Annotated in this window: 37 protein-coding genes (1 of these 37 cut by a window edge); 17 read left to right on the top strand and 20 right to left on the bottom strand. The window is 59.2% G+C overall.

Annotated features, from left to right (window positions below; all coding sequences use genetic code 11):
* Window positions 1–56: 56 nt before the first annotated feature.
* The 3 genes from fecA to fecI all read right to left on the bottom strand — a co-directional run bounded on the left by fecA (window position 57) and on the right by fecI (window position 3,974).
* On the bottom strand, window positions 57–2,381 hold the full coding sequence (fecA, locus tag ACJ8OK_RS06325) for a TonB-dependent Fe(3+) dicitrate receptor FecA (protein ID WP_261239008.1): 2,325 nt from the start codon (window positions 2,379–2,381) through the stop codon (window positions 57–59).
* A gap of 115 nt (window positions 2,382–2,496) precedes the next feature.
* Complete coding sequence (gene fecR / locus ACJ8OK_RS06320) at window positions 2,497–3,453, bottom strand: ferric citrate uptake sigma factor regulator FecR (protein WP_099032802.1); 957 nt, start codon at window positions 3,451–3,453, stop codon at window positions 2,497–2,499.
* A complete protein-coding gene (gene fecI, locus ACJ8OK_RS06315) occupies window positions 3,450–3,974 on the bottom strand; it encodes a ferric citrate uptake sigma factor FecI (protein WP_099032803.1) in 525 nt (174 codons plus the stop codon). The genes fecR and fecI overlap by 4 nt, the downstream gene beginning before the upstream one ends.
* Window positions 3,975–4,400: 426 nt before the next feature.
* Between fecI and guaD the strand changes: the two genes are divergently transcribed.
* The 3 genes from guaD to ACJ8OK_RS06300 all read left to right on the top strand — a co-directional run bounded on the left by guaD (window position 4,401) and on the right by ACJ8OK_RS06300 (window position 9,540).
* Complete coding sequence (guaD, locus tag ACJ8OK_RS06310) at window positions 4,401–5,723, top strand: guanine deaminase (protein ID WP_099032804.1); 1,323 nt, start codon at window positions 4,401–4,403, stop codon at window positions 5,721–5,723.
* A gap of 438 nt (window positions 5,724–6,161) precedes the next feature.
* Window positions 6,162–7,448 carry an HlyD family secretion protein gene (locus tag ACJ8OK_RS06305; protein ID WP_033633129.1) on the top strand — a complete coding sequence of 429 codons (1,287 nt, stop codon included), beginning with the start codon at window positions 6,162–6,164 and terminating at the stop codon, window positions 7,446–7,448.
* On the top strand, window positions 7,441–9,540 hold the full coding sequence (locus ACJ8OK_RS06300) for a peptidase domain-containing ABC transporter (protein ID WP_213929609.1): 2,100 nt from the start codon (window positions 7,441–7,443) through the stop codon (window positions 9,538–9,540). The genes ACJ8OK_RS06305 and ACJ8OK_RS06300 overlap by 8 nt, the downstream gene beginning before the upstream one ends.
* A 187-nt stretch (window positions 9,541–9,727) precedes the next feature.
* Here the strand turns inward: ACJ8OK_RS06300 and ACJ8OK_RS06295 are convergent, their stop codons facing one another.
* From ACJ8OK_RS06295 to ACJ8OK_RS06255, 9 genes are all read right to left on the bottom strand, one after another.
* Window positions 9,728–10,015, bottom strand: coding sequence for a hypothetical protein (locus ACJ8OK_RS06295; protein WP_072010106.1), 288 nt, complete (start codon window positions 10,013–10,015; stop codon window positions 9,728–9,730).
* Window positions 10,016–10,057: 42 nt separating this feature from the next.
* Window positions 10,058–10,225: a hypothetical protein gene (locus tag ACJ8OK_RS06290; protein ID WP_153303158.1), complete on the bottom strand. Its 168-nt coding sequence runs from the start codon at window positions 10,223–10,225 to the stop codon at window positions 10,058–10,060.
* 24 nt (window positions 10,226–10,249) lie between these two features.
* Window positions 10,250–10,510 carry a hypothetical protein gene (locus ACJ8OK_RS06285; RefSeq protein ID WP_016927848.1) on the bottom strand — a complete coding sequence of 87 codons (261 nt, stop codon included), beginning with the start codon at window positions 10,508–10,510 and terminating at the stop codon, window positions 10,250–10,252.
* 250 nt (window positions 10,511–10,760) lie between these two features.
* Window positions 10,761–14,903 carry a non-ribosomal peptide synthetase gene (locus ACJ8OK_RS06280; protein WP_442530463.1) on the bottom strand — a complete coding sequence of 1,381 codons (4,143 nt, stop codon included), beginning with the start codon at window positions 14,901–14,903 and terminating at the stop codon, window positions 10,761–10,763.
* Window positions 14,903–18,709: an AMP-binding protein gene (locus ACJ8OK_RS06275; protein ID WP_442530462.1), complete on the bottom strand. Its 3,807-nt coding sequence runs from the start codon at window positions 18,707–18,709 to the stop codon at window positions 14,903–14,905. The genes ACJ8OK_RS06280 and ACJ8OK_RS06275 overlap by 1 nt, the downstream gene beginning before the upstream one ends.
* Window positions 18,710–18,736: 27 nt before the next feature.
* Window positions 18,737–19,177 carry a toxin-activating lysine-acyltransferase gene (locus ACJ8OK_RS06270; protein WP_072010105.1) on the bottom strand — a complete coding sequence of 147 codons (441 nt, stop codon included), beginning with the start codon at window positions 19,175–19,177 and terminating at the stop codon, window positions 18,737–18,739.
* A gap of 18 nt (window positions 19,178–19,195) precedes the next feature.
* Window positions 19,196–20,722 carry an MchC protein gene (locus ACJ8OK_RS06265; protein WP_442530461.1) on the bottom strand — a complete coding sequence of 509 codons (1,527 nt, stop codon included), beginning with the start codon at window positions 20,720–20,722 and terminating at the stop codon, window positions 19,196–19,198.
* A gap of 80 nt (window positions 20,723–20,802) precedes the next feature.
* The gene (locus tag ACJ8OK_RS06260) at window positions 20,803–21,090 is read right to left on the bottom strand and encodes an E492 group microcin (RefSeq protein WP_135638172.1); all 288 of its coding nucleotides are present in this window, start codon (window positions 21,088–21,090) and stop codon (window positions 20,803–20,805) included.
* On the bottom strand, window positions 21,087–21,350 hold the full coding sequence (locus tag ACJ8OK_RS06255) for a hypothetical protein (RefSeq protein WP_134942532.1): 264 nt from the start codon (window positions 21,348–21,350) through the stop codon (window positions 21,087–21,089). Before ACJ8OK_RS06255 ends, ACJ8OK_RS06260 begins: the two co-directional genes overlap by 4 nt.
* Before the next feature lie 326 nt (window positions 21,351–21,676).
* Here ACJ8OK_RS06255 and dcp point away from each other — a divergent pair, with 326 nt between their 5' ends.
* On the top strand, window positions 21,677–23,878 hold the full coding sequence (gene dcp, locus ACJ8OK_RS06250; protein ID WP_033633123.1) for a peptidyl-dipeptidase Dcp: 2,202 nt from the start codon (window positions 21,677–21,679) through the stop codon (window positions 23,876–23,878).
* A 72-nt stretch (window positions 23,879–23,950) separates the two neighbouring features.
* Here the strand turns inward: dcp and ACJ8OK_RS06245 are convergent, their stop codons facing one another.
* The 5 genes from ACJ8OK_RS06245 to ACJ8OK_RS06225 all read right to left on the bottom strand — a co-directional run bounded on the left by ACJ8OK_RS06245 (window position 23,951) and on the right by ACJ8OK_RS06225 (window position 28,753).
* The gene (locus ACJ8OK_RS06245; RefSeq protein ID WP_004938595.1) at window positions 23,951–25,261 is read right to left on the bottom strand and encodes an MFS transporter; all 1,311 of its coding nucleotides are present in this window, start codon (window positions 25,259–25,261) and stop codon (window positions 23,951–23,953) included.
* Window positions 25,262–25,403: 142 nt separating this feature from the next.
* The gene (locus ACJ8OK_RS06240; RefSeq protein ID WP_015377792.1) at window positions 25,404–26,033 is read right to left on the bottom strand and encodes an N-carbamoylsarcosine amidohydrolase; all 630 of its coding nucleotides are present in this window, start codon (window positions 26,031–26,033) and stop codon (window positions 25,404–25,406) included.
* 9 nt (window positions 26,034–26,042) lie between these two features.
* A complete protein-coding gene (locus tag ACJ8OK_RS06235; protein WP_015377793.1) occupies window positions 26,043–26,795 on the bottom strand; it encodes a maleate cis-trans isomerase family protein in 753 nt (250 codons plus the stop codon).
* 15 nt (window positions 26,796–26,810) lie between these two features.
* Window positions 26,811–27,605, bottom strand: coding sequence for an alpha/beta hydrolase (locus ACJ8OK_RS06230; protein WP_033633119.1), 795 nt, complete (start codon window positions 27,603–27,605; stop codon window positions 26,811–26,813).
* The gene (locus ACJ8OK_RS06225) at window positions 27,602–28,753 is read right to left on the bottom strand and encodes an FAD-dependent monooxygenase (RefSeq protein ID WP_033633118.1); all 1,152 of its coding nucleotides are present in this window, start codon (window positions 28,751–28,753) and stop codon (window positions 27,602–27,604) included. The genes ACJ8OK_RS06230 and ACJ8OK_RS06225 overlap by 4 nt, the downstream gene beginning before the upstream one ends.
* A 326-nt stretch (window positions 28,754–29,079) precedes the next feature.
* Here ACJ8OK_RS06225 and ACJ8OK_RS06220 point away from each other — a divergent pair, with 326 nt between their 5' ends.
* The 4 genes from ACJ8OK_RS06220 to ACJ8OK_RS06205 all read left to right on the top strand — a co-directional run bounded on the left by ACJ8OK_RS06220 (window position 29,080) and on the right by ACJ8OK_RS06205 (window position 34,871).
* Window positions 29,080–30,138 (top strand): 2,5-dihydroxypyridine 5,6-dioxygenase, encoded by a 1,059-nt coding sequence (locus ACJ8OK_RS06220; protein ID WP_015377796.1) that lies wholly within the window; start codon window positions 29,080–29,082, stop codon window positions 30,136–30,138.
* 66 nt (window positions 30,139–30,204) lie between these two features.
* Window positions 30,205–30,678: a MarR family winged helix-turn-helix transcriptional regulator gene (locus ACJ8OK_RS06215; protein WP_442530460.1), complete on the top strand. Its 474-nt coding sequence runs from the start codon at window positions 30,205–30,207 to the stop codon at window positions 30,676–30,678.
* An 85-nt stretch (window positions 30,679–30,763) separates the two neighbouring features.
* Complete coding sequence (locus tag ACJ8OK_RS06210) at window positions 30,764–31,306, top strand: (2Fe-2S)-binding protein (protein ID WP_103085573.1); 543 nt, start codon at window positions 30,764–30,766, stop codon at window positions 31,304–31,306.
* On the top strand, window positions 31,299–34,871 hold the full coding sequence (locus tag ACJ8OK_RS06205; protein WP_442530459.1) for a molybdopterin cofactor-binding domain-containing protein: 3,573 nt from the start codon (window positions 31,299–31,301) through the stop codon (window positions 34,869–34,871). Before ACJ8OK_RS06210 ends, ACJ8OK_RS06205 begins: the two co-directional genes overlap by 8 nt.
* 6 nt (window positions 34,872–34,877) lie before the next feature.
* Here ACJ8OK_RS06205 and ACJ8OK_RS06200 read toward each other — a convergent pair whose 3' ends face one another.
* Window positions 34,878–35,759: a LysR substrate-binding domain-containing protein gene (locus ACJ8OK_RS06200; protein ID WP_442530458.1), complete on the bottom strand. Its 882-nt coding sequence runs from the start codon at window positions 35,757–35,759 to the stop codon at window positions 34,878–34,880.
* A gap of 107 nt (window positions 35,760–35,866) precedes the next feature.
* Between ACJ8OK_RS06200 and ACJ8OK_RS06195 the strand changes: the two genes are divergently transcribed.
* The 9 genes from ACJ8OK_RS06195 (at window position 35,867) to ACJ8OK_RS06155 (ending at window position 47,096) form a co-directional block, all read left to right on the top strand.
* Window positions 35,867–36,610, top strand: coding sequence for a sulfite exporter TauE/SafE family protein (locus tag ACJ8OK_RS06195; RefSeq protein WP_060559628.1), 744 nt, complete (start codon window positions 35,867–35,869; stop codon window positions 36,608–36,610).
* 269 nt (window positions 36,611–36,879) lie between these two features.
* Window positions 36,880–37,203, top strand: coding sequence for a hypothetical protein (locus ACJ8OK_RS06190; protein ID WP_085058926.1), 324 nt, complete (start codon window positions 36,880–36,882; stop codon window positions 37,201–37,203).
* Between the two features lie 260 nt (window positions 37,204–37,463).
* Entirely contained in the window at window positions 37,464–38,738 is a 1,275-nt protein-coding gene (locus ACJ8OK_RS06185) for an HlyD family secretion protein (protein ID WP_082997675.1), read from the top strand.
* Window positions 38,731–40,830 (top strand): peptidase domain-containing ABC transporter, encoded by a 2,100-nt coding sequence (locus tag ACJ8OK_RS06180; RefSeq protein ID WP_442530457.1) that lies wholly within the window; start codon window positions 38,731–38,733, stop codon window positions 40,828–40,830. The genes ACJ8OK_RS06185 and ACJ8OK_RS06180 overlap by 8 nt, the downstream gene beginning before the upstream one ends.
* Window positions 40,831–41,001: 171 nt before the next feature.
* On the top strand, window positions 41,002–42,057 hold the full coding sequence (locus ACJ8OK_RS06175; RefSeq protein ID WP_004940769.1) for a P1 family peptidase: 1,056 nt from the start codon (window positions 41,002–41,004) through the stop codon (window positions 42,055–42,057).
* Between the two features lie 16 nt (window positions 42,058–42,073).
* On the top strand, window positions 42,074–42,898 hold the full coding sequence (locus tag ACJ8OK_RS06170; RefSeq protein WP_015377804.1) for a M55 family metallopeptidase: 825 nt from the start codon (window positions 42,074–42,076) through the stop codon (window positions 42,896–42,898).
* 201 nt (window positions 42,899–43,099) lie between these two features.
* Window positions 43,100–45,322, top strand: coding sequence for a molybdopterin cofactor-binding domain-containing protein (locus ACJ8OK_RS06165; protein ID WP_442530456.1), 2,223 nt, complete (start codon window positions 43,100–43,102; stop codon window positions 45,320–45,322).
* Window positions 45,322–45,780 (top strand): (2Fe-2S)-binding protein, encoded by a 459-nt coding sequence (locus ACJ8OK_RS06160; RefSeq protein WP_004940763.1) that lies wholly within the window; start codon window positions 45,322–45,324, stop codon window positions 45,778–45,780. Before ACJ8OK_RS06165 ends, ACJ8OK_RS06160 begins: the two co-directional genes overlap by 1 nt.
* A gap of 11 nt (window positions 45,781–45,791) precedes the next feature.
* Window positions 45,792–47,096, top strand: a complete 1,305-nt coding sequence (locus ACJ8OK_RS06155; RefSeq protein WP_442530455.1) for a c-type cytochrome — start codon at window positions 45,792–45,794, stop codon at window positions 47,094–47,096.
* Between the two features lie 37 nt (window positions 47,097–47,133).
* Here ACJ8OK_RS06155 and ACJ8OK_RS06150 read toward each other — a convergent pair whose 3' ends face one another.
* The gene (locus ACJ8OK_RS06150) at window positions 47,134–48,303 is read right to left on the bottom strand and encodes a cupin domain-containing protein (protein WP_085058669.1); all 1,170 of its coding nucleotides are present in this window, start codon (window positions 48,301–48,303) and stop codon (window positions 47,134–47,136) included.
* A gap of 292 nt (window positions 48,304–48,595) precedes the next feature.
* Window positions 48,596–49,410, bottom strand: partial view of a LysR family transcriptional regulator gene (locus ACJ8OK_RS06145; RefSeq protein WP_033633109.1) — the 3' portion only. It continues 97 nt past the right edge of the window; only the last 815 of its 912 coding nucleotides appear in the window; its start codon lies off the right edge, out of view; its stop codon occupies window positions 48,596–48,598.

The following is a 49,410-nucleotide window of genomic DNA, read 5'->3' as shown; positions in this document are numbered from 1 at the left end:
CGTCGTCACGTTGGTGGGGAAAGCGGCGGGCGGGGTTGGCCGCCCGCCGCTGCGGATCAGAACTTCACCGAACCTTGCAGATAAATCGTGCGCGGCTGGCCGATGTACAGACCCTTGTTGTTGTCGTCATAGGCGCGGGTGAAATACTCGTGGTTGAACAGGTTTTTCACGCCGACGCCCAGATTCAGGCCGGCCATTTCCGGGCCGAAATCATAGGCGGCGCGCACGCCCCACAGCATGTAGCCGGGAATGCGGCCGGTGCTGCCGTCGGCGCTTTCCGCCACGGTGTTGGCGTTGTCGGCGAACTGGCTGGACTGGAACTCGCCGTTAAGGTTAAACGCCCAGTTGCCCGGCGTGTAGTCCAGCCCCAGCGTGCCTTTATGCTTCGGCGAGAAAGGCACCTGGTTGCCTTTGTAGCCGCCGTCTTCGCGGATGGTGGCGTTGACGTAGGCGTAGCTGGCGTAGGCGGTCAGGTCGTCCAGTTTCGGCGTTAGCTGCGACAGATCGTAACGCAGGCTGCCTTCCAGCCCGGCGTGGCGGGTTTTGCCGCGCGCGGTCACGCTGTCGGTCACCTGGTTGGAGTCATACTGGTTGTTGAAGTTGATCAGGAACAGCCCGATTTCGCCGGTCAGCGCATCGCCGGCGTAGCGGGTGCCCAGCTCCCAGGTGCGCGCCTTCTCCGGTTCAATCTTGCCGCTGTCGACCGCTTTGCCCATCTGGCTGTACTGCACGGTGCCGAAGGAGCCTTCGGTGTTGGCGTACAGGTTCCAGTATTCGTTCAGGTGATACATCACGTTCAACGCCGGCAGCGGCGCGTTATAGCTGACGTCGAGGCGGTTGTTCTTGATGTAGTTGTTCTGATACGACTTGATGTATTCGTAACGCATGCCCGGCGTGAGGGTCCAGTCGCCGATGTCGATGCGATCGTCGATATAGAACGCGTGCGCCTCGGTGCCTGACTGGGTGTCGCGATCGTACGGGCTGGCGGTGGACGGCAGCCTGCCGGTGCTGGCTTTAGTGTAGTAGCGCAGCTCGTGGGTGGATTCGCTGACGTAACGGTAGCCGACGCCGACCTCGTGCGCCGAGTCGCCCCAGCGGAAGCTCTGGCTGTAGCGCGGTTCTACGCCGCGCACCCAGTATTCGCGCGGCGACAGCGTCAGGTTCTTGCCCTGATCCAGATAGCCGCTGCGCAGGGTGTAGGTGTAGAAGCTCTGCACGTCGAACTTGTGCTGCCGATCCGGCTGATACTGGTAGCCGAAGTTCGCCAACTGGCGGCGGCCCCAGAACTTGTCGTACGGGCGCGTCGACTGGAACGGGTTGGCGTTGTAGTCCGCCCGGCTCAGGCCGCCCGGCATCTCCGCTTCGCCTTCGTAGTATTGCAGCAGGCTGTTGAAGGTGTGCACCTCGTTTGGCGCGTAACGGCTTTTCAGCATCACGTCGTCGATCTTGGTTGCGCTGTGCTCGCGCCAGTCGCTGCCGCGGGTGCCGGAGTAGAGCAGCGCCGCGCCGAAGCCGTTGTCGGCGGTGCCGCCGATCATCAGGTTGCCGGTGCCTTTCGGGTGATCCTGGCGCGAGGTCGGGCTGAGTTGCCCCTGCATGCCGGCCGTCATGCCGAAGGTTTTCGGGATGGCGCGGGTGACGAAGTTGACCACGCCGCCGACGCTCTGCGGCCCGTAGCGCACCGCGCCGCCGCCGCGCACCACGTCAATCGCGTCCATATTACCGAGCGAGACCGGCGCCAGCGATAGCTGCGGCTGGCCGTAAGGGGCGAAGGGCACCGGGATGCCGTCCATCAGCACGGTGGAGCGGCTGGCGAGGCGCGGGTTGAGGCCGCGTATGCCGAAGTTCAGCGCCATATCGTGGCTACCGGTGCCGTTGTTTTCCGGCGCCACCACGCCCGGCACGCGGTTCAACGCTTCACGGACGGTGGTGGTGCCGGTTTTGGCGAAGTCTTCGCGGCGCACCACGTCGCGCGCGCCGGGGTGTTCGAACACGTCTGCCTGACGGCCTTCCGCCAGCCAGTCACCGACTACCGTGATGTCCTCTTCCTTCTGCGGCTGCGGCAGTGTGGCCAGCGTGTAACCGTTGTTGCCGAGCGTTTTAACCTGCAGGCCGCTGCCCGCCAGCAGGGCGTTCAGGCCGTCGTCGACACCGTAGCTGCCGTTCAGGCCCGGCGAACGTTTGCCGGCGGTCAGCGTGCCGTCCACCGAGAGCGCGATGCCGGCGCGCGCGGCGAAAGCGTTCAGCGCGCCGTCCAGCTCACCGGCCGGAATGTGATAGGTTGCCGCGGCGCTGGCGGCGCTCACCGTCAGCGCCGCGGCGAAGGCCAGGCCAATGGCCACGGCCAGCGGCGTGGCCCGTTTTCCCCAAGCGTTGTTCATACCTTCTCCTGAATCATTTTTTATTTATTGCTGCAGTGTTTTCCTGGGAGTCGGATGAGCAAGGCAAAAGGGACAATCAAAAATGCGATTTTTTATCATTTTTATTTAAAAAAATTCAGGCGGGGACGATTTGCAGCCAATAGCGGGTAAAGCTTTGCAGACGAACCGGCAGCGTCTGGCTGAGCAGGACGAGGGCGCGATCGGTATCGTTGAGCGGGAAACTGCCGCTGACGCGCAGGCCGGCGACGGCCGGATCGCAGCTCAGGTGGCCGCGCCGGTAGCGCGCCAGTTCGGCGATCACCCGGTCCAGCCGCCACTGGCTGACGCTCAGCACGCCGCGCAGCCAGCCGTCCTCCGCCGCAGCCGATTGCTTGTCGCCGAAGGCCGTGGCGCTGAAGCTAATCTGTTCGCCGGCGTTCACCCGGCGCGTTTGCCGCGCGTCCTGCGCCAGCTGCGCTTCAACCGCATGCTCCAGCACCGTCAGGCGCGTCTCGCCAGCGCTCTCGCGCACCAAAAAGCGGGTGCCGAGCGCGCGCATCGCCCCCTGCGGGCTTTGCACCCACAGCGGCCGGGGGTCGCGTCCGGTAATCAGGCTGATTTCCCCAGCGTGCAAGCGGATCAGCCGTTGACGATCGTCGTAATGCACGTCCACCGCGCTGGCGGTGTTCAGCACCAGCTGGGTGCCGTCGCTTAACACAATGGGTTTGATCTCGCCGGTGGCGGTGCGGTAGTCGGCGCGTAGCTCCCGGCCGAACGGCGACTGGTAAAGGAAGCCGCCGCCGCCCACGCCGAGCAATAACAGCAGGCTTTTCAGCAGGGTGCGGCGATCGATCGCCGATTGACGGCCGGCGCGATCGAGCGCGCGATAGCTGAATTTGCCCGGCACGCCCTGCAGCTGGCTCTGCAACGCTTCGACGCGCTGCCAGGCCCAGCGGTGATCGTCATGCTGCTGGTGCCAGGCTTGCCACTGTTGGCGCTGGCGTTCGGTGACGTGCTCGTCGCACAGCAGCGCATACCAGTGTGCGGCCATTTTCAGCGCCTGGCGCTGCTCGGGGGTGATGGCGTTGCTCATGAATAAACGTCGTTTTCCAGGCTGAACAGCAGGCAATGCTCGGTGGCCTTGGCCATGTATTTTTTAACCGAGCTGACCGACACGCCGAGGCGCGCGGCGATGTCCGCATAGCCCAAACCTTCGAGCTGCGACAACAGAAAGGCCTGTTTTACCTTCGGCCCCAGGCCGTCGAGCATCGCGTCGATCTGCTGCAGGCTGTCCAGCAGGCTCTGGCGCTGCTCCGGCGACGGGGCGTAGCCTTCCGGGATCAGCGCCAGCATCTCCAGATAGGCGCGCTCCAGCGTTCTGCGGCGGAACAGATCGACCATCACCCGTTTGGCGACGGTGACCAGAAAGTCTTTCGGTTCGCGCAGGGTCGCTGCGGCGTCGCTTCTCAGCAGGCGCATAAAGGTGTCCTGCGCCACATCGTCCGCATCGAACGCGCAGCCCAGCCGGCGGTGCAACCATCCCTGCAACCAGGCATGATGGGTGGCGTAAAGGCGCGACAGCGCGGCGTGCGGGGCAGAAGCGGTGGCGGACATGATTTTCGCATTGCTGGTCAAAAAGATGCGCGGATGATAATTGAGAATGGTTATCGTTTCAAGTTTGGCCGTTGTCCTTAGGCCGAGATTCAATCCTCAGGCGCGCTGTTGAAATAAGCCGTGCGCCGTGAAGATATTCGCCTGCCCATTCAAGGTGCAGCGGCGCGATGTTATTTTGGCAGGCAAACGGTTGCTATTAATCTGCCGGCGAAGGCTGAGCGTGGGTCTTATTCTCTTTCGTCGGCCTATGCTTTTAGATTAATTACTAATTAATTGTTTTTATTTGAAAATGTATTTTATCTCCGCCTGTTGGCATGCGGCTTGCTATGCTTAATCCGGTCTTTGCGTTTGGGCAAAAAAGCCTTGTTTCATCGGCGCAGGTTATTTCGCGGGTGAGCTTGGCCGGTCGTCACAAGGAAGAAAATAATGGCACTGCAATTCACCACGGCTATTCGTGGCAATTTTTTTGATATCGCAGCCTGTGTGGAGGCGCCGCAACAGCTTGAGGAACGCCTGCGGCATGTTCCCGACGGTTTGCTGCTGCTGAACGACGGCGTCATCGTCTGGTTCGGCAGCTGGCAGCAGGGCGAGGCGCTGCTGCCGCCGGGCTTCACGGTCACGGAATATCGCGACAAGCTGATCGTGCCGGGATTTATCGATACCCACATCCACTACCCGCAAACCGAAATGATTGGCGCCTATGGCGACCAGCTGCTGGACTGGTTAAACAATTACACCTTCCCGACCGAAAGCCGTTATGACTGTGAGCAGCACACCGAGGCGATGTCGGCCTTCTTTCTGCAGCAGTTGCTGAGTAACGGCACCACCACCGCGCTGGTGTTCGGCACCGTGCATCCACAGTCGGTCGATGCGCTATTCAGCCAGGCGGCAGCGCTGAACATGCGCCTGATCGCCGGCAAGGTGATGATGGATCGCCATGCGCCGGAGGCGCTGCTGGAAACGCCGGCGCAGAGTTATCGCCAGACGCGCGAGCTGATTGAACGCTGGCACGGCAAAGGCCGCCTCGGTTACGCCATTACGCCGCGCTTTGCGCCTACCAGTACGCCGGCGCTGCTGGCGCAGGTGCAGCGGCTGCGCGAAGAGTATCCCGACGTTTGGCTGCAGACGCACCTGAGCGAGAACCCGCAGGAAGTGGCCTGGGTAAAAGCGCTGTTCCCGCAACACCGCAGCTATCTGGATGTTTACCACCGCTACGGCATGACCGGCGAGAAAAGCGTGTTCGCCCACTGCCTGCACCTGGAGGAGCAGGAGTGGGACTGCCTGTGCGATACCCGCTCGGCGATCGCCTTTTGTCCCACCTCCAACCTGTTTCTCGGCAGCGGGCTGTTTGACCTGCAGCAGGCCTGGCGCAAGCGGGTGAAGCTCGGCATCGGCACCGACGTGGGGGCCGGCACCACCTTCAATATGCTGCGCACGTTAGGCGAGGCGTACAAGGTCGGCCAGCTGCAGCATTACCGGCTCTCCGCCGTAGAAGCGTTCTACCACGCCACCCTGGGCGGCGCCCGCGCGCTGGCGCTGGACGACAAAATCGGCAACTTCAACGTCGGTAAAGAGGCGGACTTCGTGGTGCTCGATCCGGCGGTCACGCCACTGCAGCAGTTGCGTCATGCCAACAGCGCCACGCTGATGGAGCAAGGGTTTGTGCTGATGACCCTGGGGGACGATCGCAATATTTATCGCACCTATGTGGACGGCAAGGTGGTTTATGAGGCGGTGAGGTCAGACTGATTTCATTCGCGGCGTTGGCGCAAAGGCATGTCGGAATACGCCGACACCGCGTGGCGGCAATTTCAATGATAAGGAAGTGAAAGCCTTGATAACGTTATTGCTGCACGCCTTATGGATGAAAAATAGACAATCAAGGGTAGCGCATGATTATTTATTGCACATGATGAGAGGTAGAATAAATAGGGTTATTTGATTAGGAGGCTCTTTATTGGTTTTTTATCGATATGCATAGTGATATACGGCTATGTGGCTGGATAAGTGCGTAAAAAACATTGCATTTCTTCGGGACGCCCGATATCATAATGAGAATAATTATCCTTACGATATCGCTAATTAAAAACAACAGGCCTGTTTTAATCTCTGTTGCTGCTTTTTCGATATGCTTCTGCATTTTACGAGCCAAGGCTGGCGCGAATTTTATTTCTGGAAAGGGATTTCATGCGTGATTTGTTTCGACAGGAAGCCACGGATCATCAGCGGGCGAAATGGGCGGGTAAGGCCTTATTGATAAACGGCTTGCCCGCCTGGTGTTTTGGTCTTTTATCGTTTTTATTTATTCTTGTTTTCCTCTCTTTTCTTATATTCAGTCATTATACACGCCGCATTAATGTTTATGGTGAAATCACCACCTTCCCCCGCTCAGTCAACGTGTTTGCGCCCCAACAGGGTTTTATCTCGGAACGCTTCGTCGAAGTGGGGGATGCGGTTAAAAAAGGCCAGCGTCTTTATCAGATTGATGTCAGCCGAGTGACGGATAACGGGAAAGTGAGCGCCAATACGCGCCTGGCGCTTGAAAACCAGTTAAAACACGTCGACAGCATCATTCTTAAGTTGCAAGACAACAAGCGCATGACGCTGGAAAATCTACGCGCGCAAAAAAAACAGTATGAATTGGCGCACATGCAGTCCAAACAGCTGTTGGATAACGCGCGGGAAGGGGTGGCATTTGCTCAGGACAACATGCGTTCCTATAAGGAATATCAACAGCGCGGTCTGATTACCAAAGATCAGCTTAGCGGACAAACCTATTCGTTTTATCAACAACAAAGCCTGTTTCAAAACCTGCATAGTCAACATATTCAGGAATCACTGCAAATTACGAATTTGGAAAGTGACATCGTTACGCGCGCGGCGGATTTCGATAACCAAATTTCGCAGTACGAGTTTCAGCGCAATGATTTGCAACGGCAGTTAGCGGAAGCCGATGCCAGCGGCGCATTGATCGTGAACGCCCCGAGCGATGGCCGTATTGAGTCTCTCAGCGTTACGCCGGGTCAGATGGTCAATAGCGGTGACAGCTTGGTACAGATTATTCCACGTAATGGCGCGATTTATCAGCTAGTTTTATGGTTGCCGAACACCAGTGTGCCCTATGTTTCAGCAGGGGACGGCATTAACATTCGCTATGACGCTTTCCCTTATGAGAAGTTCGGCCAGTTTCCCGGCAGGATAGAAAGCATTGCTTATGTACCGGCCTCCATTCAAGAAATGTCAACTTACAGCAGTTCTCCCGTGCATCAGCCCAGCGTGCAAACGGCATCTTTTTACAAGGTGACCGTTTCCCTGGATGAAACGCATATCAGTTACCAGGGCAAAGCGTTGCAGCTCACTAACGGCATGCGGGCCCAATCCACGCTGTTTTTGGAAAAAAGACCTTTATATCAATGGATGTTCTCACCTTTCTACGATATGAAAAACAGCCTGATGGGGCCAATCAATGACTGAATCGTATTTAGACGCGCTAAAGGGCAAACTCAATTTGTCGCTGCGCCGCAAAGTGCCGCAGATCCTGCAAACTGAAGCCTCGGAATGCGGGCTGGCCAGTTTAGCGATGGTATGCCATTACCATGGTTTGCAAATCGATCTGTTTAATCTGCGCAGCCGCTACGGCTTTTCTTCACGCGGGGCAACGCTGTCCGCATTGATTGACATCGCGAGCGCACTGAAACTGCAATCCAGAGCGTTATCGTTGAATATCGATGAGCTTAAAGCGTTGAAAATGCCCTGTATTCTGCATTGGGACATGAAGCATTTCGTGGTGCTTGTCAGTGTCAGCCGAGGGCGGGCGGTGATCCATGATCCTGCTTTTGGCCGTAAAGTGCTGGGGTTGCATGAACTGTCGCGGCATTTTACTGGCGTAGCGCTTGAGCTATGGCCAGACAGTGAATTTCAGCCGATCAAACAGCAAAGCAGATTGCGTTTTCGCAAGCTGATGAGCAATGTGCGCGGCCTCAAGGGGGCCTTGCTAAAGATCTTCTGCCTGTCGATCGTAATTGAAGCGGTTAATCTGCTGTTGCCCGTCGGTACGCAGTTGGTCATGGATCATGTGATTTTGGCCGGCGATCATGATCTTTTGGCGCTGATATGTATAGGATTGCTGTTCTTTATTTTATTCCGCACCGGCGTTTCCATGTTGCGCTCGTGGATCTCTATCGTCATGGGCGCGTTGATAGACGTGCAATGGAAGGCAGGCGTGTTTGATCATCTGATGAAATTGCCGCTTTCCTTCTTTGAGAAGCGCAAGTTGGGTGATATTCAATCCCGTTTCGGCTCATTGGATACGATAAGAGCGACTTTCACTACCAGCATCGTCAGCAGCATTATTGATGGCATCATGTCTGTAGGTGTATTTATCATGATGTTGCTCTATGGCGGCTGGTTAGTTTGGGTGGTGCTCGGCTTTACGGCGATATACGTCATTCTCAGGCTGTCGACTTATCAACATTATCGGCAGCTGTCGGAAGAGCAGTTGGTGAAGGGCGCGCGGGCAGGGTCGCATTTCATGGAGACGTTATATAGCGTCAGTACGTTAAAGGCGTTGGGGTTATCTGAAACCCGTTCGCAGTATTGGCTGAATCTAAACGTAGAAACGATCAATGCCGGTATCAAGCTGACCAAGTTAAACATGATGTTTGGCGGGTTGGGGGCGTTTATTGCCACCTGTGATCAGGTGATCATCCTTTGGCTCGGCGCGGCATTGGTCATAGACAATCAAATGACGATCGGGATGTTTATCGCGTTTAACGCCTACCGTGGTCAGTTCTCGGAGCGTGCCAGCAGCCTGATTGACATGATGCTTCAGCTGCGAATGCTAAGTTTGCATAATGAAAGGGTGGCTGACATTGTGCTGTCGTCACCGGAACCGCAAATGCCCGCGCGTCAGCTGTTCACAAAAGGCAACGCCGCAGAGCTTCAGGTGCGGAATTTGCGCTACCAGTATGATCGTTTGGCGAAACCCATTATCGCGGATTTGAATCTCAGCATTGCGGCGGGAGAAAGCGTGGCGATTGTCGGTCCCTCCGGCGTGGGTAAAACCACGTTGATGAAGTTAATGTGTGGGCTGCTGTCTCCAGATGAAGGGACCGTGTTGGTCGACGGTATGGATATCAGCAACATTGGCGTAAATAATTATCGCCAATGTATCGCTTGCGTGCTGCAGGATGACAAGCTGCTGGCGGGATCTATCGCTGAAAATATTTCAGGATTTGACGCCGAAATGGATCTGAAACGTATTGAGGCGTGCGCACAGCGTTGCAATATGCATGATGATATTCAAAACATGCCGATGGGCTACGAAACATTGATCGGCGAGTTGGGGGGAAGCCTTTCTGGCGGGCAGAAACAGCGTTTATTGATAGCCCGCGCGCTCTATCGTCGCCCCAGCATTCTGTTTATGGACGAAGCGACCAGCCACCTGGATCTCGATAATGAAACACATATTAACCGCGCTATTTCACAACTGAACATTACCCGCGTGATTATTGCACACCGTCCATCGACGATTGCCTCTGCGGATAGAGTCATTCGACTCGGATAACGCCAGCGTCGCTTTACCTGTCTTTTTCACCTCGACATTTTCGCTACGCCAAACGCGCAGCTCACCCTGTGGTGTGAGCCCATGACAAAAAGGGTTATCACAATGATAACCCTGGCATGAAGTGATGTTTAGACGCTGAAGCCAGCGTTAACCGCTGAGGTCAGCCGCGAGACTTGCAGAGCCTCGATCAGTTCGAATCGGTATTGTTGTTGTTTCCCCACATGGTACCGCCGCCGTTACTCCCGCCCCAGGGAATGCCTGATGGGCCAATAGAGCCGGGAGCGCGATCGCCGGTGACATAGTTCCCGACAGCACCGCCGACAATGGTGCCGACAACGCCGCCTGCGACGCCGCCGATAGAACCGATGCCACCGCCGATCGCTGCGCCGACAGTTTCTGCGGAAACCGTCAATGTACCGCTGCGATCTCCTGCACCGGAAATGATTGAACATTCTTCAGAGGTAAGATTGCGCATATTTTTTCCTTAATCATTAAATTTTAAAATAAGCCACATTCATCATGCCGAGCGTTGCCCGCGATCGCTATTGAGCAATTTATGCGTGACGATAACGGCAAAGGCGATAAGAGCGTATTTCAAGAAACGATTGAGGGTGAAATAATCCGCAATCGTGCCAGCAATAAGCCCAATTAAAATGGCGAACAAGATAATGAGTAACTTTTTCATATGATAAACACGAATCTTCCGACATTAGTTACTGTCGGCAGGATTATTCGTCGATGTTTGTTTATTGCCACCTAACATGGATTCCACCATTTTGCCAGCGGTATAGGCGGCACCACCGATAACGGCACCGGCAACAGCGCCTGGGCCGGCACCGACACCGCCGGCCATGGCGCCGGTCATCGCGCCACCAACCGCGCCGGCAGCGACGGCCCCGCCCAATTCCGCATAGCTGAAATCCCCAGCGGCCGCGATAAAGTTAACTTCATTAATTGTAAGCTCTCTCATAACTACTTCCTTATATTATTGGTGTTTGTTTTTTGCAGTTTTCCGATACCAGAAAAATGCCACTAGCAAGGTTGAAAAGATAAAGGATTGAATGATTGTGCTGGTAAACCTCCTGTCTTCGGTAAAAAATAACGAATAAAAAATGTCCATGAATGTATAGTAAAAACAGAACAAAAAAATCCAACTGCTGGGTAATTTCATCAGTGCCTCGATAGATTTGATGGGATATGGGAATTTTCTCGCATTAATATCATGATGTTGACAACGAGCGGAGCAGCCGCGTTAGCGCTTCAAGAAGTTGAGCGTTGTTTAAAATGCTGTAATGCGTTTCTGCACAATAGGTGAGTTGAACGCCATGTGAGGATTGCCTCTCCCAGCGTTGTGCAAGATTGGGCTGTTTACGCTGACGTTGCTGGCTGAGCCAAAGCGTAAGCGGTATCGCTATCTGCGGCAAAGGACCGGCGTTATTCGTCAGTTCAAACGATTTTTTCAGCGCCCAACAAAAGGCTTCGGCATGTTCCAGCGTGATCTTCTCCGCAAGCACGCTCTGATTCAGCGCATAGTGCATTTTTATCTCGTTGGCGAAGCTGTCTATCGCATTCGTTGCTTGATGCCGACACAAATGTCGCGCAATACCGAGAGAGTCGAACAGACTGAGGTAACTTTGCGCCACGCTGAAACGTCGATTCACTGAGGGTTGCCGGGCGGGCAAACCGCTGTCGACAACCACCACATGCGCAAAAGGCGCGCCTTGTTCCGTCGCCTGCGCCGCTATATGGACAGCTAATTGGCCGCCCAATGACCAGCCGGCGATAACGGCAGTGTCGCGTTTGGCACGCGGTATGGCCGCCAAATGAGAGGCGGCCAATCGCTGCAGGGTGAGTGTGTCGTCTGCACCTGGCGCGGCCAATCCCGGACTGGCGATGGTGATGATGTTGGCGCAGGCGCAAAGCTGTTTTGTCCACTTTGCATATTGATGCACCTGACCACCGGCACCATGCACCAAATACAAGGTGGGCAGGGAGGAGCGATCGGCTGCGCCGGACAGCATCGATAACGGCAGGGGTGCGCTATCGCGCAGACGCTCGGCAAGTTTATCGAGCTGTGAGTAGCCAAGGATTTCCGCCAGGGTTAATTCCACATTAAGGGCGCGCTTGATGTTGCCCAAAAGCGTGATGCCGGAAAGCGAGCTGCCGCCATTGCTGAAGAAACTGGCATGTGGGTCGATCTTGTCTGGAGTACAGCCTAACGTATCCGCCAACAGCTCTCGTAGCAGCATGAGCTCCGCGGATGCGGCTGGCGCAGCCGCATCGCTGGCCTGACTCCGCTCGGTTCCTGGCGATAGCAAGGTGCGATCCAATTTGCCGTTGCGTGAAAGCGGGAAACGTTCAATGAGATGATATCGGGATGGCGCCATATACGCGGGCAATACGGCCGTAACCTCTTCGCGTATTCTTCGCTCCGCCTGGACGCTGGCTTTCCCCGCCTCGGTCAATGTGATATAGGCTTCCAGATACGGTGTGCCGTTCCCGGTTTCATCGCGACAGAGGACACATGCTTCAGCGACCAGTTTGCTGCTTTTGAGTGCGAATTCGACGTCACCCAATTCGACGCGAAAACCTTGCAGTTTCACCTGTTGGTCTTCGCGGCCGAGAAACTCGATATAACCGCTGCGGTGCCAACGGCCGCGATCGCCGGTGCGGTACACGCGTTCACCGGTAGTTGGGAAAAGAACAAAGCTGCCGGCGGTGGTTTGCCTATCCCGCCAATACTCGCGGGCAACGCCAACGCCGCCGATATAAATGTCGCCGGTAACGCCGAAACCGCACGGCTCAAGTTTTTCATTCAACACCCACATGCTCTGATTCGGCAATGCGGTTCCATAGGGGATGGCGTTTCTGTAGTGCGTATCCCGTGTAACTGGATGATAAATTGACCATATTGCCCCTTCGGTGGCACCACCAAGACTGGTGATGGTGGCGTTGGGGCAAAGCTGATGTGCCTGGGCGATCAGCCGCGGAGAGATACGATCGCCGCTCAGCCAAATATGCCGCAGTTGAGGCAGCGACAGGATGTTTTCTTGTGCACAATATTGCACCAGCATTTGCAAGATGGCGGGAACCGAGTTCCAGATGCTGATTTGCCGCTGGCGTATCGCATGTAGCCATGCTGACGGCTCTTTAGCGTGGTGCGGCGATAACACCGTTACCGATGCGCCGGCTAGCCAACTGCCGAACAGGTCATAGACCGATAAATCGAAGGCCAGGTCGGCGAGAGCCAATACGTTGTCACGATGAGAGACGTTAAACAGTCGGTTCATGGTCAGTAGGGTGTTGGTGACGGCGCCGTGTTCCATAGCCACGCCTTTTGGCGTGCCGGTCGTCCCCGACGTATAAATAACATACGCGAGCGCTTCTGCTTCGCCTGGCGGGAAGGGCGCTGTGCCTGTGACATGGCGGGAAAACAGCGCCTCCAGATCCTGAACGCGGGTTGTCTGCGGATAGCGGGCGCGATGGTGAGCCAGGTTGCTCAAAACCCAGGCGCAACCCGATATTCGCATAATGGCCGCTACGCGGGCATCCGGCAATCCTTCGGCCAACGGCAAGTAGGCGCGTCCGGCGAGGATCACGCCGAGCGCCGCAATAGCTTGATGAGCGCCGCGTGGAAGATCGATGGCGATGAGTGCGCCTGGGGCGGTATGGGCTATCAGCCAATGCGCCACGAGGCCGGCGTGGCGCAATAGCCGATCGTAATGCCACACCTGGTCGCCCTCGAACAACGCCGGGCGATCCGTATGCTGGTGGGCAGCGCGTAACAGCCGATCAGAAAGAGGTTGCCGCAAGCATGCTGGCATCGCCTGCCCGACGGAGAGCTGTCGCAATTGCCGGTTATCGGCCATTGGCGCCAGCGAATAGTGGTCGACGGCCCGCGAAGGATCACTGGCAATTTGCTGCAACAGCAATGCGTAAGCTTGCGCCAATCCGTTAATGCGCTCCGGCGTAAACAGCTTGGCGTTGTATTGCCACTCCAACAGAATGCCCTCTGCGCCGGAAATCACTTCCAGCACCAAATCAAACTTGGGCGGCGCATAGCGTCTCGGCAGGGTGTTAACCTGTGCACGGCCAACATTCAGTTCGTTGCTTTTGCGATGTTGGCAGACGAACATGATTTGAAAAATGGGGTGGAACTTGCCGCGCGTGGGCTTGAGTTGTTCAACCAGGTAAGAGAAGGGCAACCCCTGATGTTTGAAGGCGCGCGCAAATTTATTCGCGTTCTTCTGCAGCAGCGTGGTGAAACTGTCGTCGCCAGTGACGCGAAATTGGTGAGCGACCGTGTTGACGAAGCTGCCCACGGCGCTGTTTAACGTCGGCTCGTTCCTGTTGGCGATCGGGCTGCCGATGACCACGCGATCCGTCGCCGATGCTCTGGCAATCAGTAAGGCGAAGGCGGAGTGCAACAGCGTAAACAGCGTCGTACCGTTATGTTTGGCTAACTGAGTCAGCACTGGCTGCAGTTCGTCCGCCAGCGATGTTCTGACGATATTCTGCGTTTTGCCTGCCTCCGTGATGGCGATATCGTATTCAAGCGCGTGTTTTTCCGGCGCACCATCCAGTTCATCGCGCCAAAATGCCAGGCTGTCATCGACATTGGCGACGGCGAGGAAAGGATCCTCAAGAAACCGGAAAAAAGCCTGACCGTTGTCATAATGGCAATGCGCTTCGTGCGCTTGATAATCACGGCTCAGTTCATCCACCAGCAAATTGGCCGTCCAGCCGTCGACCACGCAATGGTGAAAGGTCAAGAAGAGATAGTGGTGCTGCGCGCTCTTTCTCAAGATTCGGCAGCGCAGGGGATACTCAGCACCGAGGTCAAACGGCATCGTACACTGGGCGTTAAGCGCCGCCAGTATACTTTCTTGCTGCTCTTCACTATTCAGACCGCTGATGTCCTCGAGGCAGTGTTCGAAAATGGTTTCATCAGGATGCGCAATGTCAACGGTGATGGTTTCACCGTCGAGCCGGTAGCGACCGCAAAGCGCGCCGTGTCGCTTGAGCAGTTTTTTCAGCGCGGCGAGCAAACGCGCGGGTTCAAAGTCCCCCAGAATCTCTTTGGCGATTGGAATGTTATACAGCGGGCTGTTCTTGGTGAAGTTTTCATACAGCCACAGGTATTGCCCCGCGTAGTGATTGACGGTGTAACACGGCTTCTCCCCGGTGTGTCGCTCTGAATTATCTGGCGCGCAGACAGATAAAAAGGCGATGATGTCTTCCTGCACCGTACGGAGTACGGCGGCGTCGACATGCTCGATGGTTTGGCGGCGAGGCGACAGCTCGCCGAATGTTGCTCCCTGTTTCGCCAGTTCCATCAGATTGATCAGGCCGATGACGCTCATCAGTGCACTCCTTCCATGTTGACGTTGATAGCTTTCCCTGTTCGACCGCTTTTATTCGGGCGTTTGTCGCTGTGGGCGGAAATCAGATTCAGCCAATGTGACAAGCTACACAACTGCACTCCCGGGTTTCTCCGCTGCGCCATTGTGAAGGCGGCGCGATGATCGATGTTGTCACCATCTTCGAAACCGAAGATCTTCAGTATGCAACCGTTCAATCGCTCATTGGCCGTATCGAACCGGATGTGCGGGAAATAGCCAAGCCGTGCAGAAAGGGTTATCAACTCAGTAACGCCGGCGTCGACGGCTTGCTGGCGCGAATTGACTTTATGCAGCAACAGCAGCCGCTCATGCCGAAAATCGTGCAACAGGCCTTGCGTGAGATTGGCGCCGCCTACCGTATCATGCATAAATATCATGTAGTTAACTCGGTCCGGCAGGGAATGCAGCAGGGCCGAAAGCGCGTCGAGCCAAGGTGCATATTGCGTGGCTTCGTTCGGTACGTTGAATATGATCGCGTTCAGCGGCCAATCAGCATGCAACGGCAGCGCCTGCGGCGACAGAATGTCCACACCGTGCTTGTCAGCGAGGGCGGCTAACAAAAGCCGTTCATCTGCGCCTTCGGGAGATTGAATAAACAGCCGGTTGCTGGTCGGCGCCTCGGTTGATAGACAGCGGCCGATAGCGCAACGGATGTCCAGATGCTGCTGATCCAGGCCGTAGCGTGCATGGGCCAATTGCGTTAGGTGTCGGCAAAAATCGGCAAGTCTTGGATGTTCAAAAATGTCGCTCAGGTTCAGATCCAACTGGCAGTGTGCGTTAAGCGCGTTAATGATTTTTATAGCCTGAAGGGAGTCGCCGCCGAGCGTGAAGAAGTCGCCATCGTCACTGCCCAGCGTCGCCAGCCAAACCTCATGCACCAGGGTGTTGAAGGTCGTCGAACGTAATTCCCGTGTGGGTTCGGGCATCCGGGATTGCCTTTCCAGGGTGTGATAATCAATCTTGCCGTTAGCCAGTTTGGCCAGCGGCGTTAGATGATGCACGAAGCGCTGAGGAATATGAGCATTGGGCAATGCGCCATACAGTGTGCGGCGCATTGCCTCACTGAGTGGCTGCCGGCTGTGATAATGCGCGTAAAGTTCCGTTCCCGCATCGCCGCTTTTGGCCAGCACGGCAATCTCGATAATTGAGGGCAACCGGGCCAGACAACTTTCTATTTCACCCATATTGACGCGCTGCCCGGCGATTTTCGCTTCACGTATTTTGCGCCCAAGGAACACCAACTGCCCATCTTGAAGCTGGCAGGCGATATCGCCGGTGCGAAAGGCGGGCATGAGATGGCCGTTGACCTCAAAGGTGACGAACTTTTCCGCGCTCAGCGTTGGCTGATGCAAATAGCCCAGGCCGACGGTAGCCCCGACGATCAGTAATTCGCCACTGCAGCCGAGCGGCAACAGCCTGAGATCCTCGCCGACGATTGCCGTGTATATACCGTCCAGCGGTGTGCCTATCGTCACCGCGGCGCCATCGTTTTTGATCTCCGCGGCCGTCGCCACCACGGTTGTCTCGGTTGGGCCATAAGAGTTGAATAACTTTATGCCTTTGGGATAGCGCGCGAACCAGCGTTCTTTGGCACGCGGTGAAAGGTTTTCACCGCCGATGATGACGGTAGTGACGGTCGGCGGCAGTGTCTGTTCACCGCCGGAGGCGAACAGCATCTCATTAAAGTAGGCGGTCGGCAGATCCAACAGGCTGATTTGATGGTCGGCGCAGAATGTGAATAACGCGGCAAAGTTATGCTTGACGGTCTCGGGGGCGATACACAGGTGGGCGCCGGCACCCAGCGTCATGAAAATTTCTTCAATGCAGGCATCGAAATGCAAGGGCGCAAATTGCAACACGCGTTCGTGCGGTTGAATGCCATAGCATTTTATCGCCGCATCGACAAAAACGTTGAGAGCATGTCGGGCTCCTATCACGCCTTTAGGCATTCCTGTCGAGCCGGAGGTAAACATGAGATAGCCGGTTCCGGCCGGGAACGCTGGCGCCTCGGTCGATGTTTGTCGGCGAAACACGGTGAAGCGCGCGAAATCCGTCGGCATATCGAGTGTCGATGCGTGCCAATGCGCCAATGCGTCAGGTTCGGAATGAAAGGAGGGCAGAGTGCGATCGGTAATCAGGATAGCGTCGCTAAACTGTTCAAGCAGCTGATGATGAGACGCTCCATCCCCTTTGGCATTCAGGTTGACGAACGGCATTTTCAATTGCAGCGCAGCAAGCATGCAGATGATGGCTTCCGGCCCTTGCGGCAAGTCGAGCAACAGCACGGTGTGCGCGGCGCGAGCAGGGGTCAGGGCATCGGCCAGTGCATGCCACTGTTGCTGCAGGACGGCATAAGACAGTGTTCTGAGCGGTGACGAAGCGTGTGCAGGCGTGAGGATCGCCGCGCGTTGCGGCGCTTGAATAGCGGCACGTTCGATACGTTGCATTATATCGACCACGTTGTCGTTGGCGGTTTTACCCAGCAGCGAGAGCGAGAAATGTTGTCGCAATGCCGCGACGGAAAGATTTTCCGGATCGTCGTACAGCAAGGCGCACAAGGTTTGTATCCCCCGGCAGTGCCGCACCAGGCTGGCCGTATCGTAAAGCCCTGAATCGGCATCGATCTCCAGCCTAAGCGTTTGGTTATCGAGATCGGGGCGCATATTGAAGACCAGATCCTGCGCGCCTCCTGAGCGTAAATTACGGATTTCGCTGCGCTGCGCGGGAGCAAATGAGGCTGCCGCTTCAAATGGAATGATATTGACCACGATGTTGAACAACGGCGAGCGACTGGCGACGCTCCTCAGACTTTTTATCTCTTCGTAACGAAACGCCTGATGTTTCTTGAGGTGCTTGAGTATGTGTTCAATGGTTTGCGCCAACTGTCGGCATGAGGCGGTGTCCTCAATATCGAGAGTCAAAGGAACCACGTTGGTCTTGCAAGTCAGCGCCTGCCTCGTCAGGGCGTCTGTTCGCGCCATCATTGGTACGCCGATCGTTTGCTGCTTCTTGCCGGTACATAAGTACAAATACGCCATCACCGCTACAAAAGTGCGCGCCAGCCAAGAAGGGTGCCCGGTTTGCAGTGCAAGGCGTTCGGCAGGACAGGGTAACGACGTCACATGGCGGATTGTCTGTCCCGAGGGAATATTGGTGCAGGCTAACGTTATCGGATCTGGCAGTGAGGTGCAGATCGCTTGCCAAAAATCCCTATCAGCTTGATAGGTCGTTGACTGTTTATACTCAGATTCAGCCATGAGCAAAGCATCGATCGTGGGGGCGCCTTGCGGATGCTGCGTCTGATCTCGGTAGGCCTGCGCTACTTGATGGATCAGCAAATAAGTGCCGTAACCATCAAGCAGCAGGTGGTGGCTGCAGAAATACCACAGAAAGCGTTTCTCACCCAGCCTGATGATTTTTTGTCTGAATAACGGCGCAGCGTTCAACGAGAAGGGGCGCTCAGCATCCGCTTCCATTAATTCGATAGCGGAGGCCATACCGTCGGCCTGCTGCGAAAGATCCACCCATTCTACTGAGATGTTGGCGGTGACGGGATATTGATAAGGCGTGCCGTTATCTTCATCAAACAAAACGTGCAGCGTCGGCGTTTGGCTGATGACACGATGAATGGCGCGTTTCATTCTTGCGATATCGAGAGTGTGATTTATTTCGACATATTCCGCGATGTTATAGCCCGATTTGTCATCGCCGATCTTGGTGCCATAGTAAAATCCAACTTGTGAATCCAATAATTGATGCTTGCTCATCGCCTCATCCCTGATAGTTATTTTTCTTTATCTTTTTGCCGTCATCAGCTTTCCCGTTCGGCGGGAGCGCCATACAACCGTGCGACGTTCTGCGACTGGGTGAGCTGTTTTAAGATGTTCCAAACATAAATGGGCGCTGCCTGGCTTGCAGCAAAAATCTAAAATACACAGCGTGCCGCCTTCATCCCACTCTGAGTTATGGAGAAGAAACTGCGGATCGTTAATAAGTCGGCCCAGCGTCTCATCTCGAAGGTAGGCCCAGGTTATATACCCCAATGGATTATCCAAATGATCGAATAATATTTTAAATTGATTTTGATTAATCGCTTCCTGAGTCCATAGCTGCAACGTTTTTATATGGTATAAGCTGTAATTTTTATTCATCAACATACAGCTAACGGCGAAACCCAGGCTCTCGTATTGACTGAACTTACTTTTACCCAGGTGGCTTTCTTTGATAAAACTCACGAAATATCCTCAGCGTTATTATTGTAATACGTTGATCGCCTGGCGCTCGAAACGATCCAGATAGGTTTGCAATTGTTCGGTGATCTCGCTGACTTCGCCGCGCCAGCTGGTAATGTCTTGAAAAATCACTTCACGGCGCATGAACGTGCGGGAGCCCAACCTTCTGGTGACGGTCTGCTTCATCGCCTGCTGTAATCCGGCGGCGGTTTGGCCTGCTGATGTTTCCTGAAGGTACTTCGCGCATAACCGATGGAATGCCAGAGAAAATCTCTCCTCCGCGGTCGCACCCTGTTGTTCGGTGGGGACCTTTACGGCCGTGTCGATGAGCCGGTGCAACAGGGCAATCGCCGGATGCGCATTTCCCTGGCCCAGGCCTTGTCGACGGGTAAAGACGCCGGGAGCCAAATCGAACATTTTTTGCAAGCGTTCGCCTAAGGCGAACCACTCGGCGGTGAGGGGCAGGCGTTGTAAGAATGCAGGGTCAAAACCCGCCATACCGAGATTATCCAGCAGGCAGGCCCGATTGTAGGCCATATTAAAGGCGGCGCCGATGCCTTGGTGCGCTGCCGCGAGAAATACCGGGCCGAATTGATGCTTGGCTAAATAAAAAGCGAGATCTTGCACGCCTCTCAGCAACAAAGGGGCGTCTTCGTTGAGTTTGTTGTGTTGAATGTAGCTGCGTCCGGGATCGCGACGTTCTGCGGGAAAAACACTGCGAACACCATGAAAGTCCAACAGCCTGCCAGCCATATCGCAATTGGAGGGGGAGGTCATCATTACCAAATGGCGGGTACGGCAGTAAGCGATCTGCGTCGCAAGACGCCGGGCAAGCTCGCAGAGCCCGTAGAATGCGCGTTCTTCCTGGGGCAATGCCAACCAGTGTGCAGCGTCAAACTCAGAGGGACGAGGCAGAAAAGAAGGTGCGGCGACAATGAGTTTTTGGGTCCGCTCAATATCCGAAGGTTGCCTTTGCATCGCATCATGAGGATGATAGTAAGGCGCGCGGCAAAAATGTGCAGGGCGAACGACGGGCTCGCGCACCAGCAACGCCTTGCGGTTATGGGGGCCTCCTGCCGATGCAGAATAGAGGGTGGCAATGGGGCTGTCGGTCAGCAAGATTGCCTTATTGGGCACGGCGCCATAAGGCAGCAGTTTGGCCATGACGTTTCCCCATAATGCCTCCAATACTGCACCGGTCATTGTCAACTCGCCATCGACATGTTTGGCCCCTTGACCGACTAACGCATTGGCCCCGATGCCTTTAATCTGCCATCGCCCATCAAAGCCACAGCGTGCGCCACCGCCGTTGCGCGAAATAGCGCCGCCGCCATAACGTTCGGCGAAAAAGACTTTTTCATCGTTTAAGAGCGGCGTGCCCTCATCAAAAATAGCATGGCGATTATTTTCTTCGATGAGATAGCTGGCCTCTATTTTCAGTTCGTCCTGCTCGGCAGGGCTTAATGCATTGTGCCAGAGTAATTGAGAGCCTGTCTTTTTTGCGACGAAAGGAATCAAACTTTCGTGAAGCATGGCAAGGTTTTTCATTTTTTAATCGTTATTTTTATTGGTGCAGAGTAAGTTAAATTTCGGCCTTGTTTTACAAAGGGGAATAGGGTTGCGATTTTTTAATTTGAAGAGTCCGGTGTTGAAAGTGACAAAGAAGGTGAAGGGCGACCACCGCCACTGCCATTCCAGGTTGGGCCCATAGGAACCTGTGGAATAGCAACGTTAACCGGCATGTGCGGTGCGGCCTGAATAGCGATTTCCGTGCCCACGCCAACGGCTAATGATACAGGGGTGGGTAATTTCGCTATTGTGCTCAGGCTACCGACAATGAGTGACGTCGGATTATAAGAATCGTTGCCATCGGATCCGTAAATACACGACAATTCAGCTTCCGTTAAGGCTCTCATTTAAATTCCTTCTTGCGAGAGGTGATAGATAAAACAAACGAAAAAATAATCGCCATCGGCAAACCATAACTTGCCGTGGTTTTCAGGGCGGCCGTATCCAAAAGGATCGCTTGGCGCTGCAGGCAGTAGTCTAAAAATACGGCAAGGGGAAATATCAAGAACAGCATGACGATGTGGTATGTGCGCAAGCCTTTCTTCTTGGCGTTTTTATAGACCACACTGATAATGAGGATGAAAATGACAATAAGAACTATTTCCATTATGAGATCCAATTTGATTAGCTCCATTAATCAAAATTTACATCAAGTTACATTGGGTAACCTGATAAGTCAACAGGGTATTTTATGATTCTTCTTTGTTTATCATGTAACTGAATTAATTAATCATAGAATCATTTCTTTTGGTTACTATGTGTCGATGATGGGAAGCAGCGACGTCACAGCGGTTTTGGTCATGGTTGGCGAAGCGGCTAACTTCTAATCACTTGTTTTTGCTCAAACTGCCAACTGCACCTAAGCTAGGAGGTGACTCAGAGGGAGCCATTCCCCGAGACCTTATTCCGTGAACATGGAGGAGTTTCGATTTGATGCGTTTATCCACATTGGTGCTGGCGATCGGCATGGCGCTGGGCTCGCAGGCACAGGCAGCAGAAACCCAACCTCACGCCGACCATAGCGCGCTGCCCAGCGGCCAGGCGAAGGAGGCTACCGTGACCGGTGAAGCCAATCAGCACGACAAGCAAAAGACTCAAAATCCGTTCTTCTATCAAAGCCGTCTGCCGTTCCAGGCGCCGCCGTTCAACCTGATCAAGGAGAGCGACTACGCGCCGGCGATCGCAGCGGGCATCAAGCAAAAGCGGGAAGAGGTGGAGAAGATCGCCAACAACCCGGCCAAGCCCAACTTTAAAAATACCTTCGTGGCGCTGGAGCAGGCCGGTTCGCTGCTGACGCGGGTGATGAATGTGTTCGGCGCCATGACCTCGGCCAACACCAGCGACGCGCTGCAGAAGCTGGATGAAGAGACCTCACCGAAGCTGGCGGCGTTAAACGACGACATCATGCTCAACGGCAAATTGTTCGCGCGCATCAAGGCCATTTATCAGGATCGCGATGCGCTGAAGCTGGATCCGGAATCGCGCCGGCTGGTGGAAGTGACCTACAAGAACTTCGAGCTGGCGGGCGCCAACCTGTCGGACGCCGACAAGGCCAAGCTGAAGGCGCTGAACCAGGAAGCGGCGACGCTGAGCACCCAGTTCACCAACAAACTGCTGGCGGCGAGCAAAAACGGCGCGCTGGCGATAACCGACCAGGCGAAGCTGGACGGTCTGTCTGAAGGTGAGCTGGCTGCGGCAGCGCAGGCGGCCGCCGAACGCAAGCTGGAGAAACAGTGGCTGTTGGTGCTGCAGAACACCACGCAACAGCCGCTGCTGCAGAGCCTGAAAGATCGCGACACCCGCAAAGCGCTGTTCGACGCCTCCTGGACGCGTGCGGAGAAGGGCGACAGCAACGATACCCGTCAGACCATTTCGCGTCTGGCCAAGGTGCGCGCCGAGCAGGCCAAACTGCTGGGCTACCCGAACTACGCCGCCTGGAAGCTGCAGAACCAGATGGCCAAGACGCCGGATGCCGCGCTGAGCTTTATGCGCAACATCGTGCCGGCGGCCACCGCGCGCGCCGAGCGTGAAGCCAAAGACATACAGGCGGTGATCGATCAGCAGAAAGGCGACTTCAAGGTGCAGGCCTGGGACTGGCAGTTCTACGCCGAACAGGTACGCAAGGCCAAGTACGATCTGGACGAATCGCAGATCAAACCTTACTTCGAGCTGAACAACGTGCTGAACAACGGCGTGTTCTACGCCGCCAACCTGCTGTACGGCATCAGCTTCAAAGAGCGCAAGGACATCCCGGTCTATCAGCCGGACGTCAAGGTGTATGAAGTGTTCGACAAGGACGGTAAATCGCTGGCGCTGTTCTATACCGATTACTTCAAGCGCGACAACAAGGGCGGCGGCGCCTGGATGAGCAACTTCGTCGATCAGTCGAAGCTCAACGGCACCAAGCCGGTGATCTACAACGTCGCCAACTTCACCAAACCGGCGCCGGGGCAGCCGGCGCTGCTGTCGTATGACGACGTGATCACCATGTTCCACGAGTTCGGCCATGCGCTGCACGGCATGTTCGCCGATCAGGAGTACCCGAGCCTGTCGGGCACCAACACCGCGCGCGACTTCGTCGAATTCCCGTCGCAGTTCAACGAGCACTGGGTCAGCGATCCGAAAGTGTTCAGCCATTTCGCCAAGCACTACCAGACCGGCGAGGCGATGCCGCAGGAACTGGTCGACAAGATCAAGAAGGCCGACAAGTTCAACAAGGGCTACAGCATGACCGAGCTGCTGTCCGCCGCGCTGCTGGACATGCACTGGCATATGCTGACCGCCGATCAGCCGCAGCAGGACGTGGACAAGTTCGAGGCCGAGTCGCTGCAAAAAGACAAGGTGGATCTCAGCTATGTGCCGCCGCGCTACCGTTCCAGCTATTTCCAGCATATCTGGGGCAACGGCTACGCCGCGGGCTACTACGCTTATCTGTGGACGGAAATGCTGGCGGACGACGCCTTCCAGTGGTTCACCGAACACGGGGGCCTGACCGCCGAAAACGGCCAGCGCTTCCGCGACATGATCCTGTCGCGCGGCAACAGCCAGGATCTGGAGAAGCTGTACATCGACTGGCGCGGCAAAGAGCCGAGCATCGAACCGATGCTGATCAACCGCGGGCTGAAGGACGAGTAAATACGGCCATTCCCGGTAAGCAAACAAAAGGGCGCGTTATGCGCCCTTCGTCTTTTTTGGCTTGGCCGACAGTCAGCGGTTCACCACCTTGGCCGGCAGGGCCACCACCAGCAGCGAGCTGAGCAGCAGGCAGCCGGCGAAGGCCCAGAGCGCGCCGCCGCTCTTGCCGGTCAGATCCAGCGCCAGCCCCATCAGCGAATTGCTCACCAGCCCGGCGATGTTGGCCAGCGAACAGGCCAGCGCGAAGCCGGTCGCCGCCGCCGTACCGCGCAGGAAGGTGGCCGGCAGGCTGAAGAACACCGGCACCGCGCCGATGATCGCCGCCTGGGCGATGGAGAACAGCAGCACCGTGGCCAGCGCGTTGTGGGTAAAGAAGGTGCTGCCGGCCATCGCCAACGCGCCGACGATAAACGGCACGATGATGTGCCAGCGCCGTTCGCGCAGCCGGTCCGAACTGCTGCCGATCAGCAGCATGCCGAGCAGGGCGGCGACGCTGGGGATCGCCGTCAGGTAGCCGATGGTGGTGATGTCGGTGACGCCGGCGGTTTTGATGAAGGTCGGCATCCAAAAGCCCATGGCGTAGGCGCTGAGCAGAATGGCGAAGTCGATGCCGCCGAGCATCCACACTTTCAGGTTGAAGAAGCCGTCGCGGAAGCTGTGCTTGCCGTGATCGGCTTCGGCGTCGTCGCGCGCCAGATCGTCGGCAATGCGCTGTTTTTCCTCGGGCGTCAGCCACTTGGCCTGCTGATAAGTGTTAGGCAACAGCCAGAAGGTCAGCACGCCCAACAGCACGCTGGGAATGCCCTCCAGCAGAAACAGCCACTGCCAGCCGTGCAGCCCGTGGCGCATGTCGAAATGGCCCATGATCCAGCCGGAGAGCGGCCCGCCGATCACGCTGGAGAGCGGCAGGCCGATCATGAACAGCGCGATGATGCGGCCGCGGCGATAGGTCGGGAACCACAGCGTCAGATAAAAGAGCACGCCGGGCAGGAAACCGGCCTCCGCCACGCCGAGCAGAAAGCGGATGACGTAGAACTGCGTCGGCGTGGTGACGAACATGGTGGCGGTGGACAGCAGCCCCCAGGTGATCATGATGCGGGCGATCCACATCTTGGCGCCGACGCGCTGCAGGATCAGGTTGCTCGGCACCTCGAACAGAATATAGCCGACGAAGAACAGCCCGGCGCCCAGGCCGAAGGCCGCTTCGCTCAGCTGCAGCGCGTCGGCCATCTGCAGCTTGGCCAGCCCGACGTTGATGCGATCGAGGTAGGCCGCCAGATAACACAGGCAGAGAAACGGGATCAGTTTCCAGGTGATTTTGCGGTACAGCAGCAGCGATTCTGCGTCCGCTTTCCCCGCCAGCGGGGTGTCGACAATGGCCATGATGTTGTCTCCAGGTGGTGCGTGTTGGCCTCCGCAGGAGGCGCCTGTTGTGTTTGCGTTGCATGGACGCCGCCCTGTTTCGGGCGGTCGCCTGAGGCGCTGTCTGCGCCTTCGTTATTGTCGTTGCAGGTGAATCGTTGATTCATAACCGGTTCAGATAGTCGAGCGCCTCCCGTTTGTGCACCACGTCGCCGTATTTGCTGTCGATGTCGAACAGGTTGGCTTCGTGCGGGCCGGGGTGACGATCGCCGACGCACTCGCGCACCACCATGGCGCGAAAGCCGTGCTGCACCGCGTCCACCGCGCTGGCGCGGATGCAGCCGCTGGTGGAGCAGCCGATCATCAGCAGCGTGTCGATCCCTTGCGCCACCAGCAGCGGCGCCAGCGCGGTGCCGAAGAAGGCGCTGGCGTATTGCTTGCTCAGCACCACCTCATCGCCCAGCGGCGCCACCGGCGGGCAGAACGCCGCCAGCGGGTTGCCTTCCACCATGTCCTTCATCACCGGCGCTTTCTTGACCCACAGGCCGCCATCGGCAAAATGGCCTGCATGATAGCGGATATGGGTGTGGATCACCGGAATTCCCGTTCGGCGCGCGCAGGCCAGCAGCTCACGGCTTTCCTCGACTGCGCTTACTACGCCCGGCGCGAACAGCGGCGCGCCTTCGGTGGTGTAGGCCTGCATAAAGTCGATCGCCAGCAGCGCCGGGCGCCGGCCGAAGCCGATGCGCTGGCCCCAGACGCCGCGATAGTTGTCGCTGAGGGTGTCGTTCATTCTGCCTCCTCAATAGGCGCCGGACAGCAGGGCGCCGGCGCCGGGGACGATCGGCTCCAGCTCCAGCGCGGTCAGCATCGCGTAAGTGGTGGCGATGGCGGCGGTGATCACCGGTTTGCCGGTTTGGGCCTCCACCGTCGGGACGGCCGGCAGCGAAGGCATCTGCACGCAGGCGGACAGCACGATAGCATCGACCTCGCGTAAATCCATCTCGGCGACGATCCCCGGCAGCCTGGCCGGATCGTGCCGGCCGACTTCGAGGTTGTCCGGGATCTCCAGCGCGCGCCATACCTTGACCTCGATGCCTTCGTGCTGGATGTAGTCCACCACCAGCTGGGTCAGCGGTTTCATGTAGGGCGCCACCAGCGCGATGCGTTTGGCGCCGATCACCTTCAGGCCGTTGACCAGCGCGCCCGCGCTGCTGATAACCGGCGCGGCGGCCTGATTGTCTTTCGTCACCTGCGCCAGCCGGGCCTGCGATTCGCGGTGGTAGCCCAGCCCCATCGCCATGATGGCCACCAGGCAGGCGTAGCCGAGCACGTCGACCCGCGCGTCGGACAGCTCCAGCGCGCAGCGGTCGGACTCGGCGTCCATCGCCGCCAATTCTTCTTTATTGACGTGTTTCATGCGCATGCGGCTGGAGTGAAAGGTGAAACGCTCCGGGCGTATCAGCTGGCGCGCGCCCAGCATCGCCGGGATCTCGGTTTCCATCGTGGTGTTGGAGCTGGGCACGATCTGGCCGATGCGGTAGTGGTTGCTCATGTCGGTGTTCCTCAGTTAATCCAGAAAATCGCCCAGGGCGCGGAAGAAGCCGTCGAAATCGTCCCACGGGATCATGTGTCCGGCGTTCTCGACCTCGACGATGGCGATCTCCGGCTGCAGCGCGCGGATCTCCGCCCGGTCTTCGGGCTGAATGACGCCGCCTTTGCCCGCGGCCATCAGCAGCGTCGGCATGGTCAGCTGCGGGTAGTCGCGGTGGCTGTCCACCTGATGAAAATCGTCGTAGGCGCGTTGGATAGCCGGCTCGTAGCAGGTATGCAGCCACTCGGCGCGCAGCTGGCGCTGTTCTTCGCTCCAGGTTGGGCAAAAGGCGCGCATCTGCTCGGCGCTCATGCCCGGCAGCGACTGCCGGATGGAGTCGGCGTACCACGGCCATTGGCCGGGATAGGCGCGGCGGCCGGGGCCGGAAACCGGCGGATCGACCAGCACCAGCCGCCGCACGCCGGCGGGCCGCAAAACGGCGGCGCGCAGGGCGAAGCGGGCGCCCATCGAATGGCCGAGCAGGGCGTAACTGTCCAGGTTCAGCGCGGCGGCGAAGGCGTTGACGTCCTGTGCGCAGGTCTCTGCGTCATAAGCCAGTTCCGGGCCGCTGGACGACAAACCGCGGCCGCGCACGTCGAGCACGTAGACGTCGTATTTTTCCCCCAGCCGCTCGGCGACGAAGCCCCAGGTGATCGCCGGGCTGGTGATGCCGGGCACCAGGATCAGCGCCGGGCCGTCGCCGCCGTAGCGCAGATAGTGTTGGCGAATGTTGTTGGCGTGAACGTGGGCGCCGTAGAGGAAGGTGCTCATGCGGCGTTCTCCGATTTCAGCGCTTGCGCGTACAGGTCATAGCCGTAAACCCAGGCCGGATCTTCCTGGGTGCGCAGGAAGGTGTTGGCGTTGGACACCGCCTGCACCCTGGATGCGCGCTCCTTGCGGTTGGCTTCATACAGCTGGAAAGCGGTACGGTAGTCGCCGAGGCCGGTTTCCTGCAGGCAGCGGGTCAGCATGGCGGCGTCTTCGATCGCCATCGCCGCGCCCTGCGCCATGTGCGGTTTCATCGGGTGGCAGGCATCGCCGAGCAGCACCAGACGGCCTTCGCTCCACAGCGGCAGCGGTTTGCGGTTCAGCAATGGCCATTTGGTGACCTGTTCGCTGGATTCGATCAGCGCCTGCACGATCGGATGGTAGCCGGCGAAGGTCTCGAACATCTCTTCGCGGCTGCTGTCGATGAAGCTGCCCTGGAAATCCCAGGCCGGGTGCGGCACGCCGCTGACGTAGTAATACTCGTCGCGCCGTTGGGTGGTGTAGTAGACCATCAGATGGCGATCCGCCGACCACCACTTCACGCAGTCTTCGAACGTCAGGTTGTATTTCGCCAGCTTCTCGCCGCGGATCAGCGCGCGGTGGGCCACCCAGCCGCTGTAGGTCGGCGCTTCGGCGCCCAGCAGATGCTCGCGGATGCGCGAGTTGATGCCGTCGGCGCCGATCACGATATCAGCGTGGGCCGAGGTGCCATCGACGAAGTTCAGCACCACCTCGTCACCGCGATCTTCAATCTTGCTCAGGCATTTGCCGAAGTGCAGGGTGCCGGGCTGCAGCGCGGAGAGCTGCAACGCCTGCAAATCGCCGCGGTGCACCGTCACATAGGCGGCGCCGTACTCCTGGCGGGCGAAGGCGCCCAGTTCGATGCGCGACAGGTAGTCGCCGCTTTCGGCGTCGCGGCTGAACCAGAAATCGGGATGAGACGCCATCTGCTCCAACCGTTGCTCAATACCGAGACGGCGGAAAATCTTCAGCACGTTCGGCCCCATGTGAATGCCGGCGCCGAGGCGCGAGAACGCCGGGCTCTGCTCATACAGATCGACGGTAAAGCCGGCTTTTTGCAGCAGCCCGGCGGCGGCGGCGCCCCCCAGCCCGGCGCCGACGACGGCGATGCGTGGTTGTTTGCTCATCATGTTTCCCCTGTCTGTTGGCTTTTTTCAGCGTAGGCCCAACGCGTGGTTGGACGATTGATTTATAGTGTATGCACTAGATAACGCAAAGTTGCAAAAGTGTTAAATCAGATCTTGCTCACGCTAATTGACAGCGCGTTACTGTTAAACTCATGTTAATCACAGGATTGATAAGGCATGAAATAGGACTTTCTTATGATGGCCATCTGTGGCTTGCTTTCTCTTCCTTTTTTGACTTAGATAAAATGAGCGTGTTCACTTTAAATTGTTTGAAATATAACCGCCGCCTTGCGGGCGTCGGATACCCTTGACGTGACAGGAGACAGGCCATGGCGGTCAATGAAACCCAGTTGGTACAGCTGTTCGAGCAGGTGCTTACGCTGTCGAAGGTCGATGCTTCGCAGAGCGTGGCGATTTTGAAAAGCCATTATTCCGATGCGCGCACGGTGCGCGCCGCGACCGACGCGGCGCTGCGGCTGGGCGCCAGGGTGTATGCCGTCGAACTGCCGGCGTTCAACCATCCGCGGGCGATGGGCAACGACATGACCGCCTATTGCGGCGATACCGCGCTGACCGGCAACCTGGCGGCGCAGCGTGCGCTGGAGGCCGCCGACCTGATCGTCGATACCATGATGCTGCTGCATTCGCCGGAGCAGGAACAGATCCTGAAAACCGGCACCCGCATCCTGCTGGCGGTGGAGCCGCCGGAGGTGCTGGCGCGCATGTTGCCCAACGCGGAGGACAAAGCGCGGGTGCTGGCCGCCGCCGCCGTGCTGGAGCAGGCGAAGCTGATGCAGGTGACCTCCGCCGCCGGCAGCGATTTCCGCGCGCCGCTCGGGCAATACCCGACGGTGACCGAGTACGGCTATGCCGATGAGCCGGGGCGCTGGGATCACTGGCCGAGCGGTTTCCTGTTCACCTGGCCGAATGAGGAGCAGGCGGAGGGCGTGTTGGTGCTGGAGGTTGGCGATATCTTGCTGCCGTTCAAAAGCTATGCGCGCGAACGCATCACGCTGGAGATCGAACAAGGGTTCGTCACCCGCATTCACGGCGGTTTTGAGGCGGAATACCTGCGCGAATACATGAAATACTTCGACGATCCGGAAGTGTACGGCATCTCGCACATCGGCTGGGGCCTGCAGCCTCGCGCCCAGTGGACGGCGATGGGCCTGCACGACAAGAACGACGGCATGTGCATGGACGCGCGCGCGTTCTATGGCAACTTCCTGTTCTCCACCGGGCCGAATACCGAAGTGGGCGGCACGCGCAAAACGCCTTGCCATATGGACATCGCGCTGCGCCGCTGCGACATTCGTCTCGATGGGCAAACGGTGGTGGCGGACGGGGAAGTGGTGGCGCCGGAGGCGTCGCGCGTGCGCCGGGCGTAATCGTTGCTGCCAACGGCGGGGGTTTGTACTATTCTCGTGGATTCCATAGATGGTGAGAGTAACGCAATGACGCCCCCCGAATACCCGTCAGCCGTGAGCGGCCAACCCGAAAATTATCATTTTACCGAGCAAGTCGGGCACCTGCTGCGCAAGGTTTATCAGCGCCACGTGGCGATTTTCCAGCAAAACGTCGGCGATTCGCAGCTGACGGCGGTGCAGTTCATCACCCTGTGCGCGGTGCGCGATATGGGGCCGAGCTCGCTGACCGAGCTGGTGCAGGTGACGGCGGTGGATCAAGCCACCATCCGCGGCATCGTCGAGCGGCTGAAGGCGCGCGATCTGATCACGGTGACGCCGGATCCGGTGGATCGGCGCAAGGTGGTGGTCGGCCTGACCGACGCCGGCGGCGCGCTGCTGGCGGAAACGGTGCCGCAGGCGGCGAAAATCACAGAATTGACGTTCGGCACGCTGAACCCGGCCGAACGGATAGCGCTGATATTCCTGCTGAATAAAATGCTGGAAGACCCTGCCATCGGCTGATTCGCCCGCGCAACGTCGGTTGCCTGGTGGTCGGTGGCGAGAGGCCAGCCCATAAGACCATCAAGTGCAGGCGGAGACGCAAACAATGGCGATATCTGAAGTGCAATCGCCCAGGGAAGGCGCGAAAACCACGCTGACGGAGCATCCGCTGATGCTGTCGGTGAACGGCGAACAGCTTCATGCGCAGGTGATGGCGGATACGCCGCTCTTGCTGGTACTGCGCAACGATCTGGCGCTCAACGGCCCAAAATACGGCTGCGGCCTGGGCGAATGCGGCGCGTGCACCGTGCTGATCGACGGCGTGGCGGCGCGCTCCTGCGTGATCCCGGCCCTCGGCGTGTCCAGCCGGGCGATCGTGACCCTGGAAGGTCTCGGCACTCGCCAGCGCCCGCATCCGGTGCAGCGCGCCTTTATCGAAGAGCAGGCGGCGCAATGCGGCTACTGTCTCAATGGCATGATCATGACCACCAAAGCCCTGTTGGATCGCAATCCCGCCCCGAGTGAGGCGGAGATCCGTCAGGCGCTGTCCGGCAATCTGTGCCGCTGCGGCACCCATCTTGAAATCCTGCGTGCGGTTCAGCGCGCCATCATTCTCTGCCGCGATGAGGACGCCCACGATCATGACTGATTCCCGTACCCCATCGCCGAGCCAGGCCGAATTGCTGCAGCGCGACGGCGTGCTGCTGATCGTCGACAGCGTGCAACCGCCGCCGGGGCTGGTGCCCAAGGGGCAAACGCCGGTGCTGAAGCCCAAGGAGCAAGGGCTGTTTATCGCCCTGTGCGGCAGCGGTGAAATCTATGCCTTTAACGGCCATGTCGATCTCGGCACCGGCGTGCGCACCGCGCTCGGGCAGATCGTCGCCGAAGAGCTGTACCTGCGCATGGATCAGGTGCAGATGGTGTTGGGTGATACCGAGCGCGCGCCGAATCAGGGCGCCACCATCGCCAGCGCCACGCTGCAGATCTCCGCCGTGCCGCTGCGCAACGCCGCCGCCGAAGCGCGCCGTTGGCTGTTGCGCCAGGCGGCGCAGCGCTTCGATGCGCCGGTGGAACAGCTGACGCTGGAGGAGGGCGTGATCCGCAGCCCGCAGGGGCAGGCGCTCAGCTACGCCGAATTGGTGGCCGGCGGTCATGTCGAGCTGTCGATTTCCGGCGACGCGCCGCTGAAACCGCAGGCGGAATACCGTCTGGTGGGCACCAGCGCCGCGCGCGTCGATATTCCGGCCAAGGCGACCGGCGAAACCACTTACGTACACGATATGCGGTTGCCGAATATGCTGCACGGCCGGGTAGTGCGGCCGCCCTATGCCGGGTACGACAGCGGCGAATTTGTCGGCACCAGCCTGCTGGCGGTGGACGAAACCTCGATCGCGCATATTCCCGGCATCGTCAAACTGGTGGTGATCGGCGATTTCATCGGCATTGTCGCCGAACGCGAAGAGCAGGCGGTCAAGGCGGCGCAGGCGCTGCAGGTCAGTTGGAAAGACTGGCGCCGCAATTTGCCGCAGATGACCGACGTGGCGCAGGCGCTGCGCGACAACCCGCATTCGACCCGGGTGGTGCACGATACTGGCGACGTGGACGCGGCGCTGGCGGCGGCCGACAGGCGTTTCACCCGCAGCTACCTGTGGCCGTATCAGCTTCATGCCTCGATTGGCCCTTCCTGCGCGCTGGCGGACTACCGGCCGGAACGTCTGCAGGTCTGGTCAGGCAGCCAGAACCCGCACCTGCTGCGCGCCGATCTGGCCTGGCTGCTGGAGTACCCGGAAGCGCAGATCGAGATCGTTCGCATGGAAGCGGCCGGCTGCTATGGCCGCAATTGCGCCGATGACGTCTGCGCCGACGCGGCGCTGCTGTCGCGCGCGGTGGGCAGGCCGGTGCGGGTGCAGCTGACCCGCGAGCAAGAACATGTGTGGGAACCGAAGGGCGCGGCGCAACTGATGGAGGTGGACGGCGGGCTGGACGCCGCCGGGCACCCGGTCGCCTACGATTTTCGCACCTATTATCCTTCCAACGGCGCGCCGACGCTGGCGCTGCTGCTGACCGGCCGGGTCGAGCCGCTGCCGGTGGCCTATGAAATGGGCGATCGCACTTCGGTGCCGCCTTATGAGTATCCGTCGCTGCGCGTCAGCATCGAGGACATGGCGCCGATCGTGCGTGCCTCCTGGATGCGCGGCGTTTCCGCCTTGCCCAACACCTTCGCCCACGAGTCTTATATCGATGAGCTGGCCCACGCCGCCGGCGTCGATCCGCTGGAGTATCGGCTGCGCTACATCAATGATGAACGCGCCAGTGAACTGATGCGCAGCACCGCAGAACGCGCCGGCTGGACGCCGCATACCGAACCGATGCAGACCCCGGCGGAAGACGGCGTGCTGCGCGGGCGCGGCTTTGCCTATGCCCGTTACATCCACAGCAAGTTTCCCGGCTTTGGCGCGGCCTGGGCCGCCTGGGTGGCCGACGTGGCGATCGACAAAGCCAGCGGCGAAGTGGCGGTGACGCGCATCGTGGTCGGCCACGACGCGGGCATGATGGTTAACCCGGACGGCGTGCGCCACCAAATTCACGGCAATGTATTGCAATCGACCAGCCGGGTATTGAAAGAGCGCGTGACCTTTGAGGAATCGACGGTCTCAGCCAAAGAATGGGGGGCCTACCCGATCCTGACCTTCCCGGAGGTGCCGGAGGTGGACGTGGTGATGATGCCGCGCCCTTACGATCCGCCGCTGGGCGCCGGGGAGTCGGCGTCGGTGCCCAGCGCGGCGGCCATCGCCAACGCGGTGTTCGACGCCACCGGCATTCGTTTTCGCGAGCTGCCGATCACCTCGGACAAGCTGCGTGAGGCGCTGAACGGGCCGGATGCCGAACGGCAGGCCGCGCCGCCCAAGAAAAAGAAGCGCGGCAAATGGTGGTTCGGCGGCGCGGCGGGGCTGTTCGGCGCCGTGCTGGGCATCGCCGGCAGCGCCTTGCCGTGGCGGGCGGAGATCGCGCCGGTGGCGACGCCCGGCGCCGGCACCTGGTCGGCCGCCACGCTGGAGCGCGGCCGTCAGCTGGCCGCCGCCGGAGACTGCGCGGTTTGCCATACCGCATCGGAAGGGGCGACCAACGCCGGTGGGCTGGCGATGGCGACGCCGTTCGGCACGCTCTACAGCACCAATATTACCCCGGACGTGGCAACCGGCATCGGCAACTGGTCGTTTACTGCGTTCGATCGGGCGATGCGCCAGGGTATCGCCCGCGACGGCCGCCACCTCTATCCGGCATTTCCTTACACCGCCTTCAGCAAAATGACCGACGGCGACATGCAGGCGCTGTACGCTTATCTGATGTCGCAACCGGCGGTGCGCCAGAGCAACCCGGCCAATCAGATGCGTTTCCCGTTTAACCTGCGGCCGCTGATGGCCGGCTGGAACGCGCTGTTCCTGCGCCAGGGGGAATATCAACCCGATCCGCAACAAAGCGCGCAATGGAACCGCGGCGCTTATCTGGTCAACGGGCTTGGCCATTGCGCCGCCTGCCATTCGCCGCGCAACCTGCTGGGGGCGGAAAAGGGCGGCGCGGCTTTCCTGGCGGGGGGGATGGTGGACGGGTGGGAAGCGCCGGCGCTGAATCAATTGGCCAACGCGGAAAAACCCTGGACCGAGGAACAGCTGTTTCAGTATTTCCGCAGCGGGCATTCCGCCGAGCACGGCGTGGCGGCCGGGCCGATGGGGCCGGTGGTGAGCGAGCTGGCGACGTTGCCGCAGAGCGATCTGCGGGCGATGGCCAATTATGTGATGTCGCTGAGCGCCAAGTCGACGCTGAACGTGGAACCGCAGGCGCAGTTGGCGGCTCGCGCATTGCCGGCGGTGGGGCAACTTGCCGGTGAGCGGTTGTTTCAGGGCGCTTGCCAGGCCTGCCACAGCGCCGCCGCCGGCGGGCCGCAGCTGTTCGGCGTCAGCCCGGATCTGGCCAATAACACCAACATCTTCAGCGATCGCCCCGATAACCTGATCAAGGTGATCCTGCAAGGTATCCCCAAACCGGCCACCGCCGAATTGGGCTTTATGCCGGGCTTTAAGGACAGTTTTTCCGATCGGCAGGTAACGGCGCTGGTGAATTATTTACGCCAACGCTATGCCGGCGACAAACCGGCCTGGCGCGACGTGGAGGCGCAGGTTGCGCGGTTGCGCGCAGAGCCGGGCACGCACTGAGCCGCCTCAGGCATGGCGCAGGAACGCCACCAGCCGCTGCGCCGGCAGCGGCAACTGCGCCGGGTCACGCACCGCGATCGACAGGCGCCGGGTCGCCCAATCGTCCGTCAGCGGCAGTGCGCTGTGCCGAATTTCCGGCTGGCGTTGTGCGCTCTCTTCCGGCACCACCGCCAGCCCGGCGCCGCGCAGCACCATGCGGCAGATGGCGTCGAAATGAGCGGCACGCGCCCGCAATCGCATCGGGCCGCCGCTGCGTATCGCCAATTGCTCAAGATGTTGTTGCAGCGCGCTCTCTTCCGGCAGGCCGATGAAATCAAAAGGCAGCGCGTCCGCAAAGCTGACCTGCCGGCGGCCGCTGAGCGCATGCCCCGGCGGCAGCGCCAGCACCAGACGATCCTGGCGAAAAGGGTAACTTGTCAGCCCGCGCAGATCGGCGTGGTCCGCGACGATGCCGATATCCGCCGCTCGTTCGGCGATCGTCTGCGCGATGGCCGGGCTGGGCAGCTCTTCCAGCGCGATATCGGTGTGCGGGTGCAGCATCAGAAAATCCGCCAACAGCTCCGGCAAAAAGGCGTCGGCGGCGACGGTATTGGCGACGATGCGCAGCTGGCTGCGCTGGCCCGGCGCGAACTCGGCCATATCACCGCGCAGCCGGTCGCGCTGCTGCAATAGCACTCGCGCGTGATGCAACAGGCGCTCACCGGCGGGCGTCGCCTGGACGCCGCGCGGATTGCGCGTCAGCAGCGCTACGCCGGCCTGTTGCTCCAGCCCGCGCATGCGGGCGCTGGCGGCGGTCAGCGACAGCCCGACGCGCTCGGCGCCGGCGGTGATGCTGCCGGTCTCGAGCACCGCCGCCAACAGCCGCAGATCGATAAAGTCAAAATGCATGCGTTTTCCCTCTGTCTTTGCCGCAGGCAGGCTCTGTCATTGCCGCATTGTGCCGCGGCGCGGCGCTGGCCACAATCGAGCCGTTGATTCGCCATAAGGATAGACGCATGTCGCTGACGTTACTCGAAATTGTCGCCCTTACGGGCATTTTTACGCTGGCCGGCACGGTCAAAGGGGCGATCGGTCTGGGGTTGCCGACGGTGTCGATGGGGTTGCTCAGTCTGATGATGCCGCCGGGGCAGGCCGCCGCGCTGCTGCTGTTGCCCTCGCTGATCACCAACCTGTGGCAACTGCTGTGCGGGCCGACGCTGTGGGCGCTGTGGCGGCGGCTCTGGCCGATGATGCTGTGCGTCACGCTGGGCACATTGTTGAGCGCCGGAGCGCTCACTGCCGGCGACGGCGGCCTGGCGCCGCTGGCGCTGGGCATGTGTCTGATCGGCTATGCCCTGTTGGGATTCACCCGTTTCGACTGGCGCATTTCCGCCGAGGCAGAGCCTTGGCTGGGGCCGCTGTGCGGCCTGGTGACCGGTACGCTGACCGGCGCCACCGGGGTGTTCGTCATTCCGGCGGTGCCTTACCTGAATGCGTTAGGCCTGGCGCGCGATGAGCTGGTGCAGGCGCTGGGGCTGTCGTTCACCGTCTCGACGCTGGCGCTGGCCGCCGGATTAGCCTGGCATCAGGCGCTGCCCGGCTCGTTGCTCGGCGTTTCCTTGCTGTCGCTGTTGCCGGCGTTGGCCGGCATGTGGCTGGGGGAGAGGGTGCGCCGTCATTGTCGCCCGCAGCTGTTTCGCCGCCTTTTCTTTATTGGGTTATTAATCCTGGGCGTTGAGATTATTTGGCGATTCAATTAATTGAATCGATAGCATCTGCGTGTAATTAGGTTCGGTATATTATTCTGGGTTTTATTTTAATATGATGGGTTGCAATGTTTAGAACACACTTTTCTTATTGGTTTTTTCATGAAATATAGGATGGTTATGGATTGTTATTAGTGTGTTTTACTTTTGCCATTACAGCTATTTTTAATGACTGTAAAACCAGTAAACCCATAGGAGAGTATTTATGAAGGAAATTTTAAGTAGCCAATTCGATGCGGTGTCGGGTGGATGGCAGGATCGCGATGGGAGTGGAAAAAGAGCCTCTGATAGCGGAGATGGGGTATATGATGAATAGATATGTTGTTTTTATAAAGAGTGATGAATCAAAAGTGCTAAGAAAGGAAGTGGTTACACGAGAAATTATTAAGAGTATGAAGCGGAAGGGATTCAGGAAGCATCATATCGAAGTAGAGGCTGATAACGAAAACGATGCTATTAACAAATTAAATAAGAACAGCAATGATTATTTGTATTCATTGAGAAATTTTTCAGGTGATTTATTGTTCTGTTCTATTTGTGTTATTGTTATGACGATAGTCTATTTTGCCACGATGAAAATGAGTTAGAAGTAGATGCTGTTGGATTTAAAAAATAAAACGGCTTGTCGAACTGGATCTCTCTGATTTCCTCTGGATATGATACTGCCATAGGGTGAAAAATACGTTCATGAAAATTTATTGGTGCTAGGATCACTCAGAAGATTTAAAGGTGTTTATTTTAATAGTTTCATATCCTCTCACCAAAATTAACTGATCTTCTGCTTGTTTTATTATCAATACAATAGCCTGTGAATTTGAATGTTAGCTATCAATAAGGGACGCTGATCATGTTTCGCCAGGAAGCGATCGATAATCAGAAAATGAAATGGCGTGGCCGGGCGCTCCTCCTTCCCGGCATTCCCTTTTGGTTCACGGCGGGGCTGTGCCTGTTTTTTCTCATTGCTTTTCTCACCTTCACCATCGCCGGCACCTATACCCGGCGGGTCAACGTGACCGGTGAGATCAGCACCTATCCCCGCGCCGCGAACGTTTACTCCACGGTTCAAGGGGTAGTGGTCAAACAATTTGTCACCGAAGGGCAGGTGATTGCCGTTGGTGCCCCCATTTACCAGATCGACGTCAGCAAGAGTACCCGTAGCGGTGTGCTCAGCGACAACCAACGGCGGGATATCGATGGCCAGCTGGCGCGCATTGCGCAAATCATTAACCGACTGGAAAGCAGCAAGCAGGCCACGCTTATCATGCTGGAACAACAGAAGGCGCAATACACCGCTGCATTCACCCGCTCCACCGATATCCTCAAACGCGCCCAGGAAGGGATACGCATCATGAAGGAAAACATGGAGAACTACCGGCACTATCAGACCAAGGGGCTGATCAATAAGGATCAGCTCACCAATCAGGTGGCGCTGTATTACCAGCAGCAGAACAACCTGCTGGGCCTGTCCGGCCAGAACGAACAGAATGCGTTGCAGATCACCGCGCTGGAGAGTCAGATCCATATCCAGGCTGCCGAATTCGACAACCAGATCTACCAGATGGAGCTGCAGCGCTATGAGCTGCAAAAGGAGCGGCAAAACATCGATGCCACTGGCGATATTATCGTTCGCGCGCTGGCCGGCGGCCGCATCGATTCGCTGAGCGTCACGGTTGGCCAGATGGTCAACATTGGCGACAGTCTGCTGCAGATTATTCCGCAAAACATCGATCGCTATGCCCTGGTACTGTGGGTGCCCAACGACGCCATCCCCTACATTGCCGCCGGCGATAAGGTCAATGTGCGCTATGACGCCTTTCCGGCGGAGAAGTTCGGCCAGTTCGCCGGCACCGTGTCCGTCATCTCCAAAGCCCCGGCTTCACCGCAGGAAATGCTGACCTACCAGGGGGCGCCCAAAGCGGCGCTGACCGCCGCCGTGCCTTACTACAAGGTGATTGTTATCCCGGAAAAACAATCCATTGCTTACGATGGCAAACGTCTGAGCCTGGAAAACGGCATGAAAGCGCAAAGCACTCTGTTTCTGGAAAAAAGGAAGATGTATCAATGGATGCTGTCGCCGTTCTACGACATGAAACACAGTGCGACGGGGCCGGTCAATGAGTAGGAGCACATTCAAACAGCGGGTCAGCCAACTGGATCTGCGGCTGCGCCACCGGGTTCCGATGATGCACCAGACCGAGTCGTCGGAATGCGGGCTGGCCTGTCTGGCGATGATCTGCGGTTATTACGGCAAAAACATCGACCTGATCGCGCTGCGCCGGCAGTTCAATCTGTCATCCCGCGGTGCCACATTGGCTGGACTGACCGGTATCGCCGAGCAATTGAGGTTGAGCACCCGTCCTCTGTCTCTGGATCTGGACGAACTCGGTGCGCTAAAACTGCCCTGCATTCTGCACTGGGAATTCAACCATTTCGTGGTGCTGGTCAGCGTCAAAGGCCACCGCGCGGTGCTGCACGATCCGGCGCGCGGGCGCCGGGCCGTCAGCCTGACGGAACTGTCGCACAGTTTCACCGGCGTAGCGCTTGAGGCCTGGCCCGGCAGCGAGTTCACCGCCGACAGCGTCCGCCATCGCATTCATCTTCGCACGTTGATCGGCAGCGTGCATGGCCTCAAGGGGGCGCTCGGCAAAATCTTTTGCCTGTCTCTGGTATTCGAAACCATCAACCTGGTGATGCCCATCGGCACGCAGCTGGTGATGGATCACGCCATTCCCGCCGGAGATCGCGGGTTACTGTCGCTCATCTGCGCCGGATTGATGCTGTTTATCTTGTTGCGGGCTGCCATCGGCATGGTGCGGGCATGGTCAGGATTGGTCATGGCGACGCTTATCAACGTGCAGTGGCAGTCCGGGTTGTTCACCCATCTGCTGCGCCTGCCACTCGGTTACTTTGAACGGCGTAAGCTGGGTGACATTCAATCACGCTTCGGTTCACTGGATACGCTGCGCAGCACTTTCACCACCAGTATCGTCGGCGCCATCATGGACGGCATCATGGTGATCGGTGTGTTGGTGATGATGGTGCTGTATGGCGGCTGGCTGACCTGGGTAGTGCTCACTTTCACTGCGCTTTATGTGTTGATGCGGCTGCTGACCTATGGATATTACCGTCAGCTGTCCGAGGAGGCGCTGGTGAGAGAGGCGCGGGCCGGCTCGTATTTTATGGAAACGCTGTACGGTATCGCTACCGTCAAGATGCAGGGCATGGCAGAACGCCGCATCGCTCACTGGCTAAACCTTGAAATCGACACCATCAACACGGGTATCCGCGTCACCCGAATGGACATGCTGTTTGGCGGGATCAACACCTTCATAGCGGCGTGCGACCAGATCGTCATTCTGTGGCTGGGCACCAGACTGGTGATCGATAACCAGATGACCCTCGGCATGTTCGTGGCGTTCGGCGCCTTTCGGGGCCAGTTCTCCGACCGCATCGGGTCGCTGACGGAATTTTTGCTGCAGCTGCGCATGATGAGCCTGCATAACGAGCGCATTGCCGATATCGCCCTGCATCCGCGGGAGGCGCGTAAACCCGATCACCCTTACACGGCGGGGCTGCAACCTTTGGGATTGACGACCCATGCCCTGAGCTATCGTTACGACAGTCAGTCATCGGCTATCTTTGATGGCCTGGACATCAGCATTGCGCCGGGCGAAAGCGTGGCCATCGTGGGCCCGTCCGGCGCCGGCAAAACCACGTTGATGAAGGTGTTGTGCGGACTGTTTACCCCGGATTCAGGGCGGGTTGAGGTGAACGGTGTCGATATCCGCCAGCTCGGCATCAACAACTACCACAAAATGATTGCCTGCGTGATGCAGGACGACAAACTGTTCTCCGGCTCGATCCGGGAAAATATTTGCGGGTTTGCGGACGAGGTGGACGATGCCTGGATGCAAGCCTGTGCCCGTGCCAGCTATCTGCATGACGTGATTTTACGCATGCCTATGGGATATGAAACACTGATTGGCGAGTTGGGGGAAGGATTGTCCGGCGGGCAAAAACAACGGCTATTCATAGCCCGGGCAATCTACAAAAAACCGGCTATTTTGTTTCTGGATGAGGCCACCAGCGCGCTGGGTAAGGAGAGCGAAGCTGTGGTGAATCAGGCCATCAAGAGACTCAATATCACTAAGCTGATCATTGCCCACCGTGAAACGACCATTGCGTCGGCAGATCGGGTTATACATTTGGGATAAGGGGGGATATCACCCGCGGCACCGGCCATTTACACTGTTTCCCCCCTAAAAACCCAATAAATGGCGATGGGGCAAGGCTATTTTTGCTGCTCGCTTCGGCTTTCAATTTACGGCGCGGCGCATTGCGCGATATTCTGGTTTTCTGATGGGCTGACGGCGGATGAGGGAACCATGACAGACAGCCAGGCGTTTGAACAACAAAGCCTCGACAATCTGCTGAGCTATTGGCGGCGCCATCGCCGCCTGCCGGGCGCGCGCTATCCGGCCGGCCCGACCGACACCCTGTGCGACGTGCCGGGCGTCAGCGTCGGGCATCACACGCTGGCCGACGGCGAATGCCAGACCGGCGTTACCGCCATCGTGCCGCCGGGCGATCTGTTTAACCAGCCGCTGCCGTGCGGCAGCGCGGTGCTCAACGGCTTCGCCAAGCCGCTGGGGTTGGTGCAGCTGAACGAGCTGGGGGTGCTGCAAACGCCGATCCTGCTGAGCAACACCTTCGCCGTCGGCACGCTGTTCAACGCCATGGTGCGGCGCAGCTGTCTGCGTTACCCGCAGATCGGCCGCGGCAGCGCCACCATTAACCCGCTGGTGCTGGAGTGCAACGACGGTTACCTCAACGATATTCAGGCGATGGCGGTGCGTGAGGAGCACGTCTTCAGCGCGCTGGATAACCATTCCACCCGCTTTGCGCGCGGCAGCGTCGGCGCCGGGCGCGGCATGAGCAGCTTCGGCTTGAAAGGGGGCATCGGCACCGCCTCGCGCTATTGCCCAGGGCTTGGCACCACGCTCGGCGTGCTGGTGCTGGCCAACTTCGGCACCCTCGACTCGTTGACGCTGAGCGGCGTGCGCGTTGGCCAGGCGCTGGGCAAACTGTTGGCGGATCCGCCGCCGCAGGTAGACGCCGGTTCGGTCATTATCATCATCGCCTGCGATCGGGCGCTGGACAGCCGCCAGCTGAACCGCATCGCCCGCCGCGCGGGCGCTGGTTTGGGGCGGGTGGGCAGCCATTGGGGGCACGGCTCCGGCGATATCGCGCTGGCGTTTTCCACCCGGTTGCTGGGGGCGACGTTGCCGGACGAACGGCTGGAGCCGCTGTTTGCGGCGGCCGCGGACGCCACCGAATACGCGGTGCTGGATGCCTTGCTCAGCGCCGAAGGCGTCAGCGGTTTCCAGCAGCACGATCGTATGGCGTTGGGCCCGCTGCTCGATCGGCTGGCGGAAAATTAAATAACGGGAGTGTGATGTGAAAGTCTTTATCTCTGCGGATATCGAGGGTATCGCCGGCGTGATGCGGCCGGAGCAGTGCAACCCGGCCCATGCTGACTATGCGGCGGCGCGCGAGCTGATGGAGCAGGAGGTCAACGCCGCCATCGACGGCGCTTTTGCCGGCGGCGCCACCGAGGTGACGGTGGCCGACAGCCACGCGATGATGCAGAACCTGCGCGCCGATCGCATCGATGCGCGGGCGCGCCTGGTGCAGGGCAAACCGCGCGGGCTATCGATGGTGGAAGGGCTGCAGCATCAACGTTACGACGGCCTGATGTGTATCGGTTATCACAGCGCCGCCGGAGAACGCGGCGTGCTGGCGCATACCATCAATGGCCGGGCCTTTTACCGCGTCAGCCTGAACGGCGAGGTGGTAGGCGAAAGCGATCTGTATGCGGCGGCGGCGGCCGAGTTGAACGTCCCGCTGTGGCTGGTGAGCGGTGACGACGAGCTGCAACGTTGGATCGCTGAGCGTTATCCGCAATCTGGCTATGTTTGCGTGAAACGCGCCATCTCGCAAACCGCCGCTGAATCGCTCAGCCCTCAGCGGGCGCGGGCGGAGATCCGCGAGCGGGCGATGCAGCAGGTGCGCCAGGGCGCCAGACTGCCGGTGGAGCGCCGCTTCATGCCACCTTACCGGCTGACGTTGATGGCGGCCAAACCGGTGCTGGCGGATCTGTTCAGCCTGGTGCCCGGCGTGCAGCGCCAGGACGCGCTCACCGTGGCCTTCGACAGCGACAACATGGCGGCGCAAATCCGCCTGCTCAGCGTCTTTTCCTCTCTGGCGACGACGCAGAGCTGACCCCCGGTGCGGGTTCCCGCCCGCACCGCACGATTCTCCAACAGAAAATCCCTTATCAAGATTAGGCCTGCTGAATAATAGGCTACGCTAATTATTGCTCTGTTGCGCTATGTCACCTGATCGGCGCGGCAAGCCATTCCCATAACAAGAGTTGTTTCGCCGAAGGCAGTGACGCCTTCGGTTTTTTTGGAGTCATGAGCAATGAGCATATCCCAAGTTCCGCTTTCGCGGCGGCGGTTTATCGTCGGCGCCGGGGCGTTGGTGATCGGCGCCTATCTGCCGTCCACCGGCGCGCTGGCGCGCTCGAACGCCCCGGCCGCCTCCGGCACGGCGGCGTTAGACGCCAACGCCTTCGTTCAGATCGGCGCCGACGGCGTCGTCACCGTCATCAGTAAACACACCGAAGTGGGCCAGGGGGTCTATACCGGCATGGCGACGCTGGTTGCCGAAGAGCTCGACGCCGATTGGGCGCAGGTACGGGTCGTGGCCGCGCCGGTGGACACCAATATCTACAAAAACCTGGCCTTCGGATTCCAGGGGACCGGTGGTTCCAGCTCGGTGGCCAATGCCTATGAGCAAATGCGGCGCATGGGCGCCATGGCGCGCGCGCTGCTGGTGCAGGCCGCCGCGCAGAGCTGGAAAACCTCGGCGCAGGAAATCACCGTGCAGGCGGGCAAGATCCGCCATGCCGCCAGCGGGCGCGAAGCGGGCTTTGGCGAGTTCGCCGCGCTGGCCGCCACGTTGCCGCCGCCCGATCCCGCCAGCCTGACGCTGAAGGACCCGGCCAATTTCACCCTGATCGGCAAAACGCGCGGTTTGCACCGCGTCGATTCGCTGGCGAAAACCAACGGCAGCGCGCAGTTCTCGCAGGATATCCACGAGCCGGACATGCTGACCGTCACCATCAAGAAACCGCCGCGTTTCGGCGGCAAAGTGGCGACCTTCGACGCCGAGCGGGCGCTGGCGGTACCGGGCGTGGTGGCGGTGAAACAGGTTGCCACCGGTGTAGCGGTTTACGCCAAAAACACCTGGGCGGCGATCCAGGGGCGGGAACGGCTGCGGGTCACCTGGGACGATGCGCAGGCCGAACGGCGCAACACCGAGGAGATCTACGCCGAGTTCCGCCAGGTGGCGCAGAAAACCGGCGTGGTGGCGAAGAGCCACGGCAAGCCGGACGAGGTGTTCGATAAGGCCGACAAGGTGATCGAGGCTGAATACACCTTCCCGTACGTCGCCCACGCGCCGATGGAGCCGCTGGACGGCTATCTGTTCTGGGACGGCGAGAGCGTCAAGGCGCGCTACGGTTGCCAAATCCAGACGCTTGACCATAAGCAGCTGTGCGATCTGTTCGAGCTGCCGCCGGAGAAGGTGCAGATTGAAACCATTCTGGCGGGCGGCAGCTTCGGCCGGCGCATCGATTTAGGCAACCCGACGCTGGGGCCGGATCTGGCGGCCGACATGGCGGCGGCGGCCAAGGGCATCGGCCCCGGCCACGGCGTGAAAGTGGTATGGACGCGCGAGGACGACATCCGCAACGGCTGGTATCGCCCGATGATCCTGCACCGCCTGCGCGGCGCCATTCGCGGCGGCAAGGTGGTGGGCTGGACCGATACCGTGGTCGGCCACTCCTGGACGCGCCACAGCGCGATGGATGCGCTGGTGGTCAACGGGCTCGATCAAATGATGGTCGAGGGCGCCAGCGAGGTGTCATACACCTTCGAAGCCTTCCGCTGCGATGCGCACATCGTGCCCGGCAAGGTGCCGACCACCTCGCTGCGGTCGGTCGCCAGCACCCACACCGGCCACGCGGTGGAGAGCTTTATCGATCAGCTGTTGCAGGAAACCGGGCAGGATCCGGTCGAAGGGCGGCTGGCGCTGATGGGCGATGCGCCGCGCGCGGCGGGCGTGCTGCGGGCGGTGGCCAAAGCCGCCGGCTGGCAGGGCGCCAAGGTGGTGGACGGGTGCGCGCGCGGCGTGGGCGTCGCCAAGGCGTTCGATACCTATGTGGCGCAGGTGGCCGAGGTGTCGATCGGCGAAGGCGGCATCCCGAAAGTGCACAAGGTGTGGTGCGCGGTGGACTGCGGCGTGGCGGTGAACCCCGACGTGATCCGCGCGCAGATCGAGGGCGGCATCGGTTACGGCCTCAGCATGGCGCTATACGGCAATATCACGCTGAAAGACGGCGTGGTCGAACAGTCCAATTTCAATAACTTCCGCCCGCTGCGCATCGATGAGATGCCGGAGGTCGAGGTGATCATCGTGCCCTCGACCGAGAAACCGACCGGCGTGGGCGAGCTGGGGGTGCCGACCATCGCCCCGGCGGTCGGCAATGCGCTGGCGCTGCTCGGGCGGCCGCGCACCTCGCTGAGCCTGCCGCTGCATAATCCCACTGCGAATCCGGCGTCTGACAAGGAGAGAACCTGATGATTCATTTAACCGTAAACGATCAGCCGCTGACCTTTGAGGGCGATCCGCACATGCCGCTGCTGTGGTTTTTGCGTGACGAAGCCGGCCTGACCGGCACCAAGTTCGGCTGCGGCATCGCCATGTGCGGCGCCTGTACCGTGCATCTGGACGGCGTGCCGGTGCGTTCGTGCATGACGCCGGTCTCCGCCGCCGTCGGCAAGAAAATCACCACCATCGAAGCCGTGGGCGCCACGCCGGAAGGCAAGGCGGTGCAGGAAGCCTGGCTTGATCTGGACGTGGTGCAGTGCGGTTACTGCCAGTCCGGCCAGATCATGAGCGCCAGCGCGCTGTTGGCGCAAAGCAAGGATCCGAGCGATGCGGACATTGACGCGGCGATGGGCGGCAACGTCTGCCGCTGCGCCACCTATGTGCGCATTCGCGCCGCCATCCACCAGGCCGCCAAGGCGTTGGGTTAGGGAGAGATGCGATGAGCAATGCCTTGAAAGGGCTGTTATGGCTGATTATCGCCGTGGTGGTGTTGGCGGGAGGGTACGCGCTGTATACCCTGCTGCGGCCAACCGGCGCTGAGCCGGCGGCGCCGATCGCCGGGGCGCCGGCCGGCATGACCGACAAACTGGCGCGCGGCGAGTACCTGGCGCGCGCCGCCGACTGCGTGGCGTGCCACACCGCGCCGGGCGGCGCGCCTTATGCGGGCGGCTTCGCCTTCAAATTGCCGTTCGGCACCATTTACGGCACCAACATCACCGCCGACAAGGAGACCGGCATCGGCAACTGGAGCGACGATCAGTTCGTGCGCGCGGTGCGTGAGGGCATCGGACCGCAGGGCAACCTGTATCCGGCGATGCCTTATACCTCGTACACCGGGCTGAGCCGCGATGACGTGCTGGCGATCAAGGATTATCTGTTCAGCCTGCCGCCGGTGAAACAGGCCAACCCGCAAAACGAGCTGTCGTTCCCGTTCAACCAGCGCTGGGGCATGAAATTCTGGAACCTGGCGTTCTTCCATGAGCAGCGCTTCGCGCCGGATCTCAACAAGGATGAACAGTGGAATCGCGGCGCCTATCTGGCGACGGCGCTGGGCCACTGCGGCGAGTGCCATACGCCGCGCAATCTGGGGTTTGGTCTTAACCAGAGCAAGCACCTGAGCGGTGAAGTGGTGCAGGGCTGGTTCGCCGCCAACATCACGCCGGACAAACAGACCGGCATCGGCGGCTGGAGCGACCAGCAGCTGTCGCAATATCTGGCTACCGGTCATGCGCCGGGGCGCAGCAGCGCCGCCGGCCCGATGGCGGAAGCGGTGGAAAACAGCCTGCAGTTCCTGACGCCGGAAGATAATCTGGCGCTGGTGAAATACCTGCGCGACATCGAGCCTATCGCCGGCGACGGCGCGGCGGCGGTGAACCTGCAGCCGAAGGGCGCGGGGGCTTCCACCCCGATCCTGCCGGGCGGGCAAGACAGTTCGCTTGGGCGCCGGGTGTTCGCCAACGACTGCAGCGGTTGCCACCAGTGGAACGGGCCGGGCCGCCAAAGCGAGTACGCATCGCTGGTCGGCAGCTCGGCGGTGAACGATCCGCAGGGGCGCAGCGTGGTGCAGGCCATCCTGAAGGGGACGAGCATCAGCGTCGGCGAGCGGCATGAGATGATGCCGGCGTTCGGCAGCGCCTATTCCGACGAGGAAGTGGCGGCGGTCGCCAACTTTGTGGTCGGCCATTTCGGCGACAAGCAGGGCAAAGTCACCGCCAAACAGGTGGCGGAGCAGCGCAAGCAGTAAAGAAAAGCGGCGAGGGAGCGGCTCCCTCGCCGCGGCGTCAGCGGCTGCGCCGCGACATCACCCGTTTGTCTTTTGGCCGATCCCGCCAGTCTTCAACCTGGTTATTGAAGTTGTCCGCCAGCAGGTAGGCCGGGGTTTTCGCCAGCCAGTCGGACAACGAAATATCCTGATAAATGCCGTTGTCCATCACGATCAAGACCTTCAAATCCTCATCGCCGATGTTCTCGATGTAATGGCCGAAGCCCTGCGGCACGTAACCGACGTCTGAAGGGGCGTACTCTTCCGTCTGCGCGTGGCCGTGCGAGCTGAACACCGTCATGCGGCCTTTGCCGGCAATATAGTATTGCCATTCGTTGGCGTTGGGGTGCCAGTGCAATTCCCGGATCGCGCCGGGTTTCACGATCTCGATGATGCCGGTCATGGTGGTGGAGATGGGGAATTCTTTCGACGACACCAAATGGACGCTGCCCGCGTCATTTTCAAAGAACGGCTTTTGCTTCATTAATTCATAACGGTGGGTCAGCGGGGCGTTATTTAATCCGCCGTCGTTTTTCGGCAATGGCAATGTGGGCGGGATGGCGCCGCCGACAATATAAGCTTCACCCTGTTTGGCCTTGGAAAATACCGCCGCCGGCATGTTGACGCTTTTTTCCAATACCTCTTTCGGCATATGCGCCACCCAATCGGTGATGCTGAAGGTGCCGAATTCGGAGAAATGGCCGTTATCGAACGCCAAAATAAAATGCGCGCCGTCCGCCAACGCCTGAATGGAATGGCCGTAGCCTTTCGGGAAATACCAGACGTCGCCGGGCCCGAAATCCGCCACTTCGCATTTGCCTTCGGGATCGAGAATGGTGATGCGCGCATGGCCCTCCAGCATAAATGCCCATTCGGCGGCGATGGCATGCCAGTGCAGTTCGCGCACGCCACCCGGTTCCAGCGTCATGTCGACGCCGGCCACGCCCTCGGAGATCGGGAATTGCTCGACGGTGGCTTCACGCGCCCAGCCGCTGGGCAGGCTGCGCTTTTTGCTGTCGGTGAATTTATATTTATAGAGATGCTGCGCATCGGCAGGCGGCTGATAGCTGCTGGGGGGCACGATATTGCGATGGTCGTCGGCAGCGGCATTTTTGGCGATGCCGCCAATCATGCCGGCGGCGGCCGCGCTGACGGCGGAGACTTTCAATATATCACGACGCGATAGCATAGCATTTTCTCCAATATAAAGCCGTGCGCCTGCAGAAGCAGGCGACAGGGAAGGCGCGTTCGCCATTGAAATGATTTTTTGTCATCGGCGGAAATAGGCTGTGACCCTTAAATCCTAGCGGCTGGAAGGTATTGCGTAGGCGCTTATTTGTTTGCGTTTGTTACTAAGTGAGTGCAGGTTTAATTAATTAAACGGAAGTTGAATAGTCATTGGATGGAATTAATTTTAGTCGCCGGATAATTTAAATAAATAATAAACGAACGTCATTTTTTATTGGCCGTTTGGGCTATTTTTATGACTGCCCCACGGTCTCCAGCACCAGTTGCCGAAAGCGCTCGACGATCGGCGAGGCCGGACTGCGGCGCAGCGCCAGGTAAAGCGGGGCGCTGAGCTGCGCCTCTGCGGCGAGAGTGCGGTAGACGATGCCGTCGCCGCCCAGCCGCCGCATGGAACCGGGCACGATTGACACCCCCAATCCGGCGCCGACCAGGCTGAGGGTGGCCGGCAGGCGCGGCGCTTCCTGCACGATGCGCGGGCTGAAGCCGGCGCGGTGACAGGCGGCCAGAATGGCGTCGTACAGCCCCTGGCCGGCCGGGCGGCGATAGAGAATAAACGCCTCGTGGGCCAGTTCGGCCAACGGCAGCGGCTGCTGCGTCTCATGCGCCAGCCGATGGCCCAGCGGCAGAGCGACGATCATCGGCTCGCTGAGCACCGGCTCCACGCTCAGGCCGGGAATGCCGTTGGCCGGCGAGCGCACGAAGGCGGCGTCGAGGCGCTGTTCCAGCAACGCCTCCATCAGTTCGCCGCTGCCGGCTTCTTCCAGTTGAGTGGTGATGCCCGGCAGGATGTCGCGGTAGCGGCGCAGCAGGTTGGGCACGAACGGGTGCAGCGCGGCGGAACTGGTGAAACCGATGGCGATATGGCCCTGCTCGCCGCGGGCGGCGCGCTGCACCGCTTCCCGCAGGCGTTCGGCGCGCGCCAGCAGGGCGCGGGCTTCTTCGAACAGCACGCCGCCCGCTTCGGTGACGCGCACGCCGCGCGGCAATCGCTGCAACAATTTCACGCCCAATTCATCTTCCAACCCCTGTAATAAACGGGTCAGCGGCG

Origin of the sequence: Serratia sp. CY71090 (assembly GCF_052166845.1) — a bacterium.
GTDB classification, from domain to species: domain Bacteria; phylum Pseudomonadota; class Gammaproteobacteria; order Enterobacterales; family Enterobacteriaceae; genus Serratia; species Serratia nematodiphila.
Note: the sequence above shows the minus strand (reverse complement) of the source record. Positions and strands in the feature narration are given on the sequence as shown.

Excerpts from the sequence above, each read along its gene's own strand:
- fecA (WP_261239008.1), bottom strand. The coding sequence starts at position 2,381 with ATGAACAACGCTTGGGGAAAACGGGCCACGCCGCTGGCCGTGGCCATT.
- fecR (WP_099032802.1), bottom strand. The coding sequence starts at position 3,453 with ATGAGCAACGCCATCACCCCCGAGCAGCGCCAGGCGCTGAAAATGGCC.
- fecI (WP_099032803.1), bottom strand. The coding sequence starts at position 3,974 with ATGTCCGCCACCGCTTCTGCCCCGCACGCCGCGCTGTCGCGCCTTTAC.
- guaD (WP_099032804.1), top strand. The coding sequence starts at position 4,401 with ATGGCACTGCAATTCACCACGGCTATTCGTGGCAATTTTTTTGATATC.
- ACJ8OK_RS06305 (WP_033633129.1), top strand. The coding sequence starts at position 6,162 with ATGCGTGATTTGTTTCGACAGGAAGCCACGGATCATCAGCGGGCGAAA.
- ACJ8OK_RS06300 (WP_213929609.1), top strand. The coding sequence starts at position 7,441 with ATGACTGAATCGTATTTAGACGCGCTAAAGGGCAAACTCAATTTGTCG.
- ACJ8OK_RS06295 (WP_072010106.1), bottom strand. The coding sequence starts at position 10,015 with ATGCGCAATCTTACCTCTGAAGAATGTTCAATCATTTCCGGTGCAGGA.
- ACJ8OK_RS06290 (WP_153303158.1), bottom strand. The coding sequence starts at position 10,225 with ATGAAAAAGTTACTCATTATCTTGTTCGCCATTTTAATTGGGCTTATT.
- ACJ8OK_RS06285 (WP_016927848.1), bottom strand. The coding sequence starts at position 10,510 with ATGAGAGAGCTTACAATTAATGAAGTTAACTTTATCGCGGCCGCTGGG.
- ACJ8OK_RS06280 (WP_442530463.1), bottom strand. The coding sequence starts at position 14,903 with ATGAGCGTCATCGGCCTGATCAATCTGATGGAACTGGCGAAACAGGGA.
- ACJ8OK_RS06275 (WP_442530462.1), bottom strand. The coding sequence starts at position 18,709 with ATGAGCAAGCATCAATTATTGGATTCACAAGTTGGATTTTACTATGGC.
- ACJ8OK_RS06265 (WP_442530461.1), bottom strand. The coding sequence starts at position 20,722 with ATGAAAAACCTTGCCATGCTTCACGAAAGTTTGATTCCTTTCGTCGCA.
- ACJ8OK_RS06260 (WP_135638172.1), bottom strand. The coding sequence starts at position 21,090 with ATGAGAGCCTTAACGGAAGCTGAATTGTCGTGTATTTACGGATCCGAT.
- ACJ8OK_RS06255 (WP_134942532.1), bottom strand. The coding sequence starts at position 21,350 with ATGGAAATAGTTCTTATTGTCATTTTCATCCTCATTATCAGTGTGGTC.
- dcp (WP_033633123.1), top strand. The coding sequence starts at position 21,677 with ATGCGTTTATCCACATTGGTGCTGGCGATCGGCATGGCGCTGGGCTCG.
- ACJ8OK_RS06245 (WP_004938595.1), bottom strand. The coding sequence starts at position 25,261 with ATGGCCATTGTCGACACCCCGCTGGCGGGGAAAGCGGACGCAGAATCG.
- ACJ8OK_RS06240 (WP_015377792.1), bottom strand. The coding sequence starts at position 26,033 with ATGAACGACACCCTCAGCGACAACTATCGCGGCGTCTGGGGCCAGCGC.
- ACJ8OK_RS06235 (WP_015377793.1), bottom strand. The coding sequence starts at position 26,795 with ATGAGCAACCACTACCGCATCGGCCAGATCGTGCCCAGCTCCAACACC.
- ACJ8OK_RS06230 (WP_033633119.1), bottom strand. The coding sequence starts at position 27,605 with ATGAGCACCTTCCTCTACGGCGCCCACGTTCACGCCAACAACATTCGC.
- ACJ8OK_RS06225 (WP_033633118.1), bottom strand. The coding sequence starts at position 28,753 with ATGATGAGCAAACAACCACGCATCGCCGTCGTCGGCGCCGGGCTGGGG.
- ACJ8OK_RS06220 (WP_015377796.1), top strand. The coding sequence starts at position 29,080 with ATGGCGGTCAATGAAACCCAGTTGGTACAGCTGTTCGAGCAGGTGCTT.
- ACJ8OK_RS06215 (WP_442530460.1), top strand. The coding sequence starts at position 30,205 with ATGACGCCCCCCGAATACCCGTCAGCCGTGAGCGGCCAACCCGAAAAT.
- ACJ8OK_RS06210 (WP_103085573.1), top strand. The coding sequence starts at position 30,764 with ATGGCGATATCTGAAGTGCAATCGCCCAGGGAAGGCGCGAAAACCACG.
- ACJ8OK_RS06205 (WP_442530459.1), top strand. The coding sequence starts at position 31,299 with ATGACTGATTCCCGTACCCCATCGCCGAGCCAGGCCGAATTGCTGCAG.
- ACJ8OK_RS06200 (WP_442530458.1), bottom strand. The coding sequence starts at position 35,759 with ATGCATTTTGACTTTATCGATCTGCGGCTGTTGGCGGCGGTGCTCGAG.
- ACJ8OK_RS06195 (WP_060559628.1), top strand. The coding sequence starts at position 35,867 with ATGTCGCTGACGTTACTCGAAATTGTCGCCCTTACGGGCATTTTTACG.
- ACJ8OK_RS06190 (WP_085058926.1), top strand. The coding sequence starts at position 36,880 with ATGGGAGTGGAAAAAGAGCCTCTGATAGCGGAGATGGGGTATATGATG.
- ACJ8OK_RS06185 (WP_082997675.1), top strand. The coding sequence starts at position 37,464 with ATGTTTCGCCAGGAAGCGATCGATAATCAGAAAATGAAATGGCGTGGC.
- ACJ8OK_RS06180 (WP_442530457.1), top strand. The coding sequence starts at position 38,731 with ATGAGTAGGAGCACATTCAAACAGCGGGTCAGCCAACTGGATCTGCGG.
- ACJ8OK_RS06175 (WP_004940769.1), top strand. The coding sequence starts at position 41,002 with ATGACAGACAGCCAGGCGTTTGAACAACAAAGCCTCGACAATCTGCTG.
- ACJ8OK_RS06165 (WP_442530456.1), top strand. The coding sequence starts at position 43,100 with ATGAGCATATCCCAAGTTCCGCTTTCGCGGCGGCGGTTTATCGTCGGC.
- ACJ8OK_RS06160 (WP_004940763.1), top strand. The coding sequence starts at position 45,322 with ATGATTCATTTAACCGTAAACGATCAGCCGCTGACCTTTGAGGGCGAT.
- ACJ8OK_RS06155 (WP_442530455.1), top strand. The coding sequence starts at position 45,792 with ATGAGCAATGCCTTGAAAGGGCTGTTATGGCTGATTATCGCCGTGGTG.
- ACJ8OK_RS06150 (WP_085058669.1), bottom strand. The coding sequence starts at position 48,303 with ATGCTATCGCGTCGTGATATATTGAAAGTCTCCGCCGTCAGCGCGGCC.